Annotated in this window: 53 protein-coding genes and 3 tRNA genes (1 of these 56 running past the window's edge); 23 read left to right on the top strand and 33 right to left on the bottom strand. The window is 74.3% G+C overall.

Annotation, left to right across the window (positions count from 1 at the left end; all coding sequences use genetic code 11):
- Window positions 1-1,198, bottom strand: partial view of a DAK2 domain-containing protein gene (locus AB0C78_RS36750; RefSeq protein ID WP_360757294.1) — the 5' portion only. Its footprint begins 389 nt before the window's first position; only the first 1,198 of its 1,587 coding nucleotides appear in the window; the start codon lies at window positions 1,196-1,198; its stop codon lies beyond the left edge, outside the window.
- 201 nt (window positions 1,199-1,399) lie between these two features.
- Here AB0C78_RS36750 and rpmB point away from each other — a divergent pair, with 201 nt between their 5' ends.
- Window positions 1,400-1,594: a 50S ribosomal protein L28 gene (rpmB, locus tag AB0C78_RS36745; RefSeq protein ID WP_067632165.1), complete on the top strand. Its 195-nt coding sequence runs from the start codon at window positions 1,400-1,402 to the stop codon at window positions 1,592-1,594.
- A gap of 233 nt (window positions 1,595-1,827) precedes the next feature.
- Here the strand turns inward: rpmB and thiD are convergent, their stop codons facing one another.
- From thiD to AB0C78_RS36730, 3 genes are all read right to left on the bottom strand, one after another.
- A complete protein-coding gene (gene thiD, locus AB0C78_RS36740) occupies window positions 1,828-2,658 on the bottom strand; it encodes a bifunctional hydroxymethylpyrimidine kinase/phosphomethylpyrimidine kinase (RefSeq protein ID WP_360757292.1) in 831 nt (276 codons plus the stop codon).
- Window positions 2,659-2,710: 52 nt separating this feature from the next.
- Complete coding sequence (locus tag AB0C78_RS36735) at window positions 2,711-3,661, bottom strand: cellulose binding domain-containing protein (protein WP_360757289.1); 951 nt, start codon at window positions 3,659-3,661, stop codon at window positions 2,711-2,713.
- A gap of 101 nt (window positions 3,662-3,762) precedes the next feature.
- The gene (locus tag AB0C78_RS36730; protein WP_360757287.1) at window positions 3,763-4,683 is read right to left on the bottom strand and encodes a thiamine-phosphate kinase; all 921 of its coding nucleotides are present in this window, start codon (window positions 4,681-4,683) and stop codon (window positions 3,763-3,765) included.
- Window positions 4,684-4,838: 155 nt separating this feature from the next.
- Between AB0C78_RS36730 and AB0C78_RS36725 the strand changes: the two genes are divergently transcribed.
- Together AB0C78_RS36725 and AB0C78_RS36720 are read left to right on the top strand one after the other, a co-directional pair.
- A complete protein-coding gene (locus tag AB0C78_RS36725; RefSeq protein WP_151542521.1) occupies window positions 4,839-5,072 on the top strand; it encodes an Lrp/AsnC ligand binding domain-containing protein in 234 nt (77 codons plus the stop codon).
- On the top strand, window positions 5,059-5,532 hold the full coding sequence (locus AB0C78_RS36720) for a DUF3515 domain-containing protein (protein ID WP_360757285.1): 474 nt from the start codon (window positions 5,059-5,061) through the stop codon (window positions 5,530-5,532). Before AB0C78_RS36725 ends, AB0C78_RS36720 begins: the two co-directional genes overlap by 14 nt.
- Here the strand turns inward: AB0C78_RS36720 and AB0C78_RS36715 are convergent.
- The gene (locus tag AB0C78_RS36715) at window positions 5,529-6,146 is read right to left on the bottom strand and encodes a helix-turn-helix domain-containing protein (RefSeq protein ID WP_360757282.1); all 618 of its coding nucleotides are present in this window, start codon (window positions 6,144-6,146) and stop codon (window positions 5,529-5,531) included. The two genes, AB0C78_RS36720 and AB0C78_RS36715, sit on opposite strands and share 4 nt — an antisense overlap.
- A 170-nt stretch (window positions 6,147-6,316) precedes the next feature.
- On the opposite strand from AB0C78_RS36715, the gene hpnR reads away from it, so the two are divergent.
- On the top strand, window positions 6,317-7,792 hold the full coding sequence (gene hpnR, locus AB0C78_RS36710; RefSeq protein ID WP_360757279.1) for a hopanoid C-3 methylase HpnR: 1,476 nt from the start codon (window positions 6,317-6,319) through the stop codon (window positions 7,790-7,792).
- A 21-nt stretch (window positions 7,793-7,813) separates the two neighbouring features.
- Here hpnR and AB0C78_RS36705 read toward each other — a convergent pair.
- The 7 genes from AB0C78_RS36705 to AB0C78_RS36675 form a co-directional block, all read right to left on the bottom strand.
- Window positions 7,814-7,895, bottom strand: a tRNA-Tyr gene (locus AB0C78_RS36705).
- 25 nt (window positions 7,896-7,920) lie between these two features.
- A tRNA-Leu gene (locus tag AB0C78_RS36700) sits at window positions 7,921-7,993 on the bottom strand.
- A 5-nt stretch (window positions 7,994-7,998) separates the two neighbouring features.
- Window positions 7,999-8,072, bottom strand: a tRNA-Leu gene (locus AB0C78_RS36695).
- 238 nt (window positions 8,073-8,310) lie between these two features.
- Window positions 8,311-9,897: a protein kinase gene (locus AB0C78_RS36690; protein WP_360757277.1), complete on the bottom strand. Its 1,587-nt coding sequence runs from the start codon at window positions 9,895-9,897 to the stop codon at window positions 8,311-8,313.
- Between the two features lie 75 nt (window positions 9,898-9,972).
- Window positions 9,973-11,004, bottom strand: a complete 1,032-nt coding sequence (locus AB0C78_RS36685) for a PDR/VanB family oxidoreductase (RefSeq protein ID WP_360757274.1) — start codon at window positions 11,002-11,004, stop codon at window positions 9,973-9,975.
- On the bottom strand, window positions 11,001-11,897 hold the full coding sequence (locus tag AB0C78_RS36680; protein WP_151542526.1) for a metal-dependent hydrolase: 897 nt from the start codon (window positions 11,895-11,897) through the stop codon (window positions 11,001-11,003). The genes AB0C78_RS36685 and AB0C78_RS36680 overlap by 4 nt, the downstream gene beginning before the upstream one ends.
- Window positions 11,898-11,994: 97 nt before the next feature.
- Window positions 11,995-13,116 (bottom strand): MFS transporter, encoded by a 1,122-nt coding sequence (locus tag AB0C78_RS36675; protein WP_360757271.1) that lies wholly within the window; start codon window positions 13,114-13,116, stop codon window positions 11,995-11,997.
- A 199-nt stretch (window positions 13,117-13,315) separates the two neighbouring features.
- On the opposite strand from AB0C78_RS36675, the gene AB0C78_RS36670 reads away from it, so the two are divergent.
- Window positions 13,316-14,050 (top strand): SDR family oxidoreductase, encoded by a 735-nt coding sequence (locus AB0C78_RS36670; RefSeq protein WP_360757269.1) that lies wholly within the window; start codon window positions 13,316-13,318, stop codon window positions 14,048-14,050.
- A gap of 93 nt (window positions 14,051-14,143) precedes the next feature.
- Here the strand turns inward: AB0C78_RS36670 and AB0C78_RS36665 are convergent, their stop codons facing one another.
- Window positions 14,144-14,746, bottom strand: coding sequence for an acetamidase/formamidase family protein (locus AB0C78_RS36665; RefSeq protein ID WP_360757267.1), 603 nt, complete (start codon window positions 14,744-14,746; stop codon window positions 14,144-14,146).
- A 206-nt stretch (window positions 14,747-14,952) separates the two neighbouring features.
- On the opposite strand from AB0C78_RS36665, the gene AB0C78_RS36660 reads away from it, so the two are divergent.
- On the top strand, window positions 14,953-16,854 hold the full coding sequence (locus AB0C78_RS36660) for a beta-propeller domain-containing protein (RefSeq protein ID WP_360757264.1): 1,902 nt from the start codon (window positions 14,953-14,955) through the stop codon (window positions 16,852-16,854).
- A gap of 18 nt (window positions 16,855-16,872) precedes the next feature.
- On the opposite strand, the gene AB0C78_RS36655 is transcribed toward AB0C78_RS36660, so the two are convergent.
- The 3 genes from AB0C78_RS36655 to AB0C78_RS36645 form a co-directional block, all read right to left on the bottom strand.
- Window positions 16,873-17,997 (bottom strand): D-alanine--D-alanine ligase family protein, encoded by a 1,125-nt coding sequence (locus AB0C78_RS36655; RefSeq protein WP_151542531.1) that lies wholly within the window; start codon window positions 17,995-17,997, stop codon window positions 16,873-16,875.
- A 92-nt stretch (window positions 17,998-18,089) separates the two neighbouring features.
- Complete coding sequence (locus AB0C78_RS36650) at window positions 18,090-19,079, bottom strand: NAD(P)H-dependent glycerol-3-phosphate dehydrogenase (protein ID WP_360757302.1); 990 nt, start codon at window positions 19,077-19,079, stop codon at window positions 18,090-18,092.
- Window positions 19,080-19,096: 17 nt separating this feature from the next.
- Window positions 19,097-20,017, bottom strand: coding sequence for a 1-acyl-sn-glycerol-3-phosphate acyltransferase (locus AB0C78_RS36645; protein ID WP_360757261.1), 921 nt, complete (start codon window positions 20,015-20,017; stop codon window positions 19,097-19,099).
- 85 nt (window positions 20,018-20,102) lie between these two features.
- Between AB0C78_RS36645 and cofC the strand changes: the two genes are divergently transcribed.
- Complete coding sequence (gene cofC / locus AB0C78_RS36640) at window positions 20,103-20,789, top strand: 2-phospho-L-lactate guanylyltransferase (protein WP_360757258.1); 687 nt, start codon at window positions 20,103-20,105, stop codon at window positions 20,787-20,789.
- A 9-nt stretch (window positions 20,790-20,798) separates the two neighbouring features.
- On the top strand, window positions 20,799-21,005 hold the full coding sequence (locus AB0C78_RS36635) for a hypothetical protein (RefSeq protein WP_360757256.1): 207 nt from the start codon (window positions 20,799-20,801) through the stop codon (window positions 21,003-21,005).
- 65 nt (window positions 21,006-21,070) lie between these two features.
- On the opposite strand, the gene AB0C78_RS36630 is transcribed toward AB0C78_RS36635, so the two are convergent.
- From AB0C78_RS36630 to leuC, 4 genes are all read right to left on the bottom strand, one after another.
- Window positions 21,071-21,349 carry an HU family DNA-binding protein gene (locus AB0C78_RS36630; RefSeq protein ID WP_151542535.1) on the bottom strand — a complete coding sequence of 93 codons (279 nt, stop codon included), beginning with the start codon at window positions 21,347-21,349 and terminating at the stop codon, window positions 21,071-21,073.
- 158 nt (window positions 21,350-21,507) lie between these two features.
- Window positions 21,508-21,741 (bottom strand): hypothetical protein, encoded by a 234-nt coding sequence (locus AB0C78_RS36625; RefSeq protein WP_360757253.1) that lies wholly within the window; start codon window positions 21,739-21,741, stop codon window positions 21,508-21,510.
- A 397-nt stretch (window positions 21,742-22,138) separates the two neighbouring features.
- Entirely contained in the window at window positions 22,139-22,726 is a 588-nt protein-coding gene (gene leuD, locus AB0C78_RS36620; RefSeq protein WP_360757251.1) for a 3-isopropylmalate dehydratase small subunit, read from the bottom strand.
- 10 nt (window positions 22,727-22,736) lie between these two features.
- The gene (gene leuC, locus AB0C78_RS36615) at window positions 22,737-24,134 is read right to left on the bottom strand and encodes a 3-isopropylmalate dehydratase large subunit (RefSeq protein ID WP_151542538.1); all 1,398 of its coding nucleotides are present in this window, start codon (window positions 24,132-24,134) and stop codon (window positions 22,737-22,739) included.
- 98 nt (window positions 24,135-24,232) lie between these two features.
- Between leuC and AB0C78_RS36610 the strand changes: the two genes are divergently transcribed.
- Entirely contained in the window at window positions 24,233-24,946 is a 714-nt protein-coding gene (locus tag AB0C78_RS36610; RefSeq protein WP_151542539.1) for an IclR family transcriptional regulator, read from the top strand.
- A gap of 8 nt (window positions 24,947-24,954) precedes the next feature.
- Here AB0C78_RS36610 and AB0C78_RS36605 read toward each other — a convergent pair whose 3' ends face one another.
- A complete protein-coding gene (locus AB0C78_RS36605; protein WP_360757248.1) occupies window positions 24,955-25,572 on the bottom strand; it encodes a TetR/AcrR family transcriptional regulator in 618 nt (205 codons plus the stop codon).
- 112 nt (window positions 25,573-25,684) lie between these two features.
- Between AB0C78_RS36605 and AB0C78_RS36600 the strand changes: the two genes are divergently transcribed.
- The 3 genes from AB0C78_RS36600 to AB0C78_RS36590 all read left to right on the top strand — a co-directional run bounded on the left by AB0C78_RS36600 (window position 25,685) and on the right by AB0C78_RS36590 (window position 30,162).
- Window positions 25,685-28,018, top strand: a complete 2,334-nt coding sequence (locus AB0C78_RS36600) for a glycoside hydrolase family 3 C-terminal domain-containing protein (RefSeq protein WP_360757246.1) — start codon at window positions 25,685-25,687, stop codon at window positions 28,016-28,018.
- A gap of 194 nt (window positions 28,019-28,212) precedes the next feature.
- Window positions 28,213-28,836 carry a MerR family transcriptional regulator gene (locus AB0C78_RS36595; protein ID WP_360757244.1) on the top strand — a complete coding sequence of 208 codons (624 nt, stop codon included), beginning with the start codon at window positions 28,213-28,215 and terminating at the stop codon, window positions 28,834-28,836.
- A 93-nt stretch (window positions 28,837-28,929) separates the two neighbouring features.
- Window positions 28,930-30,162 carry an NAD(P)-binding domain-containing protein gene (locus AB0C78_RS36590; protein ID WP_360757241.1) on the top strand — a complete coding sequence of 411 codons (1,233 nt, stop codon included), beginning with the start codon at window positions 28,930-28,932 and terminating at the stop codon, window positions 30,160-30,162.
- Here the strand turns inward: AB0C78_RS36590 and AB0C78_RS36585 are convergent.
- Window positions 30,159-31,067, bottom strand: coding sequence for a LysR substrate-binding domain-containing protein (locus AB0C78_RS36585; protein WP_360757239.1), 909 nt, complete (start codon window positions 31,065-31,067; stop codon window positions 30,159-30,161). The two genes, AB0C78_RS36590 and AB0C78_RS36585, sit on opposite strands and share 4 nt — an antisense overlap.
- A gap of 94 nt (window positions 31,068-31,161) precedes the next feature.
- Here AB0C78_RS36585 and AB0C78_RS36580 point away from each other — a divergent pair, with 94 nt between their 5' ends.
- The 6 genes from AB0C78_RS36580 to AB0C78_RS36555 all read left to right on the top strand — a co-directional run bounded on the left by AB0C78_RS36580 (window position 31,162) and on the right by AB0C78_RS36555 (window position 35,934).
- Entirely contained in the window at window positions 31,162-32,004 is an 843-nt protein-coding gene (locus AB0C78_RS36580; protein ID WP_360757237.1) for an SAM-dependent chlorinase/fluorinase, read from the top strand.
- A 32-nt stretch (window positions 32,005-32,036) separates the two neighbouring features.
- Window positions 32,037-32,912, top strand: a complete 876-nt coding sequence (locus AB0C78_RS36575; protein WP_360757234.1) for an ABC transporter substrate-binding protein — start codon at window positions 32,037-32,039, stop codon at window positions 32,910-32,912.
- A gap of 7 nt (window positions 32,913-32,919) precedes the next feature.
- A complete protein-coding gene (locus AB0C78_RS36570) occupies window positions 32,920-33,792 on the top strand; it encodes an amino acid ABC transporter permease (RefSeq protein WP_360757231.1) in 873 nt (290 codons plus the stop codon).
- Window positions 33,789-34,538 (top strand): amino acid ABC transporter ATP-binding protein, encoded by a 750-nt coding sequence (locus AB0C78_RS36565; RefSeq protein ID WP_360757228.1) that lies wholly within the window; start codon window positions 33,789-33,791, stop codon window positions 34,536-34,538. The genes AB0C78_RS36570 and AB0C78_RS36565 overlap by 4 nt, the downstream gene beginning before the upstream one ends.
- Before the next feature lie 10 nt (window positions 34,539-34,548).
- Complete coding sequence (locus AB0C78_RS36560) at window positions 34,549-34,947, top strand: NUDIX domain-containing protein (protein ID WP_360757226.1); 399 nt, start codon at window positions 34,549-34,551, stop codon at window positions 34,945-34,947.
- 87 nt (window positions 34,948-35,034) lie between these two features.
- The gene (locus tag AB0C78_RS36555) at window positions 35,035-35,934 is read left to right on the top strand and encodes an MHYT domain-containing protein (RefSeq protein ID WP_360757223.1); all 900 of its coding nucleotides are present in this window, start codon (window positions 35,035-35,037) and stop codon (window positions 35,932-35,934) included.
- A gap of 66 nt (window positions 35,935-36,000) precedes the next feature.
- Here the strand turns inward: AB0C78_RS36555 and AB0C78_RS36550 are convergent, their stop codons facing one another.
- Window positions 36,001-36,411 carry a MarR family transcriptional regulator gene (locus AB0C78_RS36550; protein ID WP_360757221.1) on the bottom strand — a complete coding sequence of 137 codons (411 nt, stop codon included), beginning with the start codon at window positions 36,409-36,411 and terminating at the stop codon, window positions 36,001-36,003.
- Between the two features lie 80 nt (window positions 36,412-36,491).
- Here AB0C78_RS36550 and AB0C78_RS36545 point away from each other — a divergent pair, with 80 nt between their 5' ends.
- On the top strand, window positions 36,492-37,427 hold the full coding sequence (locus AB0C78_RS36545) for an NAD(P)-dependent oxidoreductase (RefSeq protein ID WP_360757218.1): 936 nt from the start codon (window positions 36,492-36,494) through the stop codon (window positions 37,425-37,427).
- 66 nt (window positions 37,428-37,493) lie between these two features.
- Window positions 37,494-39,080, top strand: a complete 1,587-nt coding sequence (locus AB0C78_RS36540; RefSeq protein ID WP_360757215.1) for a CocE/NonD family hydrolase — start codon at window positions 37,494-37,496, stop codon at window positions 39,078-39,080.
- Here the strand turns inward: AB0C78_RS36540 and AB0C78_RS36535 are convergent.
- The 9 genes from AB0C78_RS36535 to AB0C78_RS36495 all read right to left on the bottom strand — a co-directional run bounded on the left by AB0C78_RS36535 (window position 39,070) and on the right by AB0C78_RS36495 (window position 48,227).
- Complete coding sequence (locus tag AB0C78_RS36535; RefSeq protein ID WP_360757212.1) at window positions 39,070-40,446, bottom strand: NADH-quinone oxidoreductase subunit N; 1,377 nt, start codon at window positions 40,444-40,446, stop codon at window positions 39,070-39,072. The genes AB0C78_RS36540 and AB0C78_RS36535 overlap by 11 nt on opposite strands.
- Window positions 40,443-41,930, bottom strand: a complete 1,488-nt coding sequence (locus AB0C78_RS36530; protein WP_360757209.1) for an NADH-quinone oxidoreductase subunit M — start codon at window positions 41,928-41,930, stop codon at window positions 40,443-40,445. Before AB0C78_RS36530 ends, AB0C78_RS36535 begins: the two co-directional genes overlap by 4 nt.
- A gap of 3 nt (window positions 41,931-41,933) precedes the next feature.
- Window positions 41,934-43,721: a proton-conducting transporter membrane subunit gene (locus AB0C78_RS36525; RefSeq protein WP_360757206.1), complete on the bottom strand. Its 1,788-nt coding sequence runs from the start codon at window positions 43,719-43,721 to the stop codon at window positions 41,934-41,936.
- Entirely contained in the window at window positions 43,718-44,023 is a 306-nt protein-coding gene (gene nuoK / locus AB0C78_RS36520) for an NADH-quinone oxidoreductase subunit NuoK (protein ID WP_360757203.1), read from the bottom strand. Before nuoK ends, AB0C78_RS36525 begins: the two co-directional genes overlap by 4 nt.
- The gene (locus tag AB0C78_RS36515; RefSeq protein WP_225992230.1) at window positions 44,020-44,529 is read right to left on the bottom strand and encodes an NADH-quinone oxidoreductase subunit J; all 510 of its coding nucleotides are present in this window, start codon (window positions 44,527-44,529) and stop codon (window positions 44,020-44,022) included. Before AB0C78_RS36515 ends, nuoK begins: the two co-directional genes overlap by 4 nt.
- Before the next feature lie 10 nt (window positions 44,530-44,539).
- Window positions 44,540-45,403: a complex I subunit 1 family protein gene (locus AB0C78_RS36510; protein WP_360757200.1), complete on the bottom strand. Its 864-nt coding sequence runs from the start codon at window positions 45,401-45,403 to the stop codon at window positions 44,540-44,542.
- A complete protein-coding gene (locus tag AB0C78_RS36505; RefSeq protein ID WP_360757198.1) occupies window positions 45,396-46,334 on the bottom strand; it encodes a hypothetical protein in 939 nt (312 codons plus the stop codon). The genes AB0C78_RS36510 and AB0C78_RS36505 overlap by 8 nt, the downstream gene beginning before the upstream one ends.
- Window positions 46,325-46,669, bottom strand: a complete 345-nt coding sequence (locus AB0C78_RS36500; RefSeq protein ID WP_360757195.1) for an NADH-quinone oxidoreductase subunit A — start codon at window positions 46,667-46,669, stop codon at window positions 46,325-46,327. The genes AB0C78_RS36505 and AB0C78_RS36500 overlap by 10 nt, the downstream gene beginning before the upstream one ends.
- Before the next feature lie 139 nt (window positions 46,670-46,808).
- Window positions 46,809-48,227 carry an MFS transporter gene (locus AB0C78_RS36495; protein ID WP_360757192.1) on the bottom strand — a complete coding sequence of 473 codons (1,419 nt, stop codon included), beginning with the start codon at window positions 48,225-48,227 and terminating at the stop codon, window positions 46,809-46,811.
- Window positions 48,228-49,553: 1,326 nt separating this feature from the next.
- Here AB0C78_RS36495 and AB0C78_RS36490 point away from each other — a divergent pair.
- Window positions 49,554-51,743, top strand: a complete 2,190-nt coding sequence (locus AB0C78_RS36490; RefSeq protein WP_360757190.1) for a sialidase family protein — start codon at window positions 49,554-49,556, stop codon at window positions 51,741-51,743.
- A gap of 30 nt (window positions 51,744-51,773) precedes the next feature.
- On the opposite strand, the gene AB0C78_RS36485 is transcribed toward AB0C78_RS36490, so the two are convergent.
- The gene (locus AB0C78_RS36485; protein WP_151544634.1) at window positions 51,774-52,226 is read right to left on the bottom strand and encodes a helix-turn-helix transcriptional regulator; all 453 of its coding nucleotides are present in this window, start codon (window positions 52,224-52,226) and stop codon (window positions 51,774-51,776) included.
- Between the two features lie 231 nt (window positions 52,227-52,457).
- On the opposite strand from AB0C78_RS36485, the gene AB0C78_RS36480 reads away from it, so the two are divergent.
- Both AB0C78_RS36480 and AB0C78_RS36475 read left to right on the top strand, forming a co-directional pair.
- Window positions 52,458-53,060, top strand: coding sequence for a winged helix-turn-helix domain-containing protein (locus tag AB0C78_RS36480; protein WP_360757186.1), 603 nt, complete (start codon window positions 52,458-52,460; stop codon window positions 53,058-53,060).
- A 144-nt stretch (window positions 53,061-53,204) separates the two neighbouring features.
- Complete coding sequence (locus AB0C78_RS36475; protein WP_360757184.1) at window positions 53,205-55,244, top strand: MMPL family transporter; 2,040 nt, start codon at window positions 53,205-53,207, stop codon at window positions 55,242-55,244.
- Window positions 55,245-55,370: the final 126 nt, after the last annotated feature.

Genomic DNA, 55,370 nt, shown 5'->3' with positions numbered 1-55,370 from the left:
CCGCGAGCCCCTGCACGGACGCCTTCGCCGGGACCACCGCGATGCGCGCTCCGCCATCCCGCGCGCGCTCTGCGGCGGCCTCGGCGAGCGCGAGGACCTCCGGTTCGTTCGGCAGCACCACCACCTCGTCACCGGCCGCGAGGATCGCGTCCGCCAGCAACGCCAGCGGCGGCACCGCGCCGGGCTCGCGCCGGACGACCCGGGCGCCCGCCGCCTCGAACAGCGCGGCGAGCCCGTCGGCGGCGGTCACCGCGACCACGGCGCGGCCCGCGTGCGGCGCGTGCGGCTCACCCGCGGACGCGGCGTGCAGGTAGGTGACGCGGATGCGGTGCGGGCGCCCGGCGGCGAGGCCCGCCTCGATCGCGGCGCCCGCGTCGTCGACGTGCACGTGGACGTTCCACAGGCCGTCGCCGCCGACCACGACGAGGGAGTCGCCTAGGCCGTCGAGCCTCTCCCGCAACCGGTGGACGGCCTCGTCCGGCGCGTCCAGCAGGTACATGACCTCGTAACCGGGGCCCTGGGGCTCGGGGCGCTCGCCGGGTGGCGGCGCCGTCCCGGCGGTCCGCGCCGGGACCTCGTAGTGCTCCGGGTACTCGTCGGTGATCACGGCGGCGAGCGCGTCGAGCACCACGCACAGCCCGGCGGCGCCCGCGTCCACCACGCCGCTGCGGGCCAGCACGTCGAGCTGCCCGGTCGTGCGGCGCAGCGCCCGGCGCGCCCCGTCCGCCGCCGCGCGGGCCGTCCCGTCGACGCCCGTAGCGGACGCCTCCGACGCCGCCGACGCCGCCTCGCCCAGCACGCTCAGGATCGTGCCCTCGACGGGATGCTCGACCGCCGCCCTGGCCAGCACGGACGCGTGCTCCAGCGCCTCGGCGAGCGCCGCGCCGCCCTGCTCCGCCGGGGAGCCGAGCACGTCGGCCATGCCGCGGAGGACCTGGCTGAGGATCACTCCGGAGTTGCCCCGGGCGCCCAGCAGCGCGGCCTGCGCGACGGCCCGCCACGCGTCCGCCTCGCCCGCGCCGGACGGCAGGGCGTCCGCCGCGTCCGCCGCCGCGAGGACGGTGAGGTGCAGGTTCGTGCCGGTGTCGCCGTCCGGGACGGGGAAGACGTTCAGCGCGTCGATCTCCCCGCGGGTGCGGCCGAGGGCGTCCGCCGCGAGCCTGCACCACCGGCGCACCGCCGCCGCATCAAGGACCATCGGGTCATCTTGCAGTGCCGTCCCCGCCGGGCGCCAGAGCCTTGACCGCGGCTTCGATTCGCTTAGTCATGGGCCGTTCGGCTAGTCTGATCCGTGCGCCTCGTCCGAGGCGCGATCAGTGAGCGCCCACGATGCCCGGCCCCGCCCGCGGCGGCGACGGGCGGCGCTCCGGTAGAGCATCGACACCACTTGGAGTTTCCCGTGGCTTCCGTCTGCGACGTCTGCGGCAAGGGACCCGGTTTCGGCATGCGCGTCTCCCACTCGCACCGCCGCACCCCGCGCCGCTGGAACCCCAACATCCAGCGCGTGCGCGCCGTCGTGAACGGCAGCACCAAGCGGATCAACGCCTGCACCTCCTGCATCAAGGCCGGCAAGATCGTCAAGCCGACCGTCTGACCGCAGGTAGCACGCCTGAGCCGGTTCATCGGGGTTGCCCGGTGAACCGGCTTTCGCATGCCCGGGCCCGTTCAGATCAGCAGCGCCCGGCCGTCACGCGAGCGCGTGACCTGACCGGTGGAGGCGAAGCCGGAGGCGAGCCTCCACCGGGAAGATCGCGAAGCGATGCCGCGCTCGCCCAAGCCCGGTCGAGGGGCGAGCCGCCAGGCGAGCCCCTCGGGCCGGGATTGCAGTCAACACAGCCGGGATTGCAGTGAACGCTGCCAGCCGTGGTCGACGGGGCCGATGCCGGTGCCGAGCGGGAAGCCCGCGGCGATCGCGCCCGTGACGTACTCCTTGGCCTTGCCGACCGCCGCGGGGACATCGTCGCCGAGCGCGAGGCGGGAGGCGATCGCGGACGCGAGGGTGCAGCCCGTGCCGTGGGTGTGCCGGTTGTCGTGCCGCGGCGCGGTGAAGCGGTGCTCGTGCTCGCCGTCGAACAGCAGGTCGGCGGGCTCGCCGGGGAGATGGCCGCCCTTGATCAGCACCCAGCGGGGGCCGAGCGCCTTGACCGCCTCGGCGGCCTCGCGCAGGCCCGTCTCGTCCACCACCTTGACGCCGGTGAGCTGCTCGACCTCGTAGAGGTTCGGGGTGACGACGGTCGCGGCGGGCAGCAGCGCGGAGCGGACGGCGTCGACGGCGTCGGGAGCCAGCAGCGAGTCGCCGTGCTTGGAGACACCGACGGGGTCCACGACGGACGGGGCGTCCGACGCGGCGAGCGCCTCGGCGACGGTCTCGACCAGCACGGTCGACGCGAGCATCCCGGTCTTGATCGCGTGCACGCCGATGTCGGAGAGGACGGAGTCGAGCTGGGCGCGGACGGCCTCGGCGGGCAGCTCCCAGTAGCCCTGGACGCCGAGGGAGTTCTGCGCGGTGACGGCGGCGATGACGCTCATCCCGTGCACGCCGAGCGCGAGCATGGTCTTCAGGTCCGCCTGGATGCCGGCGCCGCCGCCGGAGTCCGAGCCCGCGATGGTGAGCACGAGCGGCGGGGCCTGGCGGGGCGCGGACGCGTTCTGCTGCATGACGTCCACTTTATGGCGATCTATCGCGCGGTGCGGCTCGCGGTCCGGGAGCTCAGAGGATGGCGCAGGCCAGCTTGTTCATGATGCAGTAGGTCGGCTTGCGCGGCGTGCCGTTCGCGGTGAAGACGAACTGGGCGGAGCCGCCGGGCGCGAGACCCGTGCGGCCGCGGACGTAGGCGAGCTGGCCGGTCCTCACGACGATCGCGCCGCTGACCGCGCGCACCGTCACGTTCGGGATCTTGAAGGCGAGCGCCCACCGGGAGACCGTCTTCTGCCCCCGGTTGGTGACGGTGCCGGTGGCCCGGAACGCGGTGCTCGTGCGGGAGACGACGTGGAAGGCGAGGACGAGCCCGTCGGGGCGGGTCGCGCGGCTGGCGCGGTTGCCCGGCCCGCGCTGGGAGACCTGGCTGTCGCGGGGGTTGTTGACCGGGTTCTTGGGGGCGCCGCCGCCGGCGAAGTTGAGGGAGATCTGCTGGGTGCTCAGCGCGTACGCGACGACGCCGACGGCGATGACGAGCGCGACGATCGGCAGCATCGGGACGGGGAGCGCGGACACGAGCCGGGCGACCCGGGCCCGCGTCGAAGGCGGGGAGGCCGGGGCGGTCGCGGAGTCCGCCGAGTGCGGCTGCGCGGAGCCGTCGGCACCGGATCCCGGCGGGGGCGCGGGCGGCGACGGGAAGGCGGCCGGGGCGCCGGGGAAGCGGTCGTCGTGGCCCGCCATGGCGGCGGGGAGGTCGCCCGGGTAGTCGCCGGGATAGGGCTCGAAGCGGTGCGGTTCCGGGGGGCCGTGCTGGCGCTGCGCGGCGGGCGGCGGACCGGCGGGGGAAGCGTGCGAGGAGGCGGGAGGGTGGGGCTCGTACGAGAAGAACACCTGGTCGTCGGTCGGGCCCGAGAAGGCCTCGAAGGACGGTCCGGGAGGGGCTCCGAGGAACGAACCCGCGTGCGCCGGATCGTCCGGCGCGGGCTCGTCATCGGGTTGCTCGCGCTTGGTGTGTCGTCCCATCCCATTCCTCTTCGATCACAGGATGTATACCAAACCAGTACCAAACATGCCTACCGGATGAGGAAAGCGCACCCGGTCGGCACCCGGTGTCAACCGGGCGTTCACCCCCGGAAGTGGTCCCATCCGGCGGCGTCCGGGACGCGCCCGTCGACGCGCACCCCGGCACCCCTTCCTACGGTTCCGATCACCGTCCAGGACGGGGGCGGCGGGGAATCCGGCGGGAAGGTCCCGGCGAAGCCGTGGTCCTCGCCGCCGGTGAGCACGTGCCGCAGCCCGTCCGGGCCGAGGGCCTCCGGGACGACCAGTGTCGCGGAGTCGACGTCGATCCGCACCCCGCTCGCGTCGGCGAGGTGCCCGAGGTCCTGGACGAGGCCGTCGCTGACGTCGAGCAGCGCGGTCGCGCCCGCGCCCCGCGCCTCGGCGCCCGCCTCGTACGGCGGCTCGGGGCGGCGGTGCGCGGCGATCAGTTCGGCGGGCCCGTCGCGTCCCTCGGCGAGCAGCGCCAGCCCGGCGGAGGCGTGGCCGAGGCGGCCGCGGACCGCGACGAGGTCGCCGGGACGCGCGCCGGACCGGGTGAGCGGCGCGCCGCCGCCGAGGTCGCCGAGCGCGGTGACGGCGAGCGTGACCTCGGGCGCGCCGACGACGTCGCCGCCCGCGACGGACGCCCCGGCGCGGCGGCACTCGTCGGCGAGCCCGTCGTAGAGCCGCTCGGCCCAGGCGGCGTCGGTGGACGGCGGCGCCGCGAACCCGACGAGCAGCGCGGTCGGGCGGGCGCCCATCGCGACGACGTCGGCGAGGTTCTGCGCGGCAGCCTTGCGTCCGATGTCGTAGGGGCCGGACCAGTCGCGGCGGAAGTGCCGGCCCTCGACGAGCAGGTCGGTGGTGGCGACGACCCGGCCGTCGGGCGCGGCGATGACCGCGGCGTCGTCGCCGGGGCCGAGCCGGACGTCGGGTCCCTGCGGGAGCCGCCGCGTCAGCCGGCCGATCAGCCCGAACTCGCCCAGCTCCCCGATGGTGCCCATCCGCCCCGTTCCCGCCCTCTCGCCGCCCGGCGGCCGTGTCCCGCCGGCCGCGTCCGGGCCCGTGCGCGCGCTGTGCGCCCCCCGGACGCCCGCCGCGCCGCGTAACACGATACGGTGACCGTCCGACGGCTAATTCTCCGCCCGGGGAGGACGTGATGGTGCAGGCCTACATCCTCATCCAGACCGAAGTGGGCAAGGCGGCCGAGGTCGCGGGGCACATCTCCGGCGTTCCCGGCGTGACCCTGGCGGAGGACGTCACGGGGCCCTACGACGTGATCGTCCGAGCGGAGGCGCGGAATGTGGACGAGCTGGGCAAGCTCGTCGTCGCGCAGATCCAGACGGTCGAGGGCATCACGCGCACCCTCACCTGCCCCATTGTCCACATCTAGGATCCGGTTCCGCTGGGCGCCGGTCCTGCTGGCCCCGCTGATGCTGCTGCCCGCGGCATGCGGGGACGGGGCGGTCGAGGTCCCCGTCCCGCATCCGGACGCGGCGACGCAGCGGCTCTGCGAGGGGCTGCGGCTGCCCGCGAAGGTGCACGGCCAGTCGTTGCGCGACACCAAACCGGACTCGCAGCTGACGGCGGCGTGGGGGTCGCCGGCGATCGCGCTGCGCTGCGGCGTGCCGATCCCGGCCGCGCTGCGGCAGACGTCGGAGCTGGTGGACATCAACGGGATCAGCTGGTTCGGGCAGCCGGTGGACCGCCCGGTGACGTGGACGGCGGTGGGCCGGCAGGCGTACGTCGAGGTGACGGTCCCGGCGAAGTACCGGCCGGCCGGGGACGTGCTGATCGAGCTGACCCCGGCGATCAAGGCGACGATCCCGGCGAAGCCGGAGGGCCAGATCTAGCGGGCGCCGGGCCGTCCCCCGGCGGGCAGGATGAGCCGCGCCATCTCGGCGAGCCGGTCGGCCATGCGGGTGTAGGAGGTGTAGCCCATGCCGGCGTGCAGGAGCGCGCCGGAGTAGGCGAGTTCCAGCGCGCCGAGGACCGCCGGGTCGTCGTGGTCGCCGAGCGCGTCGCGGAGCCGGGTGCGGATCGCGGCGCCGATGCGGGCGCGCAGCTCCCGGACGTCGGGGTCGGTGCCGAGCATGGCGGTGGTGCACGCCGCGGCGAGCTCCGGCTCGTCGGAGACCAGCAGCGCGATCTCGCGGAGCACCCGCTCGACGCGTCCGGTGACGTCCCGGTCGCCGCCGGTCTCGGCGGGCCCGCCGGGCTCGACGGGCGGGAGCGCGCTGAGCCGCCGCCAGAACACCTCGGTGATCAGGTGGTTCTTGGAGGCGAAGTAGGTGTAGGCGGTGGCCGGCGCGACGCCCGCGCGGCGGGCGACGTTGCGGACGGTCAGCCCCTCGTAGCCGGTGTCGCGGACCTCCTCGACGGCGGCGTCGGTGAGCCGCCGCACCGTATCGGCCTGCCGCGGCGTCAGGCGGCGGCGCGTGGGCTCGGTCGACACTTCTCCGGACACATGTCCAGACATTAGTTCAACGCCCGCCGCACCGGCAACTCGTTAACTCTCCGTTATCACGGGTAACAGTCCGCTGTCCGGAGCGCCGCGTTTTGCGGGACCACGGCGATCCGGCACCACAGCGATCCGGCACCACAGCGAACGGCCGACGCGCCTGGGAAGGGAACCCGATGCGCACTCTCCTGGTCCATCCCAGCGGACTGATGTACTCGGAGATCTTCCTGCGGCTTGAACCGCTCGGCGTCGAGCGGGTCGCCGCCGCGCTGCGCGCCGCCGGCCACGAGGTGCGGCTGCTGGACCTGCAGGTGTTCACCCACGAGGACCTGCGCCGCGAACTGCAGGCGTTCCGGCCGGAGGCCGTGGGGTTCGGGGTGAACTACCTGGCCAACGTGCCGGAGATGATCGACCTCGCCAAGGAGGTCAAGCGCCGGCTGCCGGGGTGCTTCGTGTTCGCCGGCGGGCACAGCGTCTCGTTCATCGCGGCGCACGTCCTCGACCAGGCGAACGGGGCGCTGGACGCGGTGCTGCGCGGCGAGGGCGAGGTGGCGGCGCCGCTGCTGCTGGAGGCCGCGCGCGACGGCGGCCTCGGCGAGGTGCCGGGCGCCGTGACCGCAGACGGCACCTGCAAGAAGGTGCCGCTGCTGCTCGACAGCCTCGACGCGCCCCGTCCGGCCCGCGACCTGACGCGGCGCCGCCACAAGTACTTCATCGGCGTCCTGGACCCGGCCGCGTCCATCGAGTTCACCCGCGGCTGCCCGTGGGACTGCTCGTTCTGCAGCGCGTGGACATTCTACGGCCGCACGTACCGGAAGGTGTCGCCGGAGGCGGCGGCGGAGGAGATCGCCTCGATCCGCGAGCCCGGCCTGTTCATCGTGGACGACGTCGCGTTCATCAAGCCGGAGCACGGCGACGCGATCGCCGCCGAGGTGGAGCGGCGCGGCATCCGCAAGGAGTACTACCTGGAGACCCGCGCGGACGTGCTGCTGCGCCATCCCGAGGTCTTCGAGCGGTGGCGGCGGCTCGGCCTGAACTACATGTTCCTCGGCATGGAGGCGCTCGACGAGGAGGGCCTCGACCGATACCGCAAGCGGACAAGCCCCGACACCAACATCAAGGCGCTGGAGCTCGCCCGCAAGATGGGCCTCACCGTGGCCATCAACCTGATCGTGGACCCGGCCTGGGACGCCCGCCAGTTCACGCTCGTCCGCGAGTGGGCGCTGTCGGTGCCCGAGATCGTCAACCTCACCGTGATGACGCCCTATCCCGGCACGGAGATCTGGCATACCGAGTCCCGCAAGCTGACGACGCGCGACTACCGCCTCTTCGACATCCAGCACGCGGTCGTGCCGACGAACCTGCCGCTGTACGAGTTCTACCGCGAGCTGGTGAAGACCCAGTCGGTGATGAACCGCAAGCATCTCGGCGTCGCGGCTGCGGCGCAGACGCTCGGCATCATGGGCCGCCACCTGTGGCACGGGCAGACGAACTTCGCCAGGTCGATCTGGAAGTTCCGGTCCGTCTACAACGCCGACCGGCAGTACGGCGACCATCTGCGGAAGGTCCGCTACGAGCTGCCGGTTCCGGATCACCGCTCCGTCGGGCCCGCCGGCCGCAAGGAGCTCTACATCCACGAGCGCCAGCGCTAACCGCGGCCCGGGGACTCCGGGTGGGGCGGGTGGGATTCGAACCCACTCAGACATTGCACCTGTTTTACAGACAGGCCCGACTCTCCCGCGTCGGCGCCGCCCCGTGTGCGGGCCCGCGGCCCGCTTCGTACCTCCGGAGGGATTCGAACCCCCAGCACACGGCACCTCATGCCGCTGTCTCTACCGTTGGACTACGGAGGCGTGCGTGCGGCTCCCGGGATTCGAACCCGGAACGTCCACCATCTGAGGATGGCCCCTCTGCCTGTTGGGGTAGAGCCGCAGGTCTGTGCGAGGCGTCGCTCGCGGCGGCTCGGCCAGGGGGCCTCTAGGAGAGGGGATACCGGCCGGGGCGGGCGTGCGACGCCTTGGGCAGTCGAAGTCGTAGCTGCTCCATCGCCATGGCCGGTCCTCCTTCCGAGGTCTCGTGTCACCGTCTTCGACGGGCTGACGTGCTCTACGGTGCCATCGGCACCGGAGGGCCCGCAACGCATTTATCGCGGGGCCGCTCCCCTGGGCCGTCAGCCGCTGGACGTGTCGTCCGGCAGCGACCAGCCGAGCAGGACGAGCAGCCAGAACGCGACCATGAGCCAGCCGAGCGAGATCCCGGTGATCGCGAAGCCGAGGCCGCGCTGCCCCGAGCGCCGCACCCGCGCCCACGCGATGTGCCCGGCGACGATCGCCGGGATGGACGTCAGGCCGCAGGAGATCAGCCCGACGAGCCCGCAGGTCAGCGCGTAGATGGAGGCGTGGTTGTAGGACGGCTTGGCGTACGGGTTCGGGCGCGGGCCGGCGGCGGGCGCCTGCGTCGGCGGGCCGTAGGCGCCGGGCGCGGTGCCCTGCGGGTACGGCGCCGGTCGCGCGGCGACCGCATCGGCGTACTTCTGCCACGACTCGGCCTCGGCGGTGCGTCCCTGCATGCTCAGCAGCACCGCGAGGTTGCGCATCGCGGACGGGTCGCCCGCCTGGGCGGCCTGCCGGTATTGGCGCTCGACGAGCGCGTCGGCCTCGCCCGCCGCGAGTGCCGGGGAGGGCGCGGGCCCGGGCGGCGGAGCCGGGGCGTGCGACGGAGGCGGTGTCGGACCCTGCGCGGGCGGCGGTGTGGACGCGTGTGCCGGGTGCGGCGCGGGGGCGTGCGCCGGTGGCGGCGCCGCGGAGAGGCCGCCGTGCCGTGCGGGCGGCGGGCCGCTCTCGGTGGCGGCGTGCCTCGGCGCCCCGGCCGGTGACATGCCGGTCCGCGACATGCCCGTCCTCGACATACCCGTCCGCGAGAGGCCGGCGGGCGGCGCGCCGGCCGGCGCCTGCCGCGGGGCGCCGCCCGAGATCAGCCGGTCCAGGAGCGCCTGCGCGGACGGGCGCCGTGCCGGGTCCTTCGCCAGCGCGGCCTCGACCGCGCCGAGCAGCGTCCCGTGCAGCCCGCTCAGGTCGGGCTCCCCGCTGACGATCTGGTGGATGATCGCCGGGAGCGAGTCGCCGCCGAAGCAGGGGCCGCCGCGCGCCGCGAACGCCACGGTCGCGCCCCAGGCGAACACGTCGGACGCGGGGGTCGCGCCGCGCCCGTCGAGCTGCTCGGGCGCCATGAACGCGGGCGTGCCGACGATGCCGCCGGTCGCGGTGAGGCGCGTCCCGTCCACCGACCGGGCGATGCCGAAGTCGATGACGCGCGGGCCGAACGTGGACAGCAGCACGTTCGCCGGCTTGAGGTCGCGGTGCACGACGCCCGCGTCGTGGATCGCGGTCAGCGCCGTCGCGATGCCGACCGCGACGGCCTCCAGGTCGGCGCCGCGCAGCGGGCCGTCCTTCGCGACGGAGTCGTCGAGGCTCGGTCCGTTGACGAACTCGGTGACCAGGTACGGCGGGTCGGCCGCCGGGTCGGCGTCGAGCACCGGCGCGGTGCAGAACGGGCGGACGCGCTGCGCGGCCGCGACCTCCGCCTGGAACCGCGCCCGGTACTGCCGGTCGGCGGCGTACTCGCGGCGGATCACCTTGATGGCGACCTTGCGGCCGGTCTCGTCCAGCCCGACGTAGACCGTCCCCATCCCGCCCTCGCCGAGCCGGTCCGCCACCCGGTAGGGGCCGATGCGATCCGGCAGGTCGGCTGGCGGCACGGCACGTTCTCCTCAGGACGGGACCAGATCCCCCAAGCCTGGCACATCCGGGCGCCGGGCGTGGTCTCCGCCGTGTCACAGGTCGAGGGTGACGCGCCCTCCGGTGGCGCGGGAGACGCAGACCAGCATGGAGTCGTCGCCCTGGTCGGACGGGGCGCGGTCGTCCACGTCGCCGGCGAGGACGGCGGTCCGGCAGGTGCCGCAGAAGCCCTGGCGGCAGGAGTAGGCCACGTCCGGCAGCACGTCCCTGACGACGTCGAGGGCGGACCGGTCGGCGGGCACCGTCAGGGTGCGGCCGCTGCGCCGCAGCTCCACCTCGAACGGCTTCCCGCCGGCGATGGGCGGCGGCGCGAAGCGCTCGTAGTGCAGGGTCGCGTTCAGGCCGACGGACGTGCGGACGGCGTCGATCATCGGCGCGGGGCCGCAGCAGTACACGGCGGTCCCGTCGGGGACGTCGCCGAGCAGGCCCGCGGCGGACGGCACGCCGTGCTCGTCGTCGGTGCGGACGGTCACGCGTCCGGCGGGCAGCTCGTCCAGGAACGGCAGGGACGCGCGGGTCCGGCCGGTGTAGACCAGGCGCCAGTCCGCGCCGAACCGGTCGGCGGCGGTCACCATCGGCAGGATCGGCGTGATGCCGATGCCGCCGGCGAGGAACACGTACCGGTCGTGCGCGAGGAACGGGAACGCGTTGCGCGGCCCCTGCACGGCGACCTCGTCGCCTTCCCGCAGCTCGTGCATCTCGACGGACCCGCCGCCCCCGTCGGGCAGGCGGCGGACGGCGATCCGGTAGGCGCGCCGGTCGGCGGGGTCGCCGCACAGCGAGTACTGGCGGCGGCGCCCGGACGGGAGCAGCACGTCGAGGTGGCCGCCGGGCTGCCAGGCGGGCAGGACGCGCCCGTCAGGGGCGCCGAGCCGCAGGCTGACCACGTCGTCGGCCTCGCCGCGCACCTCCTGGACGGTCAGGCGCAGCGTCCGGTCGACGGGCCGGACGGCGGGCGGCGCGGGGGCTCGCAGCGAGCGGAACCGCTGGATGCCGTTGAACGCGGCGTTCACCGCGACCCAGAACGGGTCGCGCTCGCGGCGTCCCCGCAGGTCGGGCGGGATCATCGCAGCGCCGCCCGGGCCGCCGGGGACGCGGCCAGGTAGGCGAGGGCCTGGCTGGTGGACCCCTCGTTCAGCGGGCTGTAGGAGCGCTTGAGGTAGCGCGCCACCGAGGCGCCGACCATCCGCCCGGAGGGGGTGAGGCCCGCCGGGCCGGTGCGGCGCAGGTGTCGCATCCCGCCCTTGATCCGGCCACGGACGATCGGGTCGCGGGCCATGAGGAAGCGGTGCCCGCGGTGCCACAGCGCCCCGAGCATGGTGATCGTCTCGCCCATCGCGCGGAGCCGGGCCGCGTACGAGCCGTCGAGGTGCATGAACAGGTCGTGCGCGACGTGCCGGTGCTCGACCTCCTCGGCGCCGTGCCAGCGCAGCAGGTCCAGCATCATCGGGTCCGCGCCCGCCTCGTCCAGCGCCTTCGCGTTCAGGATCCAGTCGCCGAGGACGCCGGTGAAGTGCTCGATCGCGGCGATCAGCGCGATCCGCTCGAACAGCCAGGCGCGCTTGCGGTCGCCGGTCAGGCCGCGGTCGCCGAGCAGGTCCTCGAAGACGAACTCGACCTGCCGGACGAACGGCCGCACGTCCAGGCCCTGCTCGACGAAGTGGTCGAGGACGGCGTCGTGGGACGCGGCGTGCATGGCCTCCTGGCCGATGAAGCCGAGGACGTCCTCGCGGAGCCGGTCGTCGCGGATGTACGGGACGGCCTCCTTGAAGACCTTGACGAACCACTCCTCGCCGGCCGGCAGCAGCATGTGCAGGACGTTGATGAGGTGGGTGGCCACCGGGTCGCGGGGGATCCAGTGCAGCGGGACGTCCGACCAGTCGAACCGGACGTCGCGCGCCTGCAGGACGATGTTCTCCGGCTCCGGGGGCCGCCGTACGGGCGGCTGCTGGACCGACATGGGCTTCCCTCCGGCGCGCCGACGGGTTATTGACGAGACGTCCAGTAAATTACCGGCGGTTCCGGCGCCCAACAATGGCACGCTCCGGTGAGCATCGTCACCCCGCGGTGTCGCCGGCGAGCGCGAGGACCGGGACGACCAGCAGCAACGAGCACGCCGCCGCGGCGAACGCACCCGCCGCGCCGGCGTGGTAGACCGGCAGCCACACCAGCGGCGCGACCGCTCCCCCGCCGAACCGGAACGCCGACACGGCCGACAGCGCCCCGCCCCGGTTCCGCGGCACCGCCCGCATCGTGAGGCTCTGCAGCGCGACCGTCATCATCGACGCCCCCGCGCCCGCCAGCGTCCACCACAGGGCGAGCGCGCCCACGGACCCGGACGACCCCACCACCGCGACGAACACCCCGGTCACCACCGCCGCGACACCGCCGCACAGCCGCGCCCCTGCCCGCTCGGCGACGCGTCCCCAGACCGCGCCGAGCACCAGCCCCGCCACTCCGAACCCGAGCAGTGCGACGCCGGTGAGGTCCGCACTGACGTGCAGCTTCTCCCGCGCGTACAGCGCCACGAGGAACGGCAGCGCGGACGCGCCGAGATACGACAGGAACGAGGCCGCCGACAGCAGGCCCATCCGCCGGCTCAGCAGCGGCCGCCAGGGCGGCGCCGCCGCGGCCGGGCGCGGCTCCCCCGGCGGCGGCGCGAACGCCAGCAGCACCGCCGCCCCCGCCACCACGACGAATCCGAGCCGCCACGACGACGCCGCGGCGAGCCCGCCGACCAGCGGCGCGAACGACTGCCCGGCCGCCTGGCAGCTGGAGTACACCCCGACGGCCCGGCCGAGGTGGTCGCGCGGCACGATGTCGCCGAGCCCGGCGAGCAGCAGCGGCGAGGTGAACGCGTTGGCCGCCCCGAGCGCGGCCCGCGCCCCGAGGAACGGTCCCAGCGCCGGCGCGAGCGCGCACACCAGCGAGCCCGCCGCGTACACGAGGTAGGCGATCCGGACCGTCCGGCGGCGCCCCCAGCGCTCCCCCAGCGTCCCGGACACGAGCTGGACCAGCGCGAACGGCACGAAGTAGGCGGTGAGCGACGCGGCCGCGGCGCCCGCCGAGGCGTGCACGGACCGGCCGATCTCCGGGAGCATCGGCGAGACGACCCCGCCGCCGAGCGGGCCGAGCAGCGCGCCGCCGTAGACGGCCCCGACCTTGATCCGCTGCAGCACCACCGCTCCCCGGCGCTCACCCTAGATCATTTCGTCCCGGCATCGGGGCCCGCGTCCCGGAATCTTCGCCATGCGGCTGATGCGGCCGATGCGGAGTTCGCGGGGATCCGCCCTTGCGCCGCGGGCCGTCCTGAACTGTAGTCTGGACACCTGTCCAGAACCAGGGGCCGGACGGCCGCGCGCGGAGGGGACTGTGAGCATGAGGTTCGAGGGAAAGGTCGCGGTGGTCACCGGTGCGGCCCAGGGCATCGGCGAGGCGTACGCGCGAGGGCTCGCGGCGGAGGGCGCGTCCGTCGTGGTCGCGGACGTCGACGAGCGCGGCCAGGCCGTCGCCGACGACATCAAGGGACTGTTCGTGAAGACGGACGTGTCCGACCCGGCGTCCACCGAGGCCATGGCCGCCGCCGCGGTGGAGCGGTTCGGCGGCATCGACCACCTGGTGAACAACGCGGCCATCTTCGGGACGATGAAGCTGGACTTCCTGTTCACCGTCGACTGGGACTACTACAAGAAGTTCATGTCGGTGAACATGGACGGCGCGCTGCTCTGCGCGCGCGCCTGCTACCCCCACATGCAGGCGCGCGGCGGCGGGTCGATCGTGAACCAGTCGTCCACGGCCGCATGGCAGTACTCCGGCTTCTACGGGCTCGCGAAGGTCGCGATCAACGGGCTGACGCAGCAGCTCGCGCACGAGCTCGGCAGCATGGGCATCCGCGTGAACGCGATCGCGCCGGGCCCGACCGACACCGAGGCGAACCGCAAGGTCGTCCCGGGCAACATGTCGCAGAAGATCGTCGACCAGAAGATGGCGCTCAAGCGGATGGGCACGCCCGAGGACATGGTCGGCGCCTGCCTGTTCCTGCTGTCGGACGAGGCGGCGTGGATCACCGGCCAGATCCTCAACGTCGACGGCGGCGAGGTCTTCCGCGCCTAGCGACGCGGCCGCGGCCCGGCAGCGGCCGGCGCGGCCCAGAAGGCGCGGGCGCGGGCGGGCGCGGTCCGGAGAGACGGCGGGCCGCGCCCGCAGCTAGGCGCTCCGCGGGGACGGGGCGGGCATCAGCATCGGGGCGGTCACGCGGAACCGCTCGACGCCGCGCCGGGTCAGGTTGATCCGCAGGTCGATCCAGCCGGCCAGCCCCGCGGTCCGGCAGTCGAGGGCGCCGCGCGGCGGGAAGTGCAGGTCGCCGACCGACAGTTTGGCGCCGTGCACGTGCACCGGCAGCAGGATCCGGGACCCGGCGGTCAGCGGCGCGATCGCGCAGCCGCCGATCTCCCGGCCGCGGGCCTCGCTGCGCACCGCCTCCGCCGCCACGCGCGCGCGGGCCGCCGGATGGACGCCGCCGAGCAGCATCCGTCCCCCGTCGTCCTCGGGCGCCGGCCGCACCGCCCGCGGCGCGCACCCGATGATGCCGGGATGCCCGGACGCGGAGTACACCCCGTCGGCGCGGCCCACGCCGAGGACGTCCACCACGATCACGTCGCCGGGCTCCGCGCCCACGACCACGAGCGGGCCGCACAGCACCGCGTCCTCACCCGGCTCGCGGGCGGCGCACTCCATCCGGACGGTCCCGCCGGTGATCACCTCGGCGACGCCGGGGATGGCGGGATGCCAGCGGTCGTGCCCGGGCACCGGCCGCGCCCTCCCCTCCGACGGGAACGGAGGGGTCGGGGCGGGCGGAACGGGTGAGAGCGTCAAGGCGGGCGTCCTTCCGGAACGGCGACGGGAACGGTCCCGATCCTGTCCCGGACGCGTTTCGGCCGGATTTCACCGCCGCGAAGGACACGTCAAACCGCCATCACCGGGAACCGGGACGGCCGCGCCCGCGTCCAAGGCCAATGCGTGCTCGCACGATCGCACCGGTCGCGGCGGCGGCGCTGCTGGCCGGATGCGCCGGCTCCCCCGGTTCCCCCGCCCACCGGAACGACTCCCCCGTGCGGCTCGTGGCCTACGACGGCTGCGGCCCGCTCCTGGACGGCCTGCGCGAGGCGACCGCCGCGCGCGTCGGCCCCTACGGGCTGGGCGACGCCGTCCCGCTGATGCGCGGAGGCGCGCTGCCGAAGGCGGAAGGCGCCGTACCGGACGGGACGACGCGGAACGCCCAGCTGGCCGCCCCGCAGCATTCCGCCACCAACTCCCACGAACCCGGCGCCGACGAGCCCGACACCGTCAAGACCGACGGCCGCCGGATCGTCGCGCTCGCCCGCGGCCGCCTCCAGGTCCTCGACGCGGCGTCCCGCAAGGTCGTGCACACCGTGAACCCGCCCGCCAAGACCGCGTGGACGGGCAACGCGCAGCTCCTGCTCAGCGGCGACCGCGTGCTCGTCCTGTCCGAGCGGCTGCCGATCCGCCCCCTGCTGCGCGGCGCGGAGCCCGGCATCGTGCCCGGTGGCGCACTCTCCCCGCAGACCGACCTCACGCTGGTCGACCTGGCCGGAACCCCGAAGATCGTCGGAACGATGACGTCCGGCACCGGGTACGTCGACGCCCGGCAGACCGGGTCGGTGGCGCGGGTCGTGGTCCGCTCCACGCCCGACATCGACTTCCCGATGCCGAAGGACCCGGCGGGTTCCCACGACGACGCCGTCCGCCGCAACCAGGAGAGGGTGCGGAAGGCGCCGCTCGACGCGTGGCTGCCCGCCTTCACGGTGAACGCCGGCGGCGGCCCGGCACGGACGTTCCGGACGCCGTGCGACCAGGTCAGCCGCCCCGCCTCGTACACCGGCACGTCGATGCTGACCGTCCTCACGGTCGACCTCGCGCGCGGGCTCGGCGACCCGTCCCCCATCGCGGTCGCCGCCGACGGCACCACCGTCTACGGCAACGGGTCCAGCCTCTACGTGACGGGCGCTCCGCCAGGGCCCCTGCCCGGCACGCGTTCGGCGGCGCCGTTCCAGGAGTCCACGGACGTGTACAAGTTCGACGTCAGGGGCGGCGCGCGCCCCCGGTACGTCGCCTCGGGCGCGGTGCCGGGCCGGCTCCCCGACCAGTACTCGCTGTCGGAGTACGGCGGCGACCTGCGCCTCGCGACCACCTCCGCGGGCACGAAGCCGGACGGGTCCGGGTCGCAGAGCTCGGTGGTCGTCCTCGCCCAGCACGGCGCGCGCCTCGACCCGGTCGGCCGCGTCGGCGGCCTCGGCAAGGGCGAGCGGCTGTACGCCGTCCGGTTCCTCGGGACGATGGCCTACGCCGTCACGTTCCGGCAGATCGACCCGCTGTACGCGATCGATCTGAAGGATCCGAGCCGTCCGCGCGTCACCGGCACGCTGAAGATCAGCGGCTACTCGGCGTACCTGCATCCCCTGGCGGACGGGCGGCTCCTCGGCATCGGCCAGGACGCCACGAGCGCGGGACGTCCCGAAGGCCTCCAGGTCTCGCTGTTCGACGTCGCCGGCACGCCGCGCCGCGTCGGCGTCCACCGGCTGCCCGGCGCGACGTCCGCGAGCGAGTTCGAGCCGCACGCGTTCCTGTACTGGGCGCCGTCCGGGCTCGCGGTCGTCCCGGTGACGTCCCGGGACGGCGGGCCCGGCGAGGCGCTCGCCCTGAAGATCGACGGGACCGGGATACGCGAGGCCGGGACGATCCGCCACCCCGCCGGCGCGCTCGGCGGCGCCGTCACCCGGTCCGTCATGGTCGGGAACACGCTGTGGACGTTCTCCGACGACGGCGCACGCGCGACCGACGCGACCGGCGCCACCGCCCTGCGCGGCGGCGCCTGGATCCCCTTCACCGGGGCGTGACGGCGCCCGGCCGCGGGGTCAGCGGAGCCCGGTGGAGCGCCGCAGCGCGGTCTGGATCAGCCGGTCGACGAGCGACGGGTAGTCCAGCCCCGTCGCGGCCCACATCTGCGGGAACGCCGACGCCGGCGTGAACCCCGGCATCGTGTTGATCTCGTTGAGGATCCAGCGGCCGTCCGGGGTGTGGAAGAAGTCGACCCGGGCGAGGCCCTCGCAGTCCAGCGCCTCGAACGCCTGCCCCGCGATCGCCCGGACCTCCTCGATCGCCTCCGCGGGCAGGTCCGGCGGGATCGCCATCCGGGTGCCGCCGTCGAGGTACTTGGTCTCGAAGTCGTAGAAGTCGTGGTCGCCGGCCATCTGCACCTCGGCGGGCAGGCTCGCCTCCGGCGGGCCGTCGTCCAGGCCCTGCAGCACGCCGCACTCGATCTCGCGGCCCTCGATCGCCGCCTCCACGATCACCTTCGGGTCGTGCTCGCGGGCCGTCTCGACCGCGGCCTCCAGGTCCGCCTCGTCGGCGACCCGGGTGATGCCCATGCTGGACCCGGCGCGGGCCGGCTTGACGAACACCGCCCGCCCGGCGGCGAGCCCCAGCTGCTCCTTGACCTCGTCGAGCTTGCGCTTGCGCTCGCGGCGCCACTCCCGGTCGCCGATCAGCACGTACGGGCCGACCGGCAGCCCGCGCGCCTGCCAGACGAGCTTCATGAACCCCTTGTCCATGCCGACCGCGCTGGCCAGCACCCCGGCGCCGACGTACCGGACGCCCGCGAGGTCGAGCAGCCCCTGGATGGTGCCGTCCTCGCCGTACGGCCCGTGCAGCAGCGGCAGCACGACGTCGACCTCGCCGAGCGTGGCGGGGACCTTCCCCGGCTCGACGACCATCAGCCCGCGGCTGTCCGGGTCGAACGGCAGCGCGAGGGCGCTGCCGCCGCCGGACACCTCGGGCAGCCGGCCGTCCTCGATCGCGAGCCGCTGGTCCTCGGGCGCGAGCACCCAGCGGCCGTCGCGGGCGATGCCGATCGGCAGCACGTCGTAGCGGTCCCGGTCGATCGCGGCCATGACGGCGCCCGCGGTGACGCAGGAGATCGCGTGCTCGGAGCTGCGCCCGCCGAACACCACGGCCACGCGAATCTTGGAAACCTGGGACATGATTCCCGACCCTACCGGTGATCAGTACGGTGCGGCCACGAACGATCCGGGCGCGCCCCGGGCACCGGACGCGACGTCGCGTCGTCCACGGGTCACACTCCGTACCGTTCCGGCTTCGGTGAACGGGAGATCAGCGAGATCGCCGCCTCCGTGATCGGCGTGCCGTGGTACAGCACCGAGACGACCGCCTCGGTGATCGGCATCTCCACGTTGTGCTTGCGGGCCAGCTCCAGCACCGCCTCCGAGGACTTCACGCCCTCGGCGGTCTGCTTGGTGACGGCGACGACCTGCTCCAGCGTCATCCCGCGGCCGAGGTTCTCGCCGAACGTCCGGTTCCGCGCGAGCGGCGACATGCAGGACGCGGTGAGGTCGCCCATCCCGGCGAGCCCGGCGAAGGTGTGCTCGTCGGCGCCGAGCGCGATCCCGAGCCGGGTGATCTCGGCGAGCCCGCGGGTCATCAGCACCGCCTGGGTGTTGGACCCGAACCCGAGCCCGACCGACATCCCGACGCACAGCGCGACGACGTTCTTGATCGCGCCGCCCAGTTCCACGCCGATCACGTCCGTCGAGGTGTAGACGCGGAAGTAGGGGGTCATGGTGGCGGCCTGCAGCCCCACCGCGGCCTGCTCGTCCACGCACGCGGCGACCGCGGCGCTCGGCTCGCCGGTCGCGATCTCCCGCGCCACGTTCGGCCCGCTGAACACCGCGACCCGCTCCTCCGGGACGTCGGCGACCTCCCGGATCACCTCCGACATCCGCCGGGTCGTGCCGAGCTCCACGCCCTTCATCAGGCTGACCAGGACGGCGCCGGACGGCAGCAGCGGCACCCAGCTCGCGAGGTTGCCGCGCAGGCTCTGCGCCGGGACGGCCAGCGCCACGAAGTCGGCGCCGTCCAGGGCCTCGGCGGGGTCGAGGGTCGCCCGGATCCCCGCGGGCAGCGCGACGCCCGGCAGGTAGTCGGCGTTCTCGTGCCGCTCGTTGATCGTCTCGACGAGCTCGGGCCGGCGGCCCCACAGGGTGACCTCGCCGCCCGCGTCGTGCAGCAGCTTGGCGAACGTGGTCCCCCAGGAGCCGGCTCCCATCACCGCGGTGCGGTAGGTCACGAGTCACCCGCCTTGCTCTTCTCGGTGGCGTCGGTCTTCCCGGCGGCGCCCGCGTCCGCGGCGGCGCCCGTGCCCTCGGCGCCGTCCGGCGGCTCGGCCGGGCCGGGCACCCCGCCCGCCTCGGCGGCCTCCACGGCCTCCGCGGGTCCGGCGGGCTCGGCGGCGCGGCGCCGCTCCTCCAGCACCCGGTGGTGGTCGTAGCGCTCCGCCGGGGGGCGCTCGCCGCGCAGCTCGCCGAGCAGCTCGGAGATCACGTCCATGATCTCGTCGGTGGCCGCGCGCAGCGTCTCCTTGGTGAGCGGCAGCCCCTCGTACTTCGACAGGTCGATCGGCGGGCCCGCGATCACCTTCATCGTCTTGCGCGGGAACGGGTGGAACCCCTTCTTCAGGCTCCCGGCGAGCCCGCGCTGCTCGGCCTTCTTGTACGGCAGCAGCTCGTGCGCGCCCCACGTCGCGACCGGGACGACCTTCGCGCCCGTCGTCAGCGCCATCCGCGCCACGCCCGTCTGGCCGGTCATCGGCCACAGCTCGGGGTCGCGGGTGCAGCTGCCCTCCGGGTAGAACATCAGGCACTCGCCGTCCACCAGCGCCTTCTCGGCGTCCTTGAGGGCCAGCGCGGCGTCGGCGCGGTCGCGGTGCACCGGGATCTGGCCGGTGCCGCGCATCGCGGCCCCGACGACCGGCGTGCTGAACAGCGCGGCCTTGGCGAGGTAGACGGGGTAGCGGCCGGCCTCGTAGACGAAGTGCGCGAGGGCGAGGGGGTCGGACTCGGAGATGTGGTTGGCGGCGATGATCACACCGCCCGTGCTGGGCACGTTGCCCCGGCCGCGCCAGTCCCGTCTCAGCAGCCCGAACAGCAGGGGCCGCAGGACGACGATCGTGAGCTTGCGCCAGCCAGGCGAGTACCCGTGGCCCATGATCCGTCCCTCCTCCATCCGTACCCGGCGTGAACGCGGGGTGTCCTCAAGTGTCGCGGTTGTCTGCGCATAGTGTCGAGTTGCCATGTCTACCCCAGCGCCCAGCGCGCCTCATCCCGAGTGGTCGCTCGTCGTGCCGGTCAAGGTGCTGGCCAGGGCCAAGACCCGCATGTCCGCGGCGGCGGGGCCGCACCGCGAGGCGCTCGCCCTGGCGGTCGCCGCCGACACCGTCGCGGCGGCGCTGCGCTGCTCCCGCGTCCGCGATGTGATAGTGGTCACCGACGATCCCGTCCCGGCCGCGGAGCTCGCCGCGCTCGGCGCCCGGATCGTCCCGGACGAGCCCGACGCCGGGCTGAACCCGGCCCTGATCCACGGGGCGGGACGCGGCCGCGACCTCGCACCCGACGCGGGCGTCGGCGCGCTTTCCGCCGATCTGCCCGCTCTGCGGCCGGACGAACTGGCCGCGGTCCTCGACGCGGCGGCGCGGGCGCCCGAGGCGTTCGTCCCGGACGCGGCGGGCGTCGGCACCACCCTCTACACGGCGCGTCCCGGCGTGCCCTTCTCCCCCGCGTTCGGCGGCGACTCCCGCACCGCGCACCGCGCGCGCGGCGCCCGCGAGCTGCTGCTGCCGGGCATCGACAGCGTCCGCCGCGACGTCGACACCCCCGACGACCTGCGCGCCGCGCTGGCGCTCGGCACCGGCCCCCGCACCGCGGCCGTCGCCGCGCTGCTCCCCGATTTCGCGCCGTCCGCCGGGCACGGCCGGGGATAGGGTTCGCGCATGCAGGGGACGGTGAAGGACTTCGACGCGGCCGCGCGGACGGGGAGCGTGCTGCTGGACGACGGGACGGAGCTGCCGTTCGACGCGGACGCGTTCGCGGCGGGGGGCCTGCGGCTGCTGCGCTTCGGGCAGCGGGTGAACCTGGCGATGGACGGCGACCGGGTCGCGGTGGTGACGCTGTCGACGTTCCCGCTGCCGGGAACCTGACAGGGCCGTGAACGCGGCAGCGCCCGGGACCGTTCGTTCACGGTCCCGGGCGCTGCCGCGCGAGGCTACTTCTTGCCGGCCACCAGGTTCTTGAAGTCCGCGCCGGCCTTGAACTTCGGCACGGACGTCGCGGGAACCTCGATGGTCTTGCCCGTTGCGGGGTTGCGGGCCGTACGGGCAGGCCGGTCGGCCTTCTCGAACGAACCGAACCCGGTGATCGCCACCTTGTCGCCCTTGGCGACGGCGGATTGGATCGCCTCCAGGATCGCGTCGACGGCCTCGGCTGCGGCCTTCTTGCTGCCCAGCCGGTCAGAGATGGCGTCGACCAGCTCACGCTTGTTCATGGGTTACTCCTCTAGTTCCCCCCTTGCCCGAACGAAACTAAGGGACCCTCAGCATGGACACAATCACCTGCACGCAAGAGTTGCCGTGTCGCTGGCGTTTTTGTCGGCCTCGCCCCCGTCTCGCCGGGTGACCGGACCGGATCCGGCCACTGCGCACGCTAACGGACGTCGGGCGCCTCGTGGAAATCGGCCAGGAACGCCTCCAGCCTGCGGGCGGCGAGGTCGGAGTCCCTTTTCGCCAGATCGGTGATCGCCAGGAGGTGGCGGATGAGCCGCTGCCGGGTCTGCGGCGGCAGCGGCGCCACGGCCCGGTGCGCGTCGCGCAGCTGCCGGGCGAGCCGGGTCAGCGCCGGGTCGTCCCACTGCGGTCCGCTCCACGGCACGGCGTTCACAAAAGCCCCCCATTGCTCGGGCGTCCTCGTCCCCTGCGAGGAATTCTCCCGCGCGAGGCTACGCGACCCCACCCCCCGGGGTCCGCCAACCCCGAGAACCCGCCCCCAGCCGAATCCAAAGCCGCACCCCGGCAGCTCGAACCCCAGCCGCGGCTCGAAGCCAACCCGGAGGTCTGAAGCCCGACCCCGGCAGAGTGAAGCCCGACCCCGGCAGAGTGAAGCCCAGCCCCGACAGAGTGAAGCTCAGCTTGCTCACGGGCGGGCACGCGGAGCGAGTGCAGCGAGCGCAGCGGGCATGCCCGACGACGGACAGGCTGTTTCGCCGCGGAGCGCTAGCGGAGCGGGGAAACAGCCTGTCCGTCGTGACGGGGGTTCCAGGGGGGTCGTCCCCCTGGGATTACACAGTGACCGGGAGCCAGGCGGGGCGGGCGGCTTCGTAGTCGTTGATGGCGTCGCCGTGGCGGAGGGTCAGGCCGATGTCGTCCAGGCCCTCCATGAGCCGCCAGCGGGTGTAGTCGTCGATCTCGAAGGACGCGGTGTCGGCGCCCCAGCGGACTTCGCGCTTCTCGAGGTCGACGGTGATCTCCAGGGCGGGGTCCTTCTCGGCGGCGCTCTGCAGGGCCTCGACCTGCGCGTCGGTCAGGACGACCGGCAGCAGCCCCATCTTGGTGGAGTTGTTGCGGAAGATGTCGCCGAAGCGCGGCGCGATCACGACGCGGAACCCGTACTGCTGCAGGGCCCAGACGGCGTGCTCGCGGGACGAGCCGGTGCCGAAGTCAGGGCCGGCGACGAGGATGCCGGCGCCCTCGTACTGCGGCTGGTTCAGCACGAAGTCCGGGTCCTCGCGCCAGGCGGAGAACAGGCCCTTGTCGAACCCGGTGCGGCTGACCTGCTTGAGCCAGACGGCCGGGATGATCTGGTCGGTGTCGACGTTGCTGCGCCGCAGCGGGACGGCGCGCCCGGTGTAGGTGGTGAAGGCTTCCATGCTCGGTTCCTTAGAGGTCGGCGGGGGCGGCCAGGCGGCCGGTGACGGCGGTGGCGGCGGCGACGGCGGGCGACACCAGGTGGGTGCGGCCGCCGGGGCCCTGCCGGCCCTCGAAGTTGCGGTTGGACGTGGAGGCGCTGCGCTCGCCCGGGGTGAGCTTGTCGGGGTTCATCGCCAGGCACATCGAGCAGCCGGCCTCGCGCCATTCGGCGCCGGAGGCGGAGATGACCTTGTCGAGGCCCTCCTGCTCGGCCTGCTGCTTGACCTTCATGGAGCCGGGGACGACCAGCATGCGGACGCCGTCGGCGACCTTGCGTCCCTCCAGCACGCCCGCGACGGCGCGCAGGTCCTCGATGCGGCCGTTGGTGCAGGAGCCGACGAAGACGGTGTCGACCTTGATGTCGCGCAGCGGGGTGCCGGCGGTGAGGCCCATGTACTCCAGGGCCCGCTCGGCGTTCTGCCGCTTGACGGGGTCGTCGATGGACGCGGGGTCCGGCACGGACTCGGCGAGCGGCAGGCCCTGGCCGGGGTTGGTGCCCCAGGTGACGAACGGGGTCAGCTCGGCCGCGTCGATCACGACCTCCTTGTCGAAGACCGCGTCGTCGTCGGTGCGCAGGGACGTCCAGTACTCGACGGCCTTGTCCCAGTCCTCGCCCTGCGGGGCGTTGGGGCGGCCCTTGAGGTAGGCGAACGTGGTCTCGTCCGGGGCGATCATCCCGGCGCGGGCGCCGGCCTCGATGGACATGTTGCAGACCGTCATGCGGCCCTCCATCGACAGCGACCGGACGGCCTCGCCGCGGTACTCGATGATGTGGCCCTGGCCACCGCCGGTGCCGATCTTCGCGATGATCGCGAGGATCAGGTCCTTGGCGGTGACGCCCTCGGGCAGCGCGCCGTTCACGGTGACGGCCATCGTCTTCGGCTGGATCTGCGGCAGCGTCTGCGTGGCGAGGACGTGCTCGACCTCGCTGGTGCCGATGCCGAACGCGAGCGCGCCGAACGCGCCGTGCGTGGAGGTGTGCGAGTCGCCGCAGACCACGGTCATGCCGGGCTGGGTCAGGCCGAGCTGCGGGCCGATGACGTGCACGATGCCCTGGCCGTCGTCGCCCATCGGGTGCAGCCGGACGCCGAAGTCGGAGCAGTTCTTGCGGAGCGTCTCGACCTGGGTGCGCGACACCGGGTCGGCGATCGGCTTGAGCAGGTCCGTGGTCGGGACGTTGTGGTCCTCGGTGGCGATCGTCAGGTCGGGGCGGCGCACCTGGCGGCCGGCCATCCGCAGCCCGTCGAACGCCTGGGGGCTGGTGACCTCGTGGACCAGGTGCAGGTCGATGTAGAGGAGGTCGGGCTCACCCTCGGCACGCCGTACGACGTGCGCGTCGTACACCTTCTCGGCCAATGTACGGCCCATCACACCCACCTCACCTGTCATGATCGTGCGGCGCGCCGTCGCGCCGCGGTCCGGTCGCCTGATTTGCATCTCAAATTACGAGACGGCAATATCAAGACATGGACAACTCTAGCGGAGTCGGCGTACTTGACAAAGCGGTTCTCGTGCTGAACGCGCTCGAAGCCGGTCCCGCCTCGCTCGCGCAGCTCGTGCAGACCACCGGCCTCGCCCGCCCCACGGCCCACCGGCTCGCCGTCGCGCTGGAGCACCACCGCCTCGTCCACCGCGACACCCAGGGCCGGTTCATCCTCGGCCCGCGGCTCGCCGAGCTCGCCGTCGCCGCCGGCGAGGACCGCCTGCTCGCCATCGCGCAGCCCGTCCTCGCCCAGCTCCGCGACCACACCGGCGAGAGCGCCTCCCTGTTCCGCCGCCAGGGCGACGTCCGCGTCTGCGTCGCCGCCGCCGAGCGCACCAGCGGCCTGCGCGACACCATCCCCGTCGGCGCCGCCCTGCCGATGAGCGCCGGGTCCGCCGCCCAGATCCTGCTGGCCTGGGAGGAGCCCGACCGGATGCACCGCGGCCTGCGCGGCGCCAAGTTCGAGGCGACCACCCTCGCCTCCGTCCGCCGCCGCGGCTGGGCGCAGTCCGTCGGCGAGCGCGAGCAGGGCGTCGGCTCCGTCTCCGCCCCGATCCGCGGCGCCGGCGGCCGCGTCATCGCCGCCGTCTCCGTCTCCGGCCCCCTCGAACGCCTCACCCGCTCCCCCGGCCGCCTGCACGCCGCCCCCGTCGTCGCCGCCGCCGAGAAGATCAGCGAGGGCATGCGCCGGAGCTGACCGGAGGTTCAGGCTCTGGGGCGGAGGCTCGCCAGGAGTTCGTCTATGTGGGCCCTGAAGAGGGCGGGCATGTCGATGGCGTCCGGGTCGAGGAGCCACTGGGTCTGCAGGCCGTCCATGAGGGCGATGATGCGGGCGGCGGTGGCGTCGGCGTCGAGGCCGGGGCGCACCTCGCCCGTCCCGGCGGCGCGACGGAGGGCGTCGGCGACCCAGGCGCGCAGGCGCTCGTAGCGGGCGCGGGCCCAGTCCTGGGCGGGGTGGTCGGCGGTGACGGCCTCGCTCGTCAGCACCACGAAGAGCCGGACGAGCTCCGGCGTGCGGCTGTTGTGCTCGACGACCCTGACCAGGGCCGTCAGCAGGTCGAGGCCGCCGGCCGCCTCGTCGGCGAAGAACCGCTCCATGTCGCGCTGGTCGCGCAGTTCGAGGACGGCGACGAGCAGCTGCTCCTTGGTGCGGAAATGGTGGAGCAGGCCGGGCTGGGACAGCCCGGCGCGTTCGGCGACGCGGGCCAGCGAGGTGCCGCGGTAGCCGTGTTCGGCGAACTCCTGGGTCGCGATGTGCAGGATGCGCTCGCGCCGGGCGTCGCCCGAGGCGTAGCCGCGCCGCCGATCCGTGCTGGTCCTCACGGCACCTCACTCTACGCAGAACCGAAGATAACGTACAAGTAACAAACCTACCGAGTACTCGGTATCGGGAAATAGGGTGGGCGGCGTCCGGAGACGTCCTGGAGGAGGTTCGATGTCCGTCGACGAGTCCCGCCTGCGCAAGCGGCTCGCACAGCTGACGCTCGAGGAGAAGGTCCACCTGCTGAGCGGGGCCGACTTCTGGTCACTGCGGCCGATCCCGGGGATCGGGCTGCGGAAGGTGGTGCTGTCGGACGGCCCGAGCGGCATCCGCGGCACCGCGTGGGACGAGCGCAGCACGAGCCTGCTGTTCCCGAGCCCGACGGCGCTGGCCGCGACGTGGGACCCGGACCTGGCCGAGCGGGTGGGCCGGCTGAACGGCGCCCAGGCCAGGGACAAGGGCGTGCACGTCCAGCTCGCGCCGACGATCAACCTGCACCGGACCCCGCTCGGCGGCCGGCATTTCGAGAACTACTCCGAGGACCCGCTGCTCACCGCCCGGATCGGCGTCGGGTTCGTGGCGGGCGTGCAGTCGGCCGGGGTCGCGGCGACCGTGAAGCACTTCGTCGGCAACGACTCCGAGACCGCCCGGATGTCGTACGACGCCCGGATCGACGACGCGACCCTGGACGCGGTGTACATGCGCCCCTTCGAGGACGCGGTGAAGGCGGGCGCCTGGGCGGTGATGGCCGCCTACAACCGGGTGAACGGCACGACGATGACGGAGAACCACGCGCTGCTGACCGGTGTGCTGAAGGAGCGCTGGGGGTTCGACGGCGTGCTGATGTCGGACTGGACGGCGATCCGGTCGACCGCGGCGAGCGCCAACGCGGGCATGGACCTGGAGATGCCGGGGATGCCCGGCAACGCGTGGCGGGACAAGCTCGTCGCGGCCGTCCGGGACGGCGAGGTCGCCGAGGACCTGGTCGACGACAAGGTGCTGCGGATCCTGCGGCTGGCCGCGCGGGTCGGCGCGCTGGAGGGGTTCCCCGAGCCGGCGCCGGTGACGACGCCCGCCGACGCGCCCGCCCAGCTGCGCGCGCTCGCGGCGCGGGCGTGCGTGCTGCTCCGCAACGAGGGCGGCGCGCTCCCGCTGAACGTGCCGCGCAGGCTGGCGCTGATCGGCCCGAACGCGGTGCGGTTCAGCGCGCAGGGCGGCGGCAGCGCGCACGTGAACCCCGAGCACGTCGTGTCGCCGGTGGACGGTCTGCGGCGCGCGCTCGGCGCGGACACCGAGCTGACCGTGCACGCGGGCGTGTACCCGCACGAGCGGCTGGCGGCGCTGCCGCTGGACATGACCACGGACCCGGAGACGGGCGAGCCCGGGGTGCGGCTGGAGTTCATCGACGCGGACGGCGCCATCCTCGACTCCGAGCACCGCGAGGCGGCCCGGTTCATGTTCTTCGAGGGCGTGCCGGAGGGGACGGCGCAGATCGTCGTGCGCGCGCGGGTGACGCCTGCGGCGGACGGCGTGCACACGTTCGCGGTCGCGGGCGTCGGCGAGTACGACGTGCGGGTCGCGGACACCACGGCGACGGTGAACCTGGCCCTGGACGGCGGCGACCCGGTCGAGGCGATGATGCGCCCGCCGGAGCACCGCGTCGAGGTGGAACTCGCCGCCGGACGGGCGGTCCCGGTGGAGCTGCGGCGCGCCTACCGGCCGGGGTCGTTCCTGACCGCGTTCGGCATCGGCCACCACGAGCCGCACCTGCCCGAGGACGAGGAGCTGGCGGCGGCGGTCGAGGCCGCCCACGCCGCCGACGTCGCGGTCGTGATCGTCGGCACCAACGACGACGTGGAGAGCGAGGGCTTCGACCGGACGACGCTCGCGCTGCCCGGCCGCCAGGACGAGCTGGTCTCGGCCGTCGCCGCCGCGAACCCGCGCACGGTCGTGGTGGTGAACGCGGGCGCGCCCGTGCTGATGCCGTGGCGGGACGAGGTCGCGGCGGTGCTGTGGGCGTGGCTGCCGGGCCAGGAGGGCGGCGACGCGATCGCCGACGTCCTCACCGGCGCGGCCGAGCCGGGCGGGCGGCTGCCGACGACGTTCCCTGTGTCGGAGGACGGGATCCTATCGCCGGTCCCCGGCGAGGACGGGTCGCTGCCGTACGCGGAGGGCGCCGCGATCGGCTACCTGCACTACGCGCCCGAGCAGGTCGCGTACCCGTTCGGGCACGGCCTGGGGTACACGGACTGGGAGTACGAGTCGCTGACGGTGTCGGGCGGGACGGCGGAGGTGACCGTCCGCAACACCGGGGACCGTCCGGGCCGCGAGGTCGTGCAGTGCTACGCCTCGTCGGGCGCGCTGCCGCTCCGGCTGGCCGGGTTCGCGGTCGCGGAGGCCGCGGCGGGCGAGCGGGTGACCGTCCGGGTCCCGCTGGACGAGCGGCTGCCCGGCGGGTGCGCGGTGCGTGCCGGGCGGTCGATCGCCGATCTGCGGCTGACCACCTGACGCCCGGGACCGGGCCGCGCCGGGCCGTTCGGGGGCGCCCGGCACGGCCCGGCACGGCCCGGCGCGGCGCGCGACCGTCCGGCGGGGTCCGGGCAGGTCAGACAAAGCACCGCATCTCGGGCCACCTTTGACGAGTGCCGGTATCGGCCCGCACGCGCTGGATAGCGTTTGTCCTCCGGACAAGGAGGTGCGCGGTGCAGATCTCCGAGCTCAGCGATCGCAGCGGCCTGACGGTCCAGACGATCAAGTTCTACATCCGGGAGGGCCTCCTCCCGAAGGGCTCGGCGGTGAGCGCGACCCGCGCGGAGTACGATCACCGGCACCTGGAGCGGCTGCGGCTGATCAGCGCGCTGCGCGAGGTCGGCGACCTGCCTGTCGCGGCGATCCAGCGGATCGTCGAGGCGATCGAGGACGAGCGGGTCAGCCTGCACGAGCTGTTCGGCACCGCGCAGTACGCCATCGGCCCGCACGTCGCCGCGCCGCACGACCCGCACTGGCGCGCCGCGCGGCAGGACGTCGACGCGCTCGTCCGCGAGCTCGGCTGGACGGTCGGCGACCGCTCCCCCGCCCGCGACCTGCTGGCGCACACCTTCGTCGCGCTGCGCCGGCTCGGCTTCCCGATCACCCTCACCGACCTGCGCCCCTACGTGAAGGCCGCCACGGAGGTCGCCGCCCACGAGATCGGCCGGGTGGCCGACGGCGCGCCGCGCGCGCGGACCGTGCACACCCTGCTCGTGTCCACCGTGCTGTACGAGCAGGTCCTGACGGCACTGCACCGGCTGGCCCAGGAGGACGCCTCGGCCCGCCGCTTCGGCTGACGCCCGGACCTCAAGCCATGCGAGCCGCGCATGGCCGGTCTGCGAAATCTGCGCTGGTGGCATGGCTCGGCGGCGCCTAGCGTCGGTCGCACCATGACACGAATCGCATTTCTCGGACTGGGACGCATGGGCGTCCCGATGGCCCGGCGGCTGATCGCGGCGGGCCACGACGTGGCGGTGTGGAACCGCACCGCGGGCAAGGTCCCCGCGGAACCGGGCGCGGCGCTCGCGGCGTCGCCCGCACAGGCCGCCGCAGGCCGCGACCTCGTCATCACCATGCTCACCGACGCAGCCGCCGTCGAGGACGTGCTGTTCGGCCGGGACGGCGCCGCGGCGGCGCTGGAGCCCGGAGCCGTGGTCGCGGACGCGTCGACGATCGGCCCGGACGCCGCGCGCCGCGTCCGCGACCGGCTGCCGGACGGCGTCGGGTACGTCGACGCGCCCGTGGTCGGCAGCATCCCGCAGGCGGAGGCGGGCGAGCTGGAGGTGCTGGCGGGCGGCACCGGCGACGACCTCGCCCGGTGCGCCGACGCGCTCGGGGCGTTCGGACGCGTCCGGCACGTGGGCCCGCCCGGGTCCGGCGCCGCGCTGAAGCTCGTCGCGAACGGGATGCTCGTCGCGAACTTCGCCGTGCTCGGCGAGGCGCTGGCGCTCGCCGACAGGCTCGGCCTCGACCGCGACCTCGTGCTGGACGTGCTGTCCCGCACGAGCGCGCAGGCGCGCCGGCTGCGGGACGCGGTCCCCGATGCGGAGCCGCGTTTCACGGTCGCGCTCGCCGCCAAGGACCTCGGTCTCGCGCTCGACGTTCCAGGCGCGCCCGCAGGGGGCGTCCTCGCCGCCGCGCGCGCACACGCGTCCGCCGCGCTCGCCGACGACCTCGGCCCGCACGACCTCATCGCACTCGCAGACCACGTACGAAAGGACTCCCGTATGCGCGTCACGCTCGGCAATCCCGCGACCGTCCCGCCGCCGCCGAACCCCTTCTACTCGCACACGGCGCAGGTGACGGCCGGGCCGATGCTGTACGTGTCGGGGCAGATCGCGCTCACCGAGGACGGGAAGGTCGACGCGCCCGGCGACATGGCCCGGCAGTCCGAAGTGATCTTCTCCATGCTGGAGCGGATCCTCGCCGCGCACGGGGCCGGGTTCGCGGACGTCGTCAACGTCCGGACGTTCGTCACCGATCTGGGCCGCGTCGCCGAGTACGGGGCCGTCCGGCGGCGGTTCTTCCCCGGCACCGCGCCCACCAGCACGACCGTCGAGGTCGCCCGGCTGTTCCACCCGGACGCGCTGCTGGAGGTCGAGGTGGTCGCCGCGATCCCCTAACTCAACTCGGCGGCGACGGCCCGCAGGTCGTCCAGGAACGCGGTGACAGCCGGGGACCTGCGGGCGTGCCGCCCGACGGCGGCGCGGACGGCGCGGGTGGGCTGCTCGGGGGCGAGCGGCCGCAGCACGACGTCGGGGCGCGCCGCCGCTGCCGCCGCGAGCGCGGGCACGAGGGTGACGCCGAACCCGCCCGCGACCAGGCCGAGCTTGGAGATCCATTCGGCGACGCGCAGCGGGGTGCGCGGCTCGAACCCGGCGGCCTCGCAGCGGGCGCGCAGCGCCGCGACGGCCTCGGGGGCGTCGGCGACGATCCACGCGTCGCCGGCCAGGGCGTCCAGCGGGACGCGGCGGCGGGCGGCGAGCGGGTGCCCGGACGGCAGCGCGACGAGCAGCGCGTCGTCCAGCAGCGGGACGAGGTCGCCGGCGGGCAGCGCGGGGACGGTGTGGGTGCTGACGACGGCGAGGTCGACGTCGCCGCCGTCCAGCATCGCCAGCAGCCGGTCGGTGGTCCCCTCGCGCAGCGTGGGGCGCACGCCGGGGTGCCGGGCGCGGAACCGGGCGAGCGCGCGCGGGACCAGCGCCGCGTTCGCGGTGGGGAACGCGCCGAGCCGCAGCGTCCCGGTGTCGAGGCGGCGCAGCCCCTCCATGGCCTGGACGGTGTCGGCGAGCCGGTCGAGCAGGGCGCGGGCGTGCGGGAGGAGGTGCTCGCCGGCGGGCGTCGGCCGCACGCCGCGGGCGCCGCGCGCGAACAGCTCGACGCCGCAGGCGTCCTCCAGCGCGGCGATCTGGCGGGACACCGCCGACTGGGTGTAGCCGCCCGCCGCGGCGGCCGCGGTGAACGAGCCGAGGTCGGCGACGGCGACGAAGGTCCGCAGCAGCAGCGGGTCGAGCGATTCGGCGCGCATCCCCGGAGGTTAGCGCCGGTTCGGTCATGAGATCGGCTTGGTAGGCTGCTGCTCTCTCCTCTCCGCATCCCCGCAGGTCCCACCGAGGTCGCCCATGTCCGGAAGCCGCCCGTTCGTCAGCATCGCCACGGACTTCGGGGCCGCCTACACCTCGATCTGCGCCGGCGTCGTGTACACGATCGCGCCCGATGCGAACGTGCTGGTGCTCAGCGACGAGATCACCCCGTTCGACGTGGTGGAGGGCGCGATGCTGCTGCGGCAGGCGCTGCCGTACCTGCCGGTGGGCGTGCACCTCGGCATCGTCGATCCGGGGGTCGGGACGCCGCGCCGCCCGGTGGCGGTCGAGACCGGGCGCGGCGACGTGCTGGTCGGCCCGGACAACGGGCTGCTGGTGCCGGCGGCTGAGGCGCTGGGCGGAATCGTCCGGGCGCACGCGCTGGAGAACCCGGCGTACCGGCTGCCGGAGGTCTCGACGTCGTTCCACGGGCGGGACATCTTCTCCCCCGCCGCCGCGCACATCGCGGCGGGCGTGGACGTCACCGGCCTCGGCGCGCCGGTCGAGCCGCTGCCGCTGGACCTTCCGGCGCCGGTCATCGGCGACGGCGAGCTGACCGTTCCCGTGCTGTACACCGACCGGTTCGGCAGCCTGGTGCTGGGCGCGGAGCGCGACGACCTCGCCGCCGCGTTCGGCGCGCTGGAGCCGGGCACCCCGCTCGACATCGAATGGAGCGTTCCAGACGGGACGTCCCGCACCGCCCGCGTCCCGTTCGAGCGGACCTTCGGCAGCGTCGCCCCCGGCGAGCCGCTGCTGTGGATCGACTCCTCGGGCTGGCTCGGGCTCGGCGTCAACCAGGGCCGCGCCGCGGACGTCCTCGGTCTGGCCGGCGCGCGCACCGTCGCCCTCCGCGCCACCGGGCGCACCACCCCGCATTCTTGATCACGCAACACCGCACCGCTGGAGGCACCCCCGTGACCCGCCGCCCCCTCGTGGCCGCCCTGACCGGCGTCGCCGCGCTCACCCTCGCCGTCACCGCCTGCGCCCCGCAGGACGACGACGGCTCCGACGCCTCGGCGAGCAAGAGCCCCGCCTCCTGCACCAAGGACACGCTGCCGCTGAAGACGCCAGGCAAGCTCACCGTCGCGACCGACAAGCCGGCGTTCGAGCCCTGGTTCAAGGACGACGCCCCGTCCAACGGGCAGGGCTTCGAGAGCGCCGTCGCCTACGCGGTCGCCGGCAAGCTCGGCTTCACCAAGGACCAGGTCACCTGGACGACGCAGTCGTTCGAGTCGTCCTACGCGCCCGGCCCGAAGAACTTCGACTTCGACATCAACCAGATCTCGGCCACCCCCGCCCGCGAGAAGGCGGTGACGTTCAGCGACGGCTACTACGACGTGCAGCAGGGCGTCGTCGCGCTCAAGAACGGCAAGTTCGCGAACGCGGCGAGCATCGCGGACCTGAAGAAGGCCCGCATCGCCGTCCAGGTCGGCACGACCGCGCTGCAGGCGGTGCAGAACCAGATCAAGCCGGACAGCCAGCCGAAGATCTTCAACACCCAGATCGACGCCGTCAACGCGCTGAAGAACAAGCAGGTCGACCTGCTGCTGGTGGACCTGCCGACCGCGTTCTACGTCACCGCCGCGCAGATCGACGGCTCGAAGATCGTCGGCCAGCTGCCGCAGACCGAGGGCGGCAGCACCGAGCACTTCGGGCTGCTGATGGAGAAGGGCAGCAAGCTCGTGGGCTGCCTGAACCAGGCGATCGGGCAGCTGAAGTCGTCCGGTGAGCTGGCCAAGATCCAGCAGCAATGGCTGACCTCGTCGGCCGGCGCGCCCGTCCTGAAGTGACCCCGCGATGACCGTGCGGGCGGGCGGCGAGGCCGCCTGGGTCAAGAGCGAGCGCCAGCTGGACCGGGAGCGGCGCCGCCGGCGCGCCGGCGTCCGGTCCGGCTCGGTCGCCGCCGCGTCGACCGTGCTGTGCGCCGCGGTCGTCGTCGCCGTGGTGGTGACGTCGCCGGGCTGGCCGCGCGTGCACGAGACGTTCTTCAACTGGGGCGAGTTCACGAACGCGTTCCCGGACGTGCTGCGCGGCTTCTGGCTGAACGTGCGGATCTTCCTGATCGCCGAGCCGGTGATCCTGGTGCTCGGCCTGCTGGTGGCGCTCGCGCGCGGGCTGCGCAACCCGCTGTTCTTCCCGCTGCGGGCCCTGGCCGTCGCCTACACCGACGTGTTCCGCGGCATCCCGACGATCCTGCTGGTGTACCTGGTCGGGTTCGGGCTGCCCGCGCTCCGGCTGCAGGGCATCCCGGACAGCCCGGCGGTGCTCGGCGGGTTCGCGCTCGTGCTGTCGTACGGTGCGTACGTCGCGGAGGTGTTCCGCGCGGGTATCGACTCGATCCATCCGAGCCAGCGCGCGGCGGCCCGGTCGCTCGGGCTCAGCAAGGCGCAGAGCCTGCGGTTCGTGGTGCTGCCGCAGGCGGTGCGCCGGGTCGTCCCGCCGCTGCTGAACGACTTCGCCTCGCTGCAGAAGGACACCGCGCTGGTGGCGGTGCTCGGCCCGCTGGAGGCGCTGCGGCAGGCGCAGATCCACTCGGCGACGAACTTCAACTACACGCCCTACCTGGCCACGGCGGTGCTGTTCGTCGCGCTGACGGTGCCGATGGCCAGGTTCACCGACCACCTCGCGGCGCGCGCCGAGCGCCGCCGCGCCCCCGGAGGCGGCACATGAGCGGCCCGCTGCTGCGCGTCGAAGGCGTCTGGAAGACCTACCACGCGCATCCGGTGCTGCGCGGCGTGGACCTGGACGTCGCGCCGCACGAGGTCGTCTGCCTCATCGGCGCGTCCGGGTCGGGCAAGTCGACGCTGCTGCGCTGCGTGAACGTGCTGGAGACGGTGGACGACGGCGCGATCTTCCTGGAGGGCGACGACATCACCGACCCGGACGCCGACCCCGACGAGGTCCGCAAGCGGATCGGGATGGTGTTCCAGTCCTACAACCTGTTCCCGCACATGTCGGTGCTGGACAACATCACGCTCGCGCCGGTCCGCGTCCACAAGCGGCCGAAGGCGGAGGCCGCCGAGCAGGCGCGCGAGCTGCTGAAGCGGTTCGGGCTCGCCGACAAGGCGGGCGAGTACCCGGACCGGCTGTCGGGCGGGCAGCAGCAGCGCGTCGCGATCATCCGGGCGATGGCGACGCGGCCGAGCCTGCTGCTGCTGGACGAGGTGACGTCCGCGCTGGACCCGGAGCTGGTCACCGAGGTGATGGGGATCATCCGGGAGCTGAAGGAGTCCGGGATGACGATGATCCTCGCGACGCACGAGATGGGGTTCGCCCGCGACATCGCCGACACGGTCTGCTTCCTGTCCGACGGCGTGCTGCTGGAGCGCGGCCCCGCCGCGCAGATCTTCGAGGACCCGGCCGAGCCGCGCACCCGCGAGTTCCTCCGCCGCGTCCTCGAATCCCGCCGGCTCTAGGCTGGGCGCCGTGGCCGATCTCGACGTGGTGGCGTGGGTGCGGGTGGTGGACGGGCGGCTGCTGGCCGTCCGGTCGCGGGGCCGCGACCTGCTGTACCTGCCCGGCGGCAAGCGCGAGCCGGGCGAGGACGACTGGGCGGCGCTGTCCCGGGAGGTCCGGGAGGAGCTGGGCGTCGAGCTGGACCGGGCGTCGTTCCGGGAGCTGGGCGTGGTCCGCGCGCCGGCGCACGACCAGCCGGACTACACGCACGCGCGGATGGCGTGCTTCACCGCGTCCTGCCACGGCGCGGTCGCGGCGTCCGGCGAGGTCGACGAGTACTTCTACCTCGACGCGTCCGACCGGCACCTGCTCGCCCCGGCGGCCCGGTCGGCGCTCGACCTGGCATTGGCCCACGGCCTGCTTCACTGAGCGTCCTTCCGGATTACACCAATTTGCCGGATAGACCCGGTTAGGATGCCCCTGGATCCGAGATCTCTTCACTTTCCGGGGAACCGCATGGCGCACGTGCACCATTTCTCCTACGGGCCGCTCACGCCCGTCTCCGCGTACGTGATGTCGTTCGTCGGCTCCTTCCTCGGACTCCTGTGCATGACCCGCGCCCGCGCGTCCACCGGGCGGTCGCGCGCGTCCTGGCTGTCGCTCGCCGCGCTGGCGATCGGGGGCACCGGGATCTGGGTGATGCACTTCATCGCGATGCTGGGTTTCAGCGTCTCGGGCATGCCGATCCGCTACAACGTGCCGGTCACGCTGCTGAGCTGCCTCACCGCCGTGGTGGTCGTCGCGGTCGGGCTGTTCATCCTCGGTTTCGGCGGGACCGGCCCCGGCGTGATCGTCACCGGCGGCCTGGTCATGGGGATCGGCGTGGTGAGCATGCACTACTCCGGGATGGCCGCGATGAACATGTCCGGCGACATCGGGTACCAGCCGGCCCTGGTCGCGCTGTCGGTGGTCATCGCCGTCGTCGCGGCCACCGCCGCGCTGTGGTTCTGCGTGCGCGTGAAGGGCCTGTGGGCGACGTGCGGGGCCGCGCTCATCATGGGCGTCGCGGTGACCGGCATGCACTACACCGGCATGGCGGCCATGCGGATCACCATGGACCCGGGCATGCCCGCCCCGAGCGGCGCCACCGCGTCCGACTTCCTGATCCCGCTGATCGGCGGCATCGCGGTGGTGTCGATCACGCTGCTGATCATCATCGCGATGGCGCCGAGCGAGGACGAGATCCGGGCCGACGCGGAGTTCCAGCAGCGCATCGCCGCGCGGCAGGCGGAGGCCGCGACGCCCGGCGCGCCCGCGACACCCGGCGCGCCCGCGACACCCGGCGCGCCCGCGGCACCCGGCGCGCCGGAGGCGTCCCGCACGCGGGCCCCGGGCGACTGGTTCGACGGCCGCTGAGCGCGCGCCGCGGGCGTCGAGTGGCTCGACGGCCGCTGAGCCCGTGCCGCGGACGCGCGCCGCGGCTCAGGACAGCTCGGCGATGATCTTCTCGAGCGCGCTGCGCAGGTGCCGGCGCTCGGCGCCGGTGAGGGTGGCGGTGGCGCGCTCCTCCAGCCGCCGCCGCGCCTCCCGGATCGGCTCCTCCGCCCGGCGGCCGCGCTCGGTCAGGTAGAGCCGGACGAGCCGGGCGTCGGACGGGTCGCGCCGCCGGGTGACCAGGCCCGCGGCCTCCATCCGGGTCGCGGTGTTGACGACGGTCGGGGTGGTGAGGGCGAGCCGGTTCGCCAGCTCGCCGGGGGTCAGCCCGTCCTCCTGCCAGAGCACCTCCAGCAGCAGGTTCTGCCCGACGCGGACGCCGTGCTCGCTCATCGCCTCGTCGGAGGCCGCGCGCAGCAGCTTGTGGGCGCGGGTGGAGAGCCGGAGCAGGTCGTCCATGCCCCGATCCTAGTAATCGTTTGCATGCTAGCGATCCCGCCGCTAGCGTTCCATTAGCACGCTAACGAAAGGAGCGGCCCATGATCCTCGTGACCGGCGGGCTCGGATTCATCGGCGCGCACGTCGCCCGGGCGCTGCTCGGCCTCGGCGAGTCGTGCCTGCTCACCCGGCACTCCGCCGCGCCGCGCGACGTCCCGGACGGCGCCGTCGCGGAGCGGCTCGACATGACCGACCGGGACGCGTTCCTCGCGCTCGGCGACCGGTACGCCATCACCGGCATCGTCCATCTGGCGAGCACACCGCTGCACGGCGCCGACGTGGTGGCGGAGATGCGGGCCAACACCTCCGGCCTGCTCAACGCGTTCGAGGCCGCGCGCGCTTGGGGCGTCCACCGGGTCTGCGTCGCCAGCACGATCGGCGTCTACGCCGGCGTGCGCGGCACCCCGTTCCGCGAGGACGCGCCGCTGCCGCCGGGCGTGCCGCACCCGATTCCCGCGTTCAAGCGGAGCGCGGAGGCGCTGGCGTCCGCCGTCGCGGGGCACGCGGACTTCGAGGCCGTGTGCCTGCGGATCGGCGCGGTCTGGGGCCCGGGTGGACGCGCCGACTCGCCGTTCTTCGCGATCCCCGGCCTGGTCAACGCGGCGGTGCGGGGCGAGCCGTACGCGAAGAAGGTGTACGCGGGCGACGGCATCGACGCGCTCTACGCACCGGACTGCGGGCGCGCGATCGCTCTCCTCCAGACGGCCGGGACGCTTCACCACGCCATCTACAACGTCGGGTCCGGACGCGTCACGACGAACGCGGAGGCCGCGGCGGCGATCGGGAAGGCCGTCCCAGGAGCGCCGATCGAGATGGCAAAGGGCCGTTCGCCGGAGAGCCCGGACGAGGACTACCGCCTAGACGTCACCCGCCTGCACGCCGACACCGGCTTCACGCCGGCGCACGGCATCGACGGCGCGGTGGCGGACTACGTAGCCTGGCTGTGCGGCCGCACAGAAAGTTCGCCGCATCGTTGACGGCGAACAGGATCCTGCCTAACGTTTCGGCGCCGCCCTGACCCGACACCCCCTGCGAGGCCCGCCGTGACGAAGCTCGACCGCCCCGCGCTCCCCGCCGTCACCGTCCTGGACCAGCCGATCGAGATGCGCGACGGGACGGTGCTGCGCGCGGACGTGCACCGGCCCGGCGGCGACGGGCGGCACCGCACGCTGCTGATGCGCGGCCCCTACGGCGAAGGGGTGTTCCGGTCAGTCCCGGTCAGCGCCCATCTGCGGGCCGGTATGGCGGTGGTGCTGCAGCACTGCCGCGGCCGGGGCGACAGCGACGGCGAGTTCACGCCCTGGACGGACGAGGGCCGCGACGGCGCCGACACCGTCGACTGGATCACCGCGCAGCCGTGGTCGAACGGCGAGGTCGTCGCCGCCGGGAACTCCTACCTCGCCGGATGCGCGCTCCAGCTCGCGTCCGAGCGCCCGGACGCGCTGAAGGCCGTCGTCGCGTCGATGACCCCGCACGACTTCTACGACGGGCTGAACTACCACGGCGGCGCGTTCGCGCTCGGGTCGGCGTTCTTCTGGGCCGCGCTCCAGGGGCTGCTCGGCGCGACGCACGACCTGGCGGCCGGTATCGACGCCCGGCCGCGGCTGGGCGCGCTGATGGGCGTGCTGTCCGACCCCGGCGCGGCGCTGCGGACGCTGCCGCTGCGCGAGATGCCCGCCGTGGCGGACGCGTTCCCCTTCTGGCGCGACTGGGTCGGCCACCCGGAACGCGACGCGTACTGGAAGGACCTGGCCCGCACCCTGCGGCACGACCGGATCGCGGTGCCCGTCCTGCACGTCGCCGGATGGTTCGACGTCTTCCTGCGCGGCACCCTGGAGAACCATCGGCGCATCCCCGGCGGGCGGCTGATCATCGGGCCGTGGACGCACCTGTCCCAGACGGCCGGCGCAGGCGAGCTGCACTTCGGGTACGCCGCGTCCGCGCAGGCGGCGCAGGTGGAGGCCGCGCAGATCGCGTTCCTGCGCGGCGACACCGAGGGGCCCGCCGTCCGGTACTTCACGATGGGCGCGAACGTGTGGCGGGAGGCCGCGTGCTGGCCGCCGCCCGGTGCCACGGCCACCCGCTACTACCTGCACTCCGGCGGTTCGCTGTCCACCGAGGCCCCGGCGGAGGGCGCGGCGCCGTCCCATTTCGTGCACGACCCGGACGACCCCGTCCCCACGCACGGCGGGAACCTGCTGCTGCCCGATCCGGTCAACGTCGGGCCGCGCGATCAGCGGGCCGTCGAGGCCCGCCCGGACGTGCTGGTCTTCACCACGCCCGTGCTCGGCCGGGACGTGGAGGTCACCGGCCCGGTCAAGGCGGTGCTGCACGCGGCGACGTCCGCGCCCGGCGCCGACTGGACGGCCAAGCTGGTCGACGTCCACCCGGACGGCCGGGCGATGAACGTGCTGGACGGCGTCGTCCGCTCGGCCGGCGGCGCGGGCCGGCACGAGATCGACCTGGCCGCGACGAGCCAGACGTTCCGGGCCGGGCACCGGATCAGGGTGCAGGTCGCGTCGTCGAACTTCCCGAGGTTCGACCGGCATCCGTCGATGGTGCGCGCGGAGCAGACCGTGTTCCACGACGCGGGCCGCCCGTCCTGGATCGAGCTGCCGGTCATGGCGTGAGGACCACCCCGGCGCCGATGCCGAGGGCCACGGAGAACAGGGCGGCCGCCACGGCGACGGCCGACGCGGCGCGGGCGGGCCGGAGCGCGCCGTCCGGCCGCCGGAACAGCGGGACGATCCAGCGCAGGTAGTAGAAGACGCTCGCGACGGTGTTGAGCGCGGCGACGGCGGCGAGCCAGGCGTAGCGGCCGTCGAGCGCGGCGCCGAACATCAGGACCTTCCCGAGGAACACGGCGGTCGGCGGTGTCCCGACGAAGCCGAGCAGGCAGACGACCAGCGACAGCCCGAGGAGCGGCGAGGCGCGGAGCAGCCCGGTGTAGGCGGCGAGGTCGTCGCGTCCGGCCGCGAGGACGGCGGCGAACGCGCCGAGGTTCGTCACCGCGTAGGCGGCGACGTAGAACAGCAGCGCGGTCCGCGCGAGGTCGGTGCGACCCGCCATCGCGACCGGGACCAGCAGGTATCCGGCCTGGCTGACGGTGGAGTAGGCGAGCAGCCGGCGGACGTTGTCCTGCCCGAACGCGGCGAGGTTGCCGAGCGTCATCGTGGCCGCCGCGATCACCGCGACGAGCGCCGGCCATCCGCCGGCGCCGGGCGGCAGCGCCTCGGAGCCGAACCGGAGCAGCGCGGCGAACGCGCCGATCTTCGGGACGGTCGTGACGAACGCGGCGACGGCCGGGGGCGCCCCTTCGGTCACGTCCGGGACCCAGAACTGGCCGGGGACGGCGCCCGCCTTGAACAGCAGCCCGGCGAGCAGTGCGACGACCCCGGCGGAGACGGCGGCGGACGGCGCGCCGGCCAGTCCCGCGCGGAGCGTCCCGTAGGCGGTGCCGCGCCCGACGCCGTAGAGGAGCGTGACGCCCGCCAGCATCACGACGCCGAGGAACGCGCCCATCAGGTAGTACTTCAGCGCCGCTTCGGTGCCGTGCGCGTCCTTGTCGAATCCGGCGAGCGCGTAGGCGGGGATGCTCGCCAGCAGGTACGCGGCGACGACGACGAGCAGATCCGACGAGGCGCCGAGCACCATCGCGCCGAGCGCCGACAGCAGGATCAGGACGTAGTGCTCGCTCTCCCGGGGATGGCCGCGGACGGGCCCGGCGGCCAGGGCGAGGCCGAGCAGCGTCGCGCCGAGCACGGTGATCCGAGTGACGTGGGTGATCGGGTCGACGAAGAACGCGTCGAAGACGACGAGGTCGGGCCGGGTCGCGTCGACGGCGGCGACGATCAGGCCCGCGACGAGCCCGGCCGCGCAGACCACCGCGACCCGCCACTGCCGGGTCCGGGGCAGGAACAGCCCGTTGACCAGGCCGAGGACCGCCGCGATCAGCACGCACAGTTCGGGGGCGACGTCGGCGGGGTTCTCGTTCATCGGCCGGCCAGTGCGGTGACGGCCGCCGCCAGCGGCTCGATCGTGTCGAGCAGGGCGCGCGGCGCGACGCCGATCAGCACCGACAGCGCCAGCAGCGGGACGATCGCCGCGAGTTCCGGCCGCCGCACGTCCCCGACCCGCGCGGACAGCTCGCCGGGCGCGCCGAGCACGGCCCGGTGCAGGACGCGCAGGAACAGCGCCGCCGTGACGAGGATGCCGAGGACGGCGATCGCGCCGGTCACGGCCGCCGCCGTCGTGCCGCTGCCGATCGTCCCGGCGAAGATCTGGAACTCGGCGATGAAGCCGGACAGGCCGGGCAGCCCGAGGGCGGCGAACGCGGCGAGCGCCAGCATCCCGGCGTAGACGGGCGCGGTGCGCGCGATGCCGCCGAACCGTCCGAGGTCGTAGCTTCCCGCCCGGTCGTGCAGGACGCCGCAGAGCAGGAACAGCGCGCCGGTGATGAGCCCGTGGGAGACCATCTGCGTGACGGCCCCGGTGACGGCGAGCCTGCGCGCGTCCTCGTGGCCGGACGCGTACCCCGCCGCGCCGAGCGCCAGGACGATGTAGCCCATGTGGTTGACGGACGTATACGCGACGAGCCGCTTCACGTTGTCCTGGGCGAGCGCCACCAGCGCCCCGTACAGGACGCCCACCAGGCCCACGATGAGGAAGACGAGGGCGTAGCGGCGCCAGCCGTCCGGCAGCATCGGCATGGCGATCCGGACGAACCCGTACGCGCCCATCTTCAGCATGACCCCGGCGAGGATCGCGGACCCGGCGGCGGGCGCGTCGGTGTGCGCGGGCGGGAGCCAGGTGTGGAACGGCACGACCGGCGTCTTGATCCCGAGGCCGATGCCGACGGCCAGCAGCGTCAGGCCGGCGAGGCCGGGCGAGCCGGCGAGCGGCGGGTGCCGGGTCAGCTCGACCATGTCGAACGTGTGCGGGTCCACGCCCAGGTAGAGGCCGATGAAGCCGAGCAGCAGGACGAGCGAGCCGAGGAACGTGTAGAGGAAGAACTTCAGCGCCGACGCGGTCCGGTCGCCGTGCCCCCACAGCAGGATCACGAAGTACATGCCGACGATCGACAGATCGAAGAAGACGAAGAACAGCAGCAGGTCGAGCGCCGCGAACAGCCCGAGGCACACCGTCTCCAGGAACAGGAAGAGCATCGCGAACGCCCGCACCCGATGCGTCTGCCGGACCGAGTACACCGCGCAGGCGGCGAACAGTACGGCGGTCAGCGTGACGAGCGGGAACGACAGTCCGTCCAAGCCCACGTGGTAGCCCGCCCGGACGGACGGTATCCACCGCACGTCCGCCTCGTAGGCGACGCCTGGCCCGGTGCCGTGCGCCGCCCACATGCCCGCGACGAGGGCGAGGTCGGCGAGGGTGACGGCGATCCAGACCCACGGCACGGCGCGGCGCGGGACGCCCGGCAGGACGAGCGCGACGAAGAGCGGCAGGAAGACAGCCAGGGACAGCACGCGTCACCACCCGGCCAGCACGGCGACGGCGACGAGGACGGCAAGCAGCACCGCAGCCTGCGCGTAATAGGTGTGGACGAGCCCGGTCTGCGGGCGCCGTGCCAGCGCGGCGAGCCGCCGCGCGCCCCGCCCGACCCCGGTGACGAGGCCGTCGAGCCGGAGCTCGGCGCCGCGTCCGGCGAGTCCCGCCGCCCACGGGCCTGACCGTGCGACCGCGCGGACGGCGCCGTCCACGAACCGGTCGTCGAACCGGGCGAGCGCCCGCGCCAGCGCGAACGCCGGGCGGACGATCCCGGCCCGCGCGGCCCGTTCGAGGAACAGCCAGTCCGCCGCCCACGCGGGCGCCGGGATCGTCCGGGCGAACCGGACGGCGAGGAGCGTCACCGCGGCCAGGACGCCGGAGACCGCCAGTTCCAGGCCGTTCACCCGCGTCTCGCCCGGAATGCCCAGGGTGTCGGCGACACCGGGCAGCCCGAGGACGCCGAGCACGCATGCCGCGGCCGCCAGGATCACGAGCGGCAGGCGCGCGAGCGTGGGCACCCGCGCCCCATCCGTGCGGGTGCCGCGCCACACGGCGAACAGCGCCTTCGCGGCGTAGGCGGCGGACAGGACAGACGCGGCGAGCCCGACCGCGAAGAGCGCGGGCGAGCGTTCGCCGGCCGCCGTCAGCACCTCGTCCTTCGTCACCCACAGCGCGAGCGGCGGCAGCCCGGCCAGGGAGAGCGCGCCCGCGCCGAACGCGGCACCGACCAGCCGGTACCTGCGCGCGGCACCGTGCAGCTCGTCCAGTTGCTTGGTTCGGAGGGCGGTCAGCCATGCGCCCGCGCACAGGAACAGCAGGCTCTTCACCGCCGCATGCGCCACGAGCTGGGCCGTGCCGCCCGACACGGATCCGGCGCCGGCGCCCATCACCATGAACCCGATCTGCGCGCAGGTCGACGCGGCGAGCAGCTGCTTCAGGTCGCGTTGCGCCAGCGCCACGGCGCCCAGCACCAGCGCCGTCACGGCGCCCGCCCACGCGACGAACGTGCCCGCCCAGCCCGTCGCCGCGAGCAGCGGATACAGCCGCAGCAGCAGGTAGGCGCCGGCGGCGACCATGGTGGCCGAGTGCAGCAGCGCCGACACCGGGCTCGGACCGGCCATCGCCCGCGACAGCCAGAACGAGAACGGAAGCTGGGCCGACTTCCCCAGCGCGGCGAGCACGACGCCCGCCGCCGCAAGGTCGCGCCAGGGTTCCGCTGCGCCGGCCAGCGAGGAGAGCGCGAGCGAATGCGATCCGGCGACGGCGAAGCCCGCCGCCGCGTACAGGCCGAGGTCGGCGGCGCGGGTGGTGAGGAACGCGACGTCCGCCGAACGCACCGGCTCCGCCTCGCGCCACTCGTAGCCGATCAGGGCGTACGACATCGCGCCCATGACCTCCCACCCCATCAGCAGCAGGACGAGGTCGGACGCGGTGACGGTCACCAGCATCGCGCCCGCGAACAGCAGCATCAGGCCGAAGAACCGCGCGCCGTAGCCGTAGGCCGCGGCGAACACCAGGATCGCCAGCAGGACCGACGCGACGGTCACCACGAGCACGCCCGACAACCCGTCGATGGCCAGCCCACCGGTCCATCCGGGCAGCAACGCGAACCGCGCGACGGGACGCGTGACCGCCGCCGCGACCGCCAGCGCCAGCACCGCCGCCGCCACCAGGACGCCCGCGGCCGGTGCCGCGCGGTCGGCCCGGCGGCCGGTGAGCAGCAGCAGCGCTCCGGCGGCCGGCGGCGCCACGGCCAGCGCGACGATCATCCCTTGAGGTCTCCGGCGTCGTCGGTCATGTCCACGTCCCGCGCGCGGAACAGGGCGGTGACCACGGCGAACCCCATCGCCATCTCCAGCGCCATCACCGTGATGGCGACGAGCACGAGGACCTGGCCGTCCGGCGCGCCCGGCGAGACCCGGTGCCAGAACCCGGCGGCCGCGACCACGATCCCGTTGATCATCAGTTCGAGGCCCATCATCAGCATCACGACCGACTGCTGCGAGAGCGCGCCGTACAGGCCGACGCAGAACAGCGCGGCGGCGAGCAGCAGGAACGCCTGGAGGGTCATCGCGCGCCGTCCTCGCCGTAGCGTCCGGTCCGGGTGGCGAGCACGACCGTGGCGATCATCGTGGCCAGGATCGCGATCCCGATCACCATCATGACCAGCATCTTCGGGCCCATGATCGCCTGCCCCAGGGCGAACGCCGGGTCGTGCGGCGGGCCGCCCCGCCGCGCCGGCCACGGGATCGCCACGATCCCGGCCACCAGCACCGCGAACGTCCCGCCGGCGACGGCGAGGGCGCCGCGCCGGTTGTGCACCATCGACATCGGCATCAGCCCGGCCGGGTTCATCATGTACATGACCATGAAGACCGCCATCACCAGCATCTCCATGATCATCATGAGCACGACGAGCACACCGAGGTAGTGCAGCCCGGCCAGCAGCAGCTCGCCGCCCACGCACAGGAACGACGCGAGAAGCGCGAACGTCGCGCGCGCCATCGACCCGACCGCGAACACCGCGGCGCCGGAGGCGACCGCCGCCACGGCGAGCACCCAGAACAGGACGGTCACGGGAACCTCCTCAGTCCACGACGACGACCGCGACGACGAGCATCTGCAGCAGCACGGCCGGGATCAGCACGATCCACGCCGCCTGCACGAACCGGTCCATCCGCAGGACGGGCGACCACCGCCTCGCCCACACCAGCAGCGCGAGCACCGCGCACGCCTTCACCGCCGACCACAGCCACGCCGGCAGCAGCGGCCCGTCCCCGCCGCCGAGGAACAGCGGCACCGCGACCGCCGACGCGACGGCGAGCAGCCCGTACCGCCCGGCCAGGAACACCAGCCGGTCCGGGCCGGACAGTTCGAGCGCCGCTCCCCCGGCGACGTCGGCGCCGAGCGGCGCGCCGAACGGCCCCCAGAACGCCATCGCGAGCGCCGACAGCAGGTACACCGCGAACGCGACCGGCATCCAGACCCCGAACCACAGCCCGCCCTGCGCCGCGCCGATGACCCGCAGGTCCAGCGAATGCGCCGCAAGCGCCGCCGTCATGAGCGCGAACATGTGCGGCAGCTCGTACGCCAGCCCCTGCGCGATGAACCGGTACCCGCCGACCAGCGCGAACGCCGAGTTGACGCCCCACCCCGCCAGCCACACCGACCCCCACGCGACGACCTCCATCGCGTTGAACCAGACCACGCCGACCCGGCTGTCCAGCGCGGCGTGGCCGCCGAACGGCACGACGAGCGCGGCCAGCGCCGCCGCGACCGGCAGCGAGACCACGCCGATCCGCGTCAGCGGCCGGTCGGCCCGCGGTGTCGTGCGGCGCTCCGTCACGAGCAGCCGCGCGGCCTCGCGGAACGGGCCGGGGCCGCCGTCCAGCGCCGCGTCCAGCGACGCCGCCGCGACGGCCAGCGCACCGAGGAGCAGCACCTCAACCATCGGCGGTCACCGCGGCGAGATCCGGGTCCAGGCTCGCCACGATCAGCCGGGCCTGCGCGAGGTCGGCGCCGGTCACCAGGCCGGGCAGCAAGGAGACGAGCGCCTCGTCCCGGTCGCCGTCCGGCGTACCGGCGCCGTCGAGTTCCAGGCGGATCCGGCGGAGCCACCCGTCCAGGCGGTCGGCGACGTCGCCGACGTACCGAGCAGGCACGCCGTGGCGTTCCGCCGCCTCCGGCGTGATGATCCCCACGCCCTTGGTCATCCACCGCAGCGGCCCGGACCGCCGGACGGTCCGCTCGAACGCCTCGAACCGGCTCCCGACCTGCCGCCCGTCCAGGAGGTCGTCGCGCAGGACGGCCGCGCGCCGCGCCGCGCCGTCCCACCCCGCGACCCGCAGCAACCGGGCGACGCCGTCGAGACGGCGCGCCGCCTCCCTGCCGGTCCAGAACGACCCGCCGCCCGCGTCGACCATGACGGCCTCGGCCGACTGCACGACGTCCCCCTGCAAGGCGAGATCGAGACGCAGGCCGGCGGGCCAGGCCGCCAGCACGGGACCGAGCGGGACGTGCAGGACGTCGAGGCGCAGGCCGTCCCGGTCGTCCGCCCGGTCGGCCATGCCGACGTCATCGGACGAACGGGCGTCGCGCCGCGTTTCGTCCGGTTCGATCTCGTCGAGCGCGTCGGGCCGGATCCTCGCGCGCGGCCCCGGCATCGCCGACCACACCACGTCGATCGCTTCGGCGAGCGCCGCGCCCGGGCGTCCGCACACCACCAGCACACCCGTCTCCGCGGGCGACAGCGCCGGACGCCACCGCCGCGCCCGCAGCCCCGCCTCCACCGCGAGCCGGTCGCCGGTCCCGTCCGCCGCCGACACCACGAACGGCCGCGGACTCCGCTCCGCGAACTCCCGGACCCGCTCCCTCACGCCCACCGCAGCGCCCCCTCGCGCCACGCGTACAGGACCCCGACCAGCAGCAGCGCCAGGAAGGCGAACATCTCCACGACCGCCTTCACGCCCACCGACGCCACCACGAGCGCCCACGGGTACATGAAGACCATCTCCATGTCGAAGGCGAGGAACACCATCGTCACCGCGTACCAGCGGACGTGGTACCGCGAGAAGGCGTGCTCGGCGGGACGCCCGCCCGACAGGAACGGCCCGGCCTCCAGCGGCCCGGGCGCCATCGCGTACGAGATCGCGTAGACGGCCGCGATCAGCGCGCCCACCAGCCCGAGTACGGAGAGGACCACGGCGTACGGCGGCATCGGTCCTCCCCGCTCCCGGCGTCCTCTCCCGGGGAGGTGTACCTGATCACCGCCGCAGGAAACCTCCCGGGGGTAAATCGCCGGAACCGGGCGCGCGCGAGGGAGCCGCCCGCACGGGACGGCTCCCTCCGAGCTCTGCTCACGCGCCGACGCTCTCCTTCTCGTCCGCCGGTCGCACCGAGCGCGCGCGCAGCGTCACCAGCGCGAGACCGGCACCGGCCAGCGCCACCACGGCGGCGCCGATGAACGCGGCCTGGAACCCGTCGGTCAGGCTCGGCAGATCACCGAGCTTTCCGGCGCCCTGCGAGGTCGCGATGGCGGTCATCGCCGCCAGGCCGATCGCCGACCCCACCTGGTAGGTGGTGTTGACGATGCCGGACGCCAGCCCGCCCTGCTCCGGCGCGACGCCGCCGATCGCGGCCATCGTGGCGGGGATGAACACCAGCGACATCCCGACCGCGGAGATCAGCGAGCCCGGCAGCACGTCGGTGAGGAAGCCGCCGTCCGCGTCGATCGCCGACAGCACGAGCAGCCCCGCGGCGAGGACGACCAGCCCGGTGACGATCAGCGGCCGGGTGCCGAACCGCGCGATAAGCCGCCCGGTCACGCCGACCATCAGCACCATCATCAGCGCGGTCATCGGCAGCAGCGCCGCGCCGCTGGGGAACGCCCCGTACCCGAGCACCTGCTGCAGGTAGAGGTTGAGGAAGTACCACATCGGGATCCACGCGGCCCCCAGCAGCGCCATCGCCGCGTTCGCGCCCGCGAGGCCGGGCGTGCGCCACACCGACAGCGGCATCAGCGGGCCCCGGACGATCCGCTGCCACGCCACGAACAGCGCCAGCAGCAGGACGGCCCCGCCGAGCTGCAGGACGGTGGCCTGCGCGTCCCAGCCGCGCCCCGGCGCCTGGACGATCGCGTAGACCGCGAGCCCGAGCCCGGCCGTGACCGCCGCGGCCCCGGCGACGTCGAGCCCGGCGCGCCGTCCCGGCACCGCCGGCAGGACGGCCGGGACCAGCGCCAGCGTCGCCAGCCCGATCGGGATGTAGATGACGAACACCCACGGCCAGCTCAGCCATTCGGTGATGACTCCGCCGAGGAACACCCCGGCCGTGCCGCCGGCGGGCGCCGCGGCGCCGTAGAACGCCATCGCCTTGGCCAGCTCCTTCGGCCGCGCCGCGAACAGCGCCATCAGCAGCGTCAGCGCGGACGGCGCGATCAGCGCCGAGCCGATCCCCTGCACGGCCCGGCCGGCGATCTCGGCCCCCGCACCGCTGGCGGCCGCGGCGACCACCGATCCGGCGATCAGCACGAGCCAGCCCGCCGCGAAGACGCGCCGCGCGCCGAGCAGATCCGACAGCCGGCCGCCGAGCAGCAGCAGCCCGCCGAACGCGACGACGTAGGCGTTGAACACCCACTGCAGCCCGCTCTGGCCGAAGCCGAGGTCGTGCTGCATGTCGGGGAGCGCCACCCCGATGATCGACGTGTCCATGATCACCATGAACTGGGCGGTCGCGAGCACGGCCAGTGCCCACCAGCGCCTCGGGTCTGCGGACATGACGGTCCACCTCTCCACTCGAGCCATACCCCTCGGGGGTATATGCGAGGGACCCTAACATGCCCCCAGGGGGTATTAATCCCGCAGCCCGCGAGAGATCCGCCCGACCCGTCCGCGCAGGCCCCGCTCGATCTGCCCCGCCGACCTTCCTCCGATAGCCCGCGATTCCGTACACTTCGCATCTGTGCTGTCGCGAGGGGGGCGAACATGAGCACGGCCGACCGGCCTGACGACCAGGACCCGCCCGGCGCTCCCCCGCCCCCGCCCCCGAACTGGGGCCGCGGTGACCGTCCCGGCCCGCCGCCCGCCGAGGGCGACAAGCTGGTGGCGAGCTGGCGCACCGCGCCGTCCGCCCCGGCACGGCCCGCCGCACGCGACCCGAAGCCCGCGGACGAGACGCCCGCCGTCCCGACCGCCGAGCAGACCCGCGCCGCCCGTCGCCCCCTCCGCACCCCGACCGACCCGGCCGCACCCCCCACCAGCCCCCTAGCCGCCGCAGCCCCACCACCCCCCGCTGCCGCAACGCAACCAACCGCAACCCCACCCACCCCAACCCCGCCCACCACATCTCGTCCCACCACAGCGCCGCCTACCGCCGCACCACCCACCTCAGCGCCACCCACACCGGCGGCGCCCACCGCGACCCCGCCGACTGCCGCCCGGCCGACGCCACCAGCGGCCCCGGCCGCGCCACCACGCCCAGCGACACGGCGGCCCGAGACCCAGCCCACCCCGGCGCCACCCGCCGCAAGCTCGCCGCCGACAGATCGCCTAAGCCCAGCGCCGGCGGCGCCCAGCGCGACCCCGCCGACTGCCGACCAGCCGAAGCCACCAGCGGCCCCCGCCGCGCCACCACGCCCAGCGGCGCAGAAACCCGACGCCTCGCCCACCCCGGCGCCACCCGCCGCAAGCTCGCCGACGACACCGCCGCCGACGGATGGCCCAAGCCCAGCGCAGGCGGCGCCCAGCGCCACCCCGCCGACTGCGGAACGGCCGACGCCACCAGCGGCTCCGGCTGCGCCATCGCGTTCAGCGGCCCGGAGGCCCGAGGCCCCGCCCACTGCCGCGCCGCCCGGCCAGGCGTCGCCGACCCCGGCGTCGCCTGCTGTGCCGTCGGCTGTGGCTGATGAGGTTGTGGCGTCGCCGGCTGCGGGGCGGTCGAAGGGGGGCGTGGCGCCCGACGCGGCGGCGTTGGAGGCCGAGGCCGCGCCTCCGGCCGTTGAGAAGCCGGGGTCCGCGGGGCCGGTTCCGGCTCCGTGGCCGCGTGCGGCGAGCGGGGCCGGAGCGGGCGCGGGCGCATCAGGCGGTCCGGGCGCGATGGAGCAGGTGCGCGTTCGGGCGGCGGACGGCGAGGGCCCGCAGGCGTCCGGCGAGGGCGCCCTGGTGTTCGACCGGCCGCAGGGGGCGCCCACGCCGCCGGAAGGCGGCGGCACGCGCGTGTTTCGTCCGGGCCTGCGGTCGGGGATCGCGGTCGCGGCGGTCGCGGTGCTGGTGGCGGGCGGCGTGACCTACCTCGTCCGCGACGGCGGGAAGGGCGGCGGGCACGGCGACGCGCCGGGGGCCGAGGCCGCCGACAAGGTGTTCGCGGTGCCGGCCGCGCTGTACGACGGCCACCAGCAGACGATCACGGCGGTCGCGGTGCACGGCGACACCGCGGTGACGGTCGGCAGCGAGACGGTGGACGCGCCGCGCGGGCAGATCCTCGTGTCGTCGGACGGCGGCAAGGCGTGGAGCACCGCGAAGGTGAAGGACGAGGGCGGCACCGGCCAGGACGTGCCGGAGGTCGTCGCGGCCGGTGACCGCGCCTGGGCGGCACTGGGCAGAGGTCTCAGTGGCGTGGCGGTGTGGACGAGCGCGGACGGCCGCACATGGACGCACCGCGCCCCCGGCACGGGCGCGTTCAACGCGGGCGACCAGGTGACCGGGGTCGCGGCCACGTCGGCGGGGTTCGCTGCGGTCGGGACGAACCAGGGCGCGGCCGTGCTGTGGACGTCCCCGGACGGCGTCGCGTGGCAGCGGCAGCAGGCGGGCCTGCAGGGGAAGCCCGTGAGCATCGCGGCGAGCGGCGCCACGCTGGTGGTGCGCAACGACAAGGGCGACCTGTGGCGGTCCGCCGACGGCGGGCGGACGTGGGCGCGCGCGGAGGTGCCGCAGAGCGACGGGTCGTACGGCCCGGTCGTGGCGCTGACGTCGGGTCCCGGCGGGTTCTTCGCGGCGCGGGAGGGGCGCCGGACGGGCGGGTCGTCGAAGAACCCGAAGAAGCGGGCGCTCGCGGTGTTCTTCCGGTCGTCGGACGGCGTGGGGTGGACGCGGTCGAGCACGATCGACCGGCGCACGTACTCCAGCCTGGCGGCGCTGGGCGGGTCCGACGCGGGCCTGGCGGCGCTGACCCCGCTGAGCGATGGGCGCGTGGCGGCGCAGCGCAGCAAGGACGGCGTGAACTGGGAGTCCGTGGAGCGGCTCGGGACGGACCAGGGCCGTGAGGCGGGTGCGGCGGCGGCGCTTCCGCAGGGCGTCCTCTTGGCGGGCCACCAGAATTCGGGCGCGTACCTGGCGGCGCCGGGCGCGCGCCACGGGGACATCGACCTGCTGTCCATACCCGGCGCGGTGACGCCGGACCGGACCATCAGGCGGCTGGTGTCGGGCAACGGGGTGACGCTGGCGGTCGGAAGCGGCGCGGGCGAGGCGGCCGTCTGGACGACGCGGGACGGCAAGGCGTGGACGCGCGCGGGCGGCAGCGGGCTGACGGGGCCGGGTGTGCAGCGGATCGCGGGCGCGGCGTTCGGGCCGAAGGGCTGGGTCGCGGCGGGGCGGAGCGCGGCGAAGCCGCTGCTGCTCACGTCGGCCGATGCGAACGCGTGGAATCCCGTCGCGGGCCCGGCGGGCGATGACGGCGAGCTGGCCGGCGCCGCCTACGGGCAGGCGGGCTATGTCGTCGTGGGCTCGTCGGACCGGGCGCCGATCGCGTGGCGTTCGGACGACCTCGCCCGGTGGACGGCCGGTTCCGGCGATCTGCAGGACGGGAAGATGCACGACGTCGCGGCCGTGACGAGGGGCTACGTCGCGGTCGGTGAACGCAACGGCGCCCCGGCCGTCTGGACGTCCGATGACGGCGCGAAGTGGACGTCGGTGCAACCGCCGCAGGCGCAGGGGCCGCTCACCCGCGTCGTCGCGCGCGGGGACACGCTGGTCGCGACGGGTGCGGGCAACGCGGTCGCGGTCTCGTCCGATGCGGGACGGACGTGGCGGGCGCAGACCGTGCAGGCGTCCGTGCTGGCGGCGAGCCTGGCGACGCCGAAGGGGTTCGTGCTCGCGGGGACGCCGGCGGGGACCGACGACGTCGCGCTGTGGAGTTCGCCGGACGGCGCGGCATGGCGGATGACGCGTCCGCGCGGGGCACGCCTCGCGGGCGACGGGAGCCAGCGGCTCACCGGGCTGGCCGCGCTCGGGCAGGGCCTGGTGGCGACCGGGATGGACGGCGATACGCCGACGCTGTGGCGCACGGCTCTTCCTTGAGCCGCGCTCATCGGGGTCGGGGGCGGCGCGTCAGGGCGCGGCCTGGCGGCGCCGGTCGGCTTCGGCGGCGCTGAGGATCATCTCGTCGACGACCCAGCGGGCCTCCGGGGACAGGTCGACGAGGGCGCGCAGCACCTCGGGGCGGATGATGCCGTGCTCGACGTCGCGGCGCAGGGCCTTGAGCGTGATGTCCTCGTCGATGGGGGCGGTCTCGCTGGGGCGGCCGAAGTAGCCGATCGGCACGCCGAAGAAGGTGGCGAGCGCGCGGAGGGTCTTGAGCTGGGGGTTCTCCTGGCGTCCGGTGCGCAGCTTCCACACGGTGGTGGACGAGATGTCCTCGCCGGTGGCGCGCGCGATGGCGGCGGCGGTCTCGACGTTGTTGCGGGGCGGGTGCGCGTCCGCCGGCCACAGGTTGCGGATCAGCCACTCGACCTTGTCCGCCAGCGTCGCGCCCGGCGCGACCTCGTCCGTCTTGTTGGTCATCCCGGCCCCTCCCGAACTCACCGACCCCGACGACTTTAGTTGACCGCACGCGAGGCCGTCAGCCAAGGACACAGGCATTGTTCCGATCCGTGTCGGCGCGGTCACGCAGCCGAACCGGCACTTTTGGGCCACCGGGCGCCTCCCTCGCGGGCGCCACGCGCCTCCCCCGCTGCGGCGAACTTCGCCAAGAACCGTTGCAAAGGCCCTTTGCAACTTCGTAGCGTCCGGGTCATGAAGGAGCGACCACCGGCCGGACCGCCGCCGGAGCGGCACCCGGAGGAGCGGCCCGAGCCCGAGGTGATCACCGATCCGCGGCAGGTGCGGCTGCTCGCCCACCCGCTGCGGCAGCGGATCGCCGAGATCATGCGGCGCGGGCCCGTCTCGTCCACCACGCTCGCCCGCGAGCTCGGGCAGAGCACCGGCGCGACGAGCTACCACCTGCGGCAGTTCGCCAAGTACGGGTTCGTCGAGGAGGTGCCGGAGCTCAAGCGCGGGCGGGAGCGCTGGTGGCGGGCCGTGCCGGCGGACCGGCGGCTCCCGCCGCGCGCGGAGCAGTCGCCCGCGATGCGGGACGCCGTCGACGCGCTGACGCGGCTGGAGTTCGCGAACGAGCTGGAGATGCTGGCCCGCTACCAGCGGGAACGCGACGGCATGGGCCCGTGGGTGGACGCCCTGCTGTTCTCCCACTCCACCGTCACGCTCACGCCCGACCAGGTGCGCCCCTTCTTCGAGGAGTACATCGCGCTCCTCTACCGCTACAAGCGGGCCGACGCCGACCCGCCGCCGGGCGCGCGCACCCTGCACGCCCGGTTCCTGGCCTTCCCCGAAGTCTGATCCCGGACGGGTCCGGGCCGCCGAGTTGCCCCTCGACGGCCCGGACGGGCGGAGGCCGCATCACCCACGCCGGAGGCCGTGTCCCCACGGCCGCGGGCGTGGTGCTCACGCAACACGGAACCCCCACGGAAAGGAGAGCACCTCATGCTGCTCTCGAGCAAACGCGTCACGGCATGGGCGGTCCTCGCGCTCTGGATCGCGGCCGTGCCGGCGGCGGTCCCGCTCGCGGGCCGGCTGCCGGACGCCGTGCAGGCGAGGTCCACCGCCGAGCTTCCCCGCGGAGCCCAGTCCACGGAGGTCGAGAAGCTGGCGGACCGGTTCCGGGGCGGCGACCAGGCCCCGGCCGTCATCGTCTACGCCCGCACCGGCCCAGGCATCACCCCCGCCGACCGCGCCAAGGCGGACGCCGACCGCCGCACCCTCGCCCCGCTCGCCACGGCGCCGATCGGTCCCCCGCAGGCGTCGCGCGACGGCCGCGCGCTCCTGCTGGCCGTCCCCCTGCACGACAACGACGACCTGAGCGGCAACGCGAAGAAGGTCCGCGACGCGGCGACGACGAACGTCCCGCGCGGCCTCCAGGTGAAGGTGACCGGCCCGGCGGGCGCGGCGCTCGACGCCGGCGACGCGTTCCGCAAGGTCGACAAGCCGCTGCTGCTCATCACGATCGTGCTGGTCGCGGCCGTGCTGCTGCTCACCTACCGCAGCCCCGTCCTGTGGCTGCTGCCGCTCGCCTGCGCGGCGATCTCGCTCCAGGTGACCAGCGCCGTCGTCTACCTGCTGGCCGAGCACGCGGGCCTGTACGTCGCGGACGGCATGTCCACCATCCTCAACGCGCTCGTCTTCGGCATCAGCACCGACTACGCGCTGCTCCTCCTCGCCCGCTACCGCGAGGAGCTCCGGCGCCACGAGGACCGGCACCGGGCGATGGCCGCCGCGCTGCGCCGCGCCGCCGTGCCGGTCGCCGCGTCCGCCGCGACCGTCTGCCTCGGCCTGCTGTGCCTGCTCGCCGCGCACATGGGGTTCAACTACGCGCTCGGGCCGATCGGCGCGATCGGGATCCTCGGCGGGCTCGCCGTCGTGATGACGCTGCTGCCCGCGCTGCTCGTCGTCCTCGGACGCCGGGTGTTCTGGCCGCGCATCCCCCGCTTCGGCGACGCGCCGCCCGCGCGCGGCGGCCTCTGGGACCGCGCCGGCCGCCGCATCGCGGCACGTCCCCGCCTCGTCTGGGCGCTCGGCGCGGCCGTCCTCGCCGCGCTCGCCGCCGGCTGCCTCGGCGTCCACACCGGGCTCGACCGCGCCCACTTCCTCACCACCACCCCGAACTCCGTGCAGGGCGAGCGCCTCGCCGGCGCGCACTTCCCCGGCGACGAGAGCCGCCCGCTCCAGGTCGTCAGCGGCAGGCCGGTCGACCTTCGCGGGATCCCGGGCGTCGCGCGGACGGGGTCGCCCGAGACGTCCGCCGACGGGCGCCTCACCCGCACCGCCGTCGTCCTCACGTCCCCGCCCGACAGCGACGCCGCCAAGCGGACCGTCGAGCGGATCCGGCACGCGGAACCGGACGCGCTCGTCGGCGGCGGCGCGGCGAGCGCGCTCGACCTCGCGGACGCGCAGGCCCACGACCGCCGCGTCGTGATCCCGCTCGTCCTCGGCGTCGTGCTGATCGTGCTGATCGCCCTGCTCCGCGCGCTGGTCGCCCCGCTGCTGGTGGTCGCGACCGTCGTCGGGTCGTACTTCGCCGCGCTCGGCGCGTCCTGGCTGCTGTTCCGGTACGCGTTCGGCTTCCCGGCCCTGGACGTCCAGGTCGCGCTGATGGGCTTCCTGTTCATGGTCGCCCTCGGCGTCGACTACAACCTGTTCCTCGTCTCCCGGATCCGCGAGGAGGCGGCCTCCGCCGGGCACCGCGGCGGCGTCCTGCGCGGCCTCGGCCTCACCGGCGGCGTCATCTCCAGCGCCGGGCTCGTCCTCGCCAGCACGTTCGGCGTGCTCGGCGTCATGCCCGTGACGATGTTCGTGGAGATCGGGGTGCTGGTCGCGCTCGGCGTCCTGCTCGACACCTTCGTCGTCCGCCCGGTGATCGTCCCCGCGCTGGCCCTCGACGCCGGCCGCCGCTTCTGGTGGCCCGGCCCCCTCTCCCGCACCCCGGCGCGCCCCGCGCCGGACCGGGAACCGGTCCCCCGCGCCTAGGAATCCGGTTCTGCCTGGGAATCCGGGCCCCGGCCGCCGCGGCGGCCGGGGGGGAACTAAGCGCTGTACCCGCCGGTGGGCTATTACCGCGGGTTTACCGCCCCCCCCCACCAAACGAAAGCGCCA

Source organism: Actinomadura sp. NPDC048394 (genome assembly GCF_040651755.1).
Classification (GTDB): Bacteria; Actinomycetota; Actinomycetes; order Streptosporangiales; family Streptosporangiaceae; genus Spirillospora; species Spirillospora montaniterrae.
The sequence above is the reverse complement of the archived record's forward strand: the minus strand, read 5'-3'. Positions and strand labels throughout refer to the sequence as shown.

Bases quoted from the DNA above. Each gene is read 5' to 3' on its own strand.
- thiD (WP_360757292.1), bottom strand. From the start codon at position 2,658: ATGCAGCAGAACGCGTCCGCGCCCCGCCAGGCCCCGCCGCTCGTGCTC.
- AB0C78_RS36735 (WP_360757289.1), bottom strand. From the start codon at position 3,661: ATGGGACGACACACCAAGCGCGAGCAACCCGATGACGAGCCCGCGCCG.
- AB0C78_RS36730 (WP_360757287.1), bottom strand. From the start codon at position 4,683: ATGGGCACCATCGGGGAGCTGGGCGAGTTCGGGCTGATCGGCCGGCTG.
- AB0C78_RS36725 (WP_151542521.1), top strand. From the start codon at position 4,839: ATGGTGCAGGCCTACATCCTCATCCAGACCGAAGTGGGCAAGGCGGCC.
- hpnR (WP_360757279.1), top strand. From the start codon at position 6,317: ATGCGCACTCTCCTGGTCCATCCCAGCGGACTGATGTACTCGGAGATC.
- AB0C78_RS36685 (WP_360757274.1), bottom strand. From the start codon at position 11,004: ATGATCCCGCCCGACCTGCGGGGACGCCGCGAGCGCGACCCGTTCTGG.
- AB0C78_RS36680 (WP_151542526.1), bottom strand. From the start codon at position 11,897: ATGTCGGTCCAGCAGCCGCCCGTACGGCGGCCCCCGGAGCCGGAGAAC.
- AB0C78_RS36670 (WP_360757269.1), top strand. From the start codon at position 13,316: ATGAGGTTCGAGGGAAAGGTCGCGGTGGTCACCGGTGCGGCCCAGGGC.
- AB0C78_RS36660 (WP_360757264.1), top strand. From the start codon at position 14,953: ATGCGTGCTCGCACGATCGCACCGGTCGCGGCGGCGGCGCTGCTGGCC.
- AB0C78_RS36655 (WP_151542531.1), bottom strand. From the start codon at position 17,997: ATGTCCCAGGTTTCCAAGATTCGCGTGGCCGTGGTGTTCGGCGGGCGC.
- AB0C78_RS36650 (WP_360757302.1), bottom strand. From the start codon at position 19,079: ATGGGAGCCGGCTCCTGGGGGACCACGTTCGCCAAGCTGCTGCACGAC.
- AB0C78_RS36645 (WP_360757261.1), bottom strand. From the start codon at position 20,017: ATGGGCCACGGGTACTCGCCTGGCTGGCGCAAGCTCACGATCGTCGTC.
- cofC (WP_360757258.1), top strand. From the start codon at position 20,103: ATGTCTACCCCAGCGCCCAGCGCGCCTCATCCCGAGTGGTCGCTCGTC.
- AB0C78_RS36635 (WP_360757256.1), top strand. From the start codon at position 20,799: ATGCAGGGGACGGTGAAGGACTTCGACGCGGCCGCGCGGACGGGGAGC.
- AB0C78_RS36630 (WP_151542535.1), bottom strand. From the start codon at position 21,349: ATGAACAAGCGTGAGCTGGTCGACGCCATCTCTGACCGGCTGGGCAGC.
- leuD (WP_360757251.1), bottom strand. From the start codon at position 22,726: ATGGAAGCCTTCACCACCTACACCGGGCGCGCCGTCCCGCTGCGGCGC.
- leuC (WP_151542538.1), bottom strand. From the start codon at position 24,134: ATGGGCCGTACATTGGCCGAGAAGGTGTACGACGCGCACGTCGTACGG.
- AB0C78_RS36610 (WP_151542539.1), top strand. From the start codon at position 24,233: ATGGACAACTCTAGCGGAGTCGGCGTACTTGACAAAGCGGTTCTCGTG.
- AB0C78_RS36600 (WP_360757246.1), top strand. From the start codon at position 25,685: ATGTCCGTCGACGAGTCCCGCCTGCGCAAGCGGCTCGCACAGCTGACG.
- AB0C78_RS36590 (WP_360757241.1), top strand. From the start codon at position 28,930: ATGACACGAATCGCATTTCTCGGACTGGGACGCATGGGCGTCCCGATG.
- AB0C78_RS36585 (WP_360757239.1), bottom strand. From the start codon at position 31,067: ATGCGCGCCGAATCGCTCGACCCGCTGCTGCTGCGGACCTTCGTCGCC.
- AB0C78_RS36580 (WP_360757237.1), top strand. From the start codon at position 31,162: ATGTCCGGAAGCCGCCCGTTCGTCAGCATCGCCACGGACTTCGGGGCC.
- AB0C78_RS36570 (WP_360757231.1), top strand. From the start codon at position 32,920: ATGACCGTGCGGGCGGGCGGCGAGGCCGCCTGGGTCAAGAGCGAGCGC.
- AB0C78_RS36565 (WP_360757228.1), top strand. From the start codon at position 33,789: ATGAGCGGCCCGCTGCTGCGCGTCGAAGGCGTCTGGAAGACCTACCAC.
- AB0C78_RS36555 (WP_360757223.1), top strand. From the start codon at position 35,035: ATGGCGCACGTGCACCATTTCTCCTACGGGCCGCTCACGCCCGTCTCC.
- AB0C78_RS36550 (WP_360757221.1), bottom strand. From the start codon at position 36,411: ATGGACGACCTGCTCCGGCTCTCCACCCGCGCCCACAAGCTGCTGCGC.
- AB0C78_RS36545 (WP_360757218.1), top strand. From the start codon at position 36,492: ATGATCCTCGTGACCGGCGGGCTCGGATTCATCGGCGCGCACGTCGCC.
- AB0C78_RS36535 (WP_360757212.1), bottom strand. From the start codon at position 40,446: ATGAACGAGAACCCCGCCGACGTCGCCCCCGAACTGTGCGTGCTGATC.
- AB0C78_RS36525 (WP_360757206.1), bottom strand. From the start codon at position 43,721: ATGATCGTCGCGCTGGCCGTGGCGCCGCCGGCCGCCGGAGCGCTGCTG.
- nuoK (WP_360757203.1), bottom strand. From the start codon at position 44,023: ATGACCCTCCAGGCGTTCCTGCTGCTCGCCGCCGCGCTGTTCTGCGTC.
- AB0C78_RS36510 (WP_360757200.1), bottom strand. From the start codon at position 45,403: ATGGTTGAGGTGCTGCTCCTCGGTGCGCTGGCCGTCGCGGCGGCGTCG.
- AB0C78_RS36500 (WP_360757195.1), bottom strand. From the start codon at position 46,669: ATGCCGCCGTACGCCGTGGTCCTCTCCGTACTCGGGCTGGTGGGCGCG.
- AB0C78_RS36495 (WP_360757192.1), bottom strand. From the start codon at position 48,227: ATGTCCGCAGACCCGAGGCGCTGGTGGGCACTGGCCGTGCTCGCGACC.
- AB0C78_RS36485 (WP_151544634.1), bottom strand. From the start codon at position 52,226: ATGACCAACAAGACGGACGAGGTCGCGCCGGGCGCGACGCTGGCGGAC.
- AB0C78_RS36480 (WP_360757186.1), top strand. From the start codon at position 52,458: ATGAAGGAGCGACCACCGGCCGGACCGCCGCCGGAGCGGCACCCGGAG.
- AB0C78_RS36475 (WP_360757184.1), top strand. From the start codon at position 53,205: ATGCTGCTCTCGAGCAAACGCGTCACGGCATGGGCGGTCCTCGCGCTC.